Genomic DNA, 57,671 nt, shown 5'->3' with positions numbered 1-57,671 from the left:
CCTTCAGGCGGCTCAACTCCAGACTCGGCGGCGCAACCTTCAACCGCGCATCGTCGGTGGCAAAGTCTACCTGCACTTTCGGCCGCTGCCCGCGGGCCAACGGAATGTCGAGCTTGACCTTGCCCTTGAGCGGCCCCTCGCCCTCCCAGCCGGCGAATATCTCGCCAGTGCCGATTGGCGCCTCCTTGAGGATCTTCAGGCCATCGCCCAGGCTCCCGTCGAAGTCACCATCGAGGTACAGGTGGCTTTGCTGGCCCTCGTCGACATGCGGGATATCGACGCTCACATTACTGACCTTGGTATCGAGGAGTACGCCACGCTGGGCCTTGATGCGCACACCACTGTCCTCGATGAACACATCGCCATCCACGTGCTGCACCTGCGGCCAGCCCGGCTGGAAGTCCAGGGCTGCATCACGCACCTTGAAGAACAGGCTGATGCTGCGGGCTTCCGGCGCGACACCATGGTTCAGCGAGCCTTGGTACTGGAAGTAGCCTTCGTCCACCGTGCCTTTGACGATCGCACTGCGCAGCCATTCATCGAGTGCCGGGCTGAGCACCTCGGGCAGGTACTTGGCGGTGTAGCGGCCATCGCCTTCGGTCAGGCCGACGCGCAGGTCCATGTAGTCTTCACGGCCTTCTTCGAACAACAGGCGAATGAGGAAGTCACCGGCGATCTTGCCCTCCTCGCCCAGTACCTTGAGGTAAGGCGCGACCAGGGTGAAACCCTCCTTGTCCAAGGCCCAGGTCAGGCGCGCATTGGCCTTCTGGTAATGCCAGGGTTTGGCGAAGATCGGGTACAGGTGCAGCATGAACGCATCGGTATCAAGGCGCAGTTCGCCATGACCAAGGTCTCCGCTGATGCTGCCGCTGACGTTACCGGCTGCCGGGGCATTGTGATAGGCATCGAAACCGACCTTCTCCAGGTTGGCTTCGAACTGCAGGCGCTGGTCACCCTCAGCCTTGGGCCGGGCTACCAGACGCACATTGCGCAACGCGCCGGTCACATTCAGGCCATCGACCACGGCCATGACCTTGTCCGGGAGTGGCGCCAGGGCATCGACGAGCGGTGTCAACGGCGTGAGGTCGAGGCGGTCGGCCTGCACGTTCCAGCTTTCCGCGGCAGCGTCCTCGCCTGGACGCTGCTGCATTTGCAGGTGCGACTCCCAACGGGTCTTGCCGACGTCCATGGCCAGGGAGTCGACTACCACATCGAAGCCTTGTTCCTGGCGCTGGAACCAGGCACCCAGGGCCAGGTTGTTCAGCCTGGCCGCCTTGCGCCCGGCATAGGCACCGTGCAGCTCCGGTGCATTGAGGCGTACAACGGCCTGCTGCAACTGCCCCTTGCTCCAGTCCACCCAGAACTCGCCGCCCGCCCGCAGGGCGTCGGCATGCCACTGGCCCAGCAGGCGTGGCGGCAACCAACGCGCCCAGTCACTCTGTGGCAGGCTCAGATAGGCTTCGACCTGGCCGTCGCGCCAGGCGCTGGGCGTGGCACGACTGCGCAGGTTCAGCGACAAGGGTTGGCCATCGGGCAGGGTCGCGCGCAGGTCCAGGGCATGGCGCGAAGCTCCGGCCTGCAGGCCAACGCTCACATAAGTCAGGGTCAACGGGTCGCGCTGCCAGGGGTGCAGGGTGACCTGACTGTCGAACACATCAATGCGGCCCAACTGGCGCAGTCGCTGCAACAACTCGGCGGGGTCGAGCGGCGCATCGTCCTTCTTCGGCAGGCCTTCGAGGCTCCAGGCGCCCTGCTCGTTCTCGCGCAGAATCAGCTGCAGGCCGCCCAACTGAATGCGTGCCAGGCGTACTTCTCGGGCAGTGAGGCTAGCCCAGACATCGGGGACTACCTTGACGTCGTCCAAGCGCAGGGCCGTCGCCCCATCGCCCAGTTGCAGGTCGCGCACCCGCAGCACCGGTGCCAGGCCGCTCCAGCGGCCTTCCAGGGCACCAACGTGCACGGGCAGGCCCAAAGCCTGCTCGGCCTTGCTTTCCACATCGGCGCGATACTCGGCCACCAACGGCACCAGTTCGCGGCCGAGGCTGACATACAGCGCCACCAGTACCGCCAGCAGGGCGCAAACGCCCAGCGCCCAGCGGGTCAAGGCGACAAGAACGCGGGTCAGACGTCCCATGGCCATGGCCCTCCAGGTCGTTTATCCATGATGGCCCGTAGCCCCGGATTTTCCAGCCCGGGCCACCTGCGGCGCGTTTCAGAAGGCCTCAGAGCAGCACCACATCGTATTGTTCCTGCGAATACATCGACTCCACCTGGAAACGAATGGTTCGGCCGATAAAGGCTTCCAGCTCCGCGACGTTACCGGATTCTTCATCCAGCAACCGATCGACCACCTTCTGGTTGGCCAGCACGCGGTAGCCTTCGGCCTGGTATGCACGGGCCTCGCGCAGGATCTCGCGGAAGATTTCGTAACAGATGGTCTCGGGGGTTTTCAGCTTGCCACGGCCCTGGCAGGCCAGGCAGGGCTCGCACAGCACCTGTTCCAGGCTTTCACGTGTGCGCTTGCGGGTCATCTGAACCAGGCCCAGCTCGGTGATGCCGATGATGTTGGTCTTGGCGTGATCGCGCTCCAGCTGCTTTTCCAGAGTACGCAGCACCTGGCGCTGGTGCTCCTCGTCTTCCATGTCGATGAAGTCGATGATGATGATGCCGCCGATGTTGCGCAGGCGCAGTTGCCGGGCGATCGCGGTGGCGGCCTCGAGGTTGGTCTTGAAGATGGTCTCTTCAAGGTTGCGATGGCCGACGAAGGCGCCGGTGTTCACATCGATCGTGGTCATCGCTTCAGCCGGGTCGACCACCAGGTAGCCACCGGACTTCAGCGGCACCTTGCGCTCCAGTGCACGCTGGATCTCGTCCTCGACGCCATACAGGTCGAAAATCGGCCGTTCGCCCGGGTAGTGCTCGAGGCGGTCGGCGATTTCCGGCATCAGTTCGCCAACGAACTGCGTAGTCTTCTGGAAGGTTTCCCGCGAGTCGATGCGGATCTTCTCGATCTTCGGGTTGACCAGGTCACGCAAGGTACGCAGGGCCAGGCCCAGGTCCTCGTAGATGACCGTGGGCGCACCGCAGGTCTTGATCTGGGTGCCGATCTGCTCCCACAGGCGGCGCAGGTAGCGGATGTCCTGCAGGATCTCTTCAGCGCGTGCGCCTTCGGCGGCGGTACGCAGGATGAAGCCACCGGCGTCCTTGATGTTCTCGCTTTCCATGCAGTCGCTGACTACCTGCTTGAGGCGCTCGCGCTCGGCTTCGTCTTCGATCTTCAGGGAAATGCCGACATGGCTGCTGCGCGGCATGTACACCAGGTAGCGCGACGGGATCGACAGCTGGGTGGTCAGGCGCGCGCCCTTGGTGCCGATCGGGTCCTTGGTCACCTGCACCACCAGGGCCTGGCCCTCGTGCACCAGGGCGGTGATGTTCTCTACCGCCGAGCCTTCGCGCTGGGATATCTCCGAGGCATGGATGAATGCCGCGCGCTCCAGGCCGATGTCGACAAAGGCCGCCTGCATGCCCGGCAGCACACGCACCACCTTGCCTTTGTAGATATTGCCGACGATGCCCCGGCGCTGGGTGCGCTCGACATGCACTTCCTGCAGCACCCCGTTTTCCACCACCGCCACGCGCGACTCCATCGGGGTGATGTTGATCAGGATCTCTTCACTCATGGCAGGCTCTCGTCAAAGGTCTTGGATAATGATGGATGGCGTATGCAGTGCTGGCTACCGCTGGTTTGTTACCTCTGGCGTATGCGCGGGCGATTGCCAGCAGGCAATGCCGAATTGGCCAAGCAGTTCGGCCGTTTCACTGAGGGGCAAGCCGACCACCGCCGAGTAGCTGCCGGAAAGGCCGGTGACGAACACCGCGCCCAAGCCCTGGATGGCATAGCCGCCGGCCTTGTCCGCGGGCTCGCCGCTGGCCCAGTAGCGTTGCGCTTCCTCGGCGCTGATCGCACGGAAGCGCACCTTGCTGGTGACGCAAAGGCTGTGCACGCGCGGGCCATCGCTCAGGGCGACCGCGGTCAAAACCTGGTGCTCGCGGCCCGACAGGCCGGCCAGCATGGCCAGGGCATCTTCGCGGTTTTCCGGTTTGCCGAGAATACGACCATCGAGCACCACGGCAGTGTCTGCACCCAGCACCACAGCCGGACCTTCGAGGCAGGCCAGGCCGGCGGCAGCCTTGGCCCGGGCCAGGCGCTCGACGTAGGCCGGTGCGCTTTCATCGGGCAGTGGGGTTTCATCGATGGGTGCACTGACGACGCTGAACGGCACACCGATCTGGGTCAGCAGTTCACGACGACGGGGCGAGCCGGAGGCCAGGTATAGCGGGTTCATGCAGACATCTCCCTGTCAGTCGCGGCGGCGCCGTCAGTTGATATGCAAGCGTCGGCGCAGGTCGCGCAGGGCGAAACTTATCCACGGCCAGAGCAAGGCACTGATCACTGCTGACCAGACCAGCGCCAGGGTGGGCAGCCGGTTGCCGGTCAGCGCGCTGAGCCACAGCTGGATCAGCTGGGCAATGCCGAAGATCACCAGGATCACCAGGCTCTGCTGCCACATGGGGAACATGCGCAGGCGCTGCTGCAACGACAGCACCAGGAAGGTGATGAGGGTGAGGATCAGCGCGTTCTGACCCAGCAGAGTGCCGTACAGCACGTCCTCGGCCAGGCCCAGCACGAACGCGGTGGTCATGCCGACCTTGTTCGGTACGGCGAGGGTCCAGAACGACACCAGCAAGGCCAGCCACATGGGCCGGAACACTTCCATGAACTGCGGCATGGGCGAGACGCTGAGCAGCAGGCCGATGGCGAAAGTCAGCCAGATGACCCAGCCGTTGTTGCGGCGTGATGCAGCCATCATTGCCTCCGGGTGTGAGCGGGTGCGGCAGGCGCGGCAGCCGGCGTGACAGGTGCGACCGCCGGAGCTGCAGGCTGCGCAGCCGGGGCTGTCGGGGCCGCTGGTGTGGCCGGCGTGGCAGGGGCGCTGCCAGTTGGTGCGCCCTGCTCACCCGTCGTGGCCGGCTGGCCTGGGGCCGAGGTGCCCTTGCGGTCAGCCTCTTCCTGGGCAATGGCGGCATCGGTGGCGCGCTGTTCCGGGCTGCGCCGGTCGCTGAACACCAGCAGCATGTAGCGGCTGCGGTTGAGCGCGGCGGTGGGGATGGCACGAACGATGGCGAACGGCTGGCCGGAATCGTGGATCACTTCGTTGACCGTGGCCACCGGGTAACCGGCCGGGAAGCGTTGCCCCATGCCGGAACTGACCAGCAGGTCGCCTTCCTTGATGTCGGCGGTATCGGCCACATGGCGCAGCTCCAGGCGCTCCGGGTTGCCGGTACCGCTGGCGATGGCGCGCAGGCCGTTGCGGTTGACCTGCACCGGGATGCTATGGGTGGTATCGGTCAGCAACAGTACGCGCGAGGTGTACGGCATCAGCTCGACCACCTGGCCCATGAGGCCACGGGCATCGAGCACCGGCTGGCCGAGGAACACGCCATCACGTTCGCCCTTGTTGATCAGGATGCGGTGGGTGAACGGGTTGGGATCGACACCGATCAGCTCCGCCACTTCGACCTTTTCGTTGACCAGCGCCGAAGAGTTGAGCAACTCGCGCAGGCGCACGTTCTGCTCGGTCAGGGCCGCCAGTTTCTGCAGGCGCCCCTGCAGCAGCAGGGCTTCGGTCTTGAGCTTTTCGTTTTCGGCGATCAGTTCGGTGCGGCTGCCGAACTGGCCGGCCACACCTTGCCACGCACGCTGCGGCAGGTCGGTGATCCAGTACGACTCCATGAGTACCAGGCCCATCTGGCTGCGCACTGGTTTAAGCACGTCGAAGCGCGCGTCGACAACCATCAACGCGACCGACATCACCACCAGGACGAGCAGGCGAACGCCCAGCGAAGGGCCCTTGGAGAAAAGCGGTTTAATGGGCCGTTCCTCGTGGACGACTCAGGAGGTCATTGGACATGGGACAACGCACCAGCCTGGTTGCGGGTTGACGGATACGGCGCCCCGAACGGGCGCCAGCCCAGCACATACAGGTAGCACTGTGCGTACTACCTGTAAACCGGGCGCTCGTGAACAGCGAGCGGAATCACTCGCTGGAGAGCAGGTCCATCGCGTGCTTGTCCATCATCTCCAGGGCGCGACCGCCGCCACGGGCGACACAGGTCAGCGGGTCTTCGGCGACGATCACCGGCAGGCCGGTTTCCTGGGCCAGCAGCTTGTCGAGGTCACGCAGCAGCGCGCCACCACCAGTCAGCACCAGGCCACGCTCGGCGATGTCCGAGGCCAGCTCGGGCGGCGATTGCTCCAGGGCACTCTTGACCGCCTGGACGATGGTCGCCAGGGATTCCTGCAGCGCTTCGAGCACTTCGTTGGAGTTCAGGGTGAAGGCACGCGGTACGCCCTCGGCCAGGTTGCGGCCGCGCACGTCGACTTCACGTACTTCGCCGCCCGGGTAGGCAGTACCGATTTCCTGCTTGATGCGCTCGGCGGTGGACTCGCCGATCAGGCTGCCGTAGTTGCGGCGCACGTAGGTGACGATGGCTTCGTCGAAGCGGTCGCCGCCAACGCGGACGGATTCGGCATAGACCACGCCGTTCAGGGAGATCAGCGCGATTTCAGTGGTACCACCACCGATATCGACAACCATCGAACCGCGGGCTTCTTCGACCGGCAGGCCGGCACCGATGGCGGCGGCCATCGGCTCTTCGATCAGGAACACTTCACGGGCACCGGCACCCAGCGCCGATTCGCGAATGGCGCGGCGCTCTACCTGGGTCGACTTGCACGGCACGCAGATCAGCACGCGCGGGCTCGGCTGCAGGAAGCTGTTCTCGTGAACCTTGTTGATAAAATATTGCAACATTTTTTCGCAGACGCTGAAGTCGGCGATGACGCCGTCCTTCATCGGACGAATGGCAGCAATGTTGCCAGGCGTACGGCCCAGCATGCGCTTGGCTTCGGTACCGACGGCGACGACGCTTTTCTGGTTGCCATGGGTACGGATGGCAACAACCGAGGGCTCATTCAGTACGATACCGCGCTCACGCACGTAAATAAGGGTGTTGGCAGTACCCAGGTCGATGGACAGATCGCTGGAAAACATGCCACGCAGTTTCTTGAACATGGGAAAGTGACCCTGGGGAAAGCGTGGGTAAAAAAGTGCGGCAAACTCTAACAATGGCAGGGATTTTGGGCAAGGAGCCAATATGTTAAATTGGCTGTTTTTCCGAGCACGCCAGCAGAATTTCGCGGCCGTTAGACCGCCAGAAAGCTGACATGTTCCTCACTGCGGACCCGAATTCCGGTCTTTGTTTCCCCTGGAGATCCCCATGGCGCTTGAACGCTGCGACGTGGAAAAGATCGCCCATCTGGCCCGTCTGGGCCTGAATGATGGCGAACTGCCACGCATTACTGACGCACTGAACAGCATTCTCGGGCTGGTCGACCAGATGCAAGCGGTCGACACTACTGGCATCGAGCCACTGGCCCACCCCCTGGAGGCCAGCCAGCGCCTGCGTCCCGACCAGGTCACCGAGAGCAACCAGCGCGACGCCTACCAGGCCATCGCGCCGTCGACCGAAAGCGGTCTGTACCTGGTTCCCAAAGTCATCGAGTAAGGGATAGTGCCTGCCATGCATCAATTGACCCTGGCCGAGATCGCCCGCGGACTCGCCGACAAGTCGTTTTCCTCCGAAGAGCTGACCGGCGCCCTGCTGGCGCGCATCAAGCAGCTCGACCCGCAGATCAACAGCTTCATCAGCGTCACCGAAGACCTGGCCCTGGGCCAGGCGCGTGCCGCCGACGCCCGTCGCGCCGCTGGCGAAACCGGCGCGCTGCTGGGTGCCCCCATCGCCCACAAGGACCTGTTCTGCACCAACGGCGTACGCACCAGCTGCGGCTCGAAGATGCTCGACAACTTCAAGGCGCCGTATGACGCCACCGTGGTTGCCAAGCTGGCCGAAGCCGGCATGGTCACCCTGGGCAAGACCAACATGGACGAATTCGCCATGGGTTCGGCCAACGAATCCAGCCACTACGGCGCGGTGAAGAACCCATGGAACCTCGAGCACGTCCCGGGCGGCTCGTCGGGCGGTTCGGCCGCGGCAGTGGCTGCACGCCTGCTGCCAGCCACCACCGGCACCGACACCGGCGGCTCCATCCGCCAACCGGCGGCACTGACCAACCTCACCGGCCTCAAGCCAACCTACGGCCGCGTGTCGCGCTGGGGCATGATCGCCTACGCCTCCAGCCTCGACCAGGGTGGCCCGCTGGCCCGTACCGCCGAGGACTGCGCCCTGCTGCTGCAAGGCATGGCTGGTTTCGACGCCAAGGACTCCACCAGCATCGAAGAACCGGTGCCGGACTACAGCGACAACCTGAATGCTTCGCTGCAAGGCCTGCGCATCGGCCTGCCGAAGGAGTACTTCGGTGCCGGCCTCGACCCACGCATCGCCGATCTGGTCCAGGCCAGCGTCAAGGAGCTGGAAAAGCTCGGCGCGGTGGTCAAGGAAATCAGCCTGCCGAACATGCAGCACGCCATCCCGGCCTACTACGTGATCGCCCCCGCTGAAGCTTCGTCCAACCTGTCGCGTTTCGATGGCGTGCGCTTCGGCTACCGCTGCGAGAACCCGAAAGACCTGACCGACCTGTACAAGCGTTCGCGTGGCGAAGGCTTCGGTGTCGAAGTGCAGCGCCGCATCATGGTCGGCACCTACGCCCTGTCGGCCGGCTACTACGATGCCTACTACGTGAAGGCTCAGCAGATCCGCCGCCTGATCAAGAACGACTTCATGGCCGCCTTCAACGACGTCGACCTGATCCTCGGCCCGACCACGCCAAACCCGGCCTGGAAGCTCGGCGCCAAGAGCAGCGACCCGGTCGCCGCCTACCTGGAAGACGTCTACACCATCACCGCCAACCTGGCGGGCCTGCCGGGCCTGTCGATGCCGGCCGGCTTCGTCGATGGCCTGCCGGTCGGCGTGCAGTTGCTGGCGCCATACTTCCAGGAAGGCCGCCTGCTCAACGTCGCGCACCGCTACCAGCAAGTGACCGACTGGCACACCCGCGCCCCCAACGGCTTCTGAGGAATTCACACATGCAATGGGAAGTTGTGATCGGGCTGGAAATCCACACTCAGCTCGCCACCCAGTCGAAGATCTTCTCCGGCAGCGCCACCACCTTCGGTTCCGAGCCGAACACCCAGGCCAGCCTGGTTGACCTGGGCATGCCTGGCGTACTGCCGGTACTGAACCAGGAAGCCGTGCGCATGGCGTGCATGTTCGGCCTGGCCATCGATGCCGAGATCGGCAAGCGCAACGTGTTCGCGCGCAAGAACTACTTCTACCCGGACCTGCCCAAGGGCTACCAGATCAGCCAGATGGACCTGCCGATCGTCGGCAAGGGCCACCTGGACATCGCCCTGGAAGACGGCACCATCAAGCGCATCGGGGTAACCCGCGCGCACCTGGAAGAAGATGCCGGCAAGAGCCTGCACGAAGACTTCAGCGGCTCCACCGGCATCGACCTGAACCGTGCCGGCACCCCGCTGCTGGAAATCGTCTCCGAGCCCGACATGCGCAGCGCCAAGGAAGCCGTGGCCTACGTCAAGGCGATCCACGCGCTGGTGCGTTACCTGGGCATCTGCGACGGCAACATGGCCGAAGGCTCGCTGCGTTGCGACTGCAACGTGTCGATCCGCCCGAAAGGCCAGGCCGAGTTCGGCACCCGCTGCGAGATCAAGAACGTCAACTCGTTCCGCTTCATCGAACGCGCGATCAACAGCGAGATCCAGCGCCAGATCGACCTGATCGAGGACGGCGGCAAGGTGGTACAGGAAACCCGCCTGTACGACCCGAACAAGGACGAGACCCGCTCCATGCGCAGCAAGGAGGAAGCCAACGACTACCGTTACTTCCCCGACCCGGACCTGCTGCCGGTGGTGATCGAGGACAGCTTCCTCGAAACCGTCCGCGCCGGCTTGCCGGAACTGCCGACGCAGAAGGTCGAGCGCTTCCAGAACCAGTACGGCCTGTCGGCCTACGACGCCAACGTGCTGGCTTCCAGCCGCGAGCAGGCGGACTACTTCGAGGAAGTGGTGAAGATCGGTGGCGATGCCAAGCTGGCTGCCAACTGGGTCATGGTCGAACTGGGCAGCCTGCTGAACAAGCTGGGCATCGAGATCGACCAGGCACCGGTCAGCGCCGCACAGCTGGGTGGCATGCTGCTGCGTATCCGCGACAACACCATCAGCGGCAAGATCGCCAAGACCGTGTTCGAGGCCATGGCCGCCGGTGAAGGCGATGCCGACAGCATCATCGAAAGCAAGGGCCTGAAGCAGGTCACCGATACCGGTGCGATCGACAAGATGCTCGACGAGGTGCTGGCGGCAAACGCCGAGCAGGTCGAACAGTACCGCGCAGCCGACGAGGCCAAGCGTGGCAAGATGTTCGGCTTCTTTGTCGGCCAGGCGATGAAAGCCTCCAAAGGCAAGGCCAACCCGGGGCAAGTGAACCAATTGCTCAAGGCCAAGCTCGAAGGGTGATTGTTTTTCCCCTGTAGTCCTGCGAGGGCTTCGCCCTCGTTCGCGGCTAAAGCCGCTCCCACAGGTACAGCGCCGCTCGCCAGTGCAGCGCCGTACCTGTGGGAGCGGCTTTAGCCGCGAATGGCCGCACCGGAGCATTCGAATTGCTAAAACGATCCCTGAGCACCCTCGCCCTCTTCTCCCTGCTGGCCGGCTGCGCCAGCCAGGACATCGACCCCGACGGTTACGACAAGACCGGCACCGCCTCCTATTACGGCTCTCGCCACCACGGCAAACGCACCGCCAGCGGCGAACCGTTCAACCAGCACGGCCTCACCGCCGCCCACCGCAGCCTGCCCTTCGGCACCCGGGTACGGGTGACCAACCTGGCCAACCAGCGCAGCGTCGTGGTGCGCATCAACGACCGTGGCCCACACACCCGCGGCCGCCTGATCGATCTTTCACGTGCCGCCGCAGAAAAAATCGGCATGATCCGTAGCGGAACCGCGCGCGTGCGAGTACAAGGGCTTAGCGACTGACGCGACAGGAGTCCGACCATTTTCGACCTGGCTACCCTACCTACCACCAGCCTCCTGCAACTGGGCATCGCCCTGCTGTTGCTGATCGGCGGTGCCGAACTGCTGGTACGCGCAGCCCTGCGCCTGGCCCAGCGCCTGCACGTACGCCCGCTGATCATCGGCCTTAGCCTGGTGGCCTTCGGCAGCACTGCCCCGCAAATGACCGTGAGCCTGCAGGCCGCCTACCAGGGCGCGCCGGACGTGGCGGTGGGCAGCGTTATCGGCAGCAACATATTCAACGTATTGGTCATTCTCGGCCTGGCCGCACTGATCATCCCGCTGCGCGTGTCGCGGCAACTGGTGCGCCTGGACATTCCACTGATGATCGTCGCCAGCGGCCTGGTCTACGCGTTATCCGCAAACGGCCACCTGGGCCGGGCCGAAGGGGTGTTGCTGCTGACCGGACTGATCGGCTACCTGGCAATGCTTTGGCACCAGTCGCGCCACTACGCCCGCACCTACCCCGCACCGACCACCGTCACCAGCAGCGCCGGGCGCTTCTGGTCGGGCACGCTGCTGCAGGTGCTGGCCGGCCTGGGCCTGCTGAGCCTGGCAGGTCACTTGTTGCTGGAAGCCGCCGTGGAGGTGGCCACCGACCTGGGCCTGTCCGAGCGCATCATCGGCCTGACTGTCGTTGCCATTTGCACCTCCCTGCCGGAACTGGCCGCTGCGCTGATCGCCGCCCTGCGCGGTGAACGGGAAATCGCCGTGGGCACAGTGATCGGCAGCAACCTGTTCAACCTGCTGGCCGTGCTGGGCCTGACCGCGCTGGTCACTCCCGAGCCGCTGTCGATCTCGCCCAACGCCTTGGCCTTCGATCTGCCGGTAATGCTGGGTGTTGCTGCGCTGAGCCTGCCGGTGTTCTATTCCGGCTACCGCATCACTCGCGCCGAAGGCCTGGTGTTCCTCTGCCTGTACCTGGCCTATGGGCTGCACGTGGCGGCGTTTACCATGGGCATGCCACTGGCCGGCCGCCTGGAGCGGTTGATGCTGTTCTACGTACTGCCGGTGCTCGCCATGGTGTTGCTGTACACCACCGCACGAGCCTGGCGCCGCCAACACTAAGGAAAACAACATGGCTGATAGCAAGAAAACCGGCGAACAGATTCGGCGCCAGGTGATGGGCGATGCATTCGTCGACCGCGCCCTGGGCAATGCCACCGACTTTACCCAGCCGCTGCAGGACTTCGTCAACGAACATGCCTGGGGTAGCGTGTGGGCCCGCGACGGGCTGCCGTTGAAAACCCGCAGCCTGATTACCCTGGCCACGCTCACGGCACTCAAGTGCCCGCAGGAGCTCAAGGGACATGTGCGCGGGGCGTTGAACAATGGCTGCACGGTGGAGGAAATTCGCGAAGCGCTGCTGCATTGCGCGGTGTATGCGGGGGTGCCCGCGGCGATTGATGCGTTCCGTGCGGCACAGGAAGTGATCGACAGCTATCAAGGCTGACCCAGCCTTTTTCAGGCCCGGCCTCTTTGCGGGTAAACCCGCTCCCACAGGTACTGCACAGGTCTTAGAGCCTGTGGAATCCCTGTGGGAGCGGGCGTGCCCGCGAAGAGGCCGGTACTGTGTTACCTACCTGGCCTGGCGAGCCTTCTTCATCTTGAAGGCCACCCACAGCACCAGGATCCACCCCGGAATCAGCATTACCGAGATGCGAATCGGCGGGGTCAGGTACATCACCACCAGAATCAGCACGATGAACGCCAGGCACAGGTAGTTGGTTACCGGGTGCCCCCAGCTCTTGTAGAACGGGGTAATCCCGGCCGCCAGCTTGGCCTTGCGGAACTTCAGGTGGGTGATGCTGATGCTCGCCCAGTTGATCACCAGCGCCGACACCGCCAGGGCCATCAGCAAACCAAAGGCTTCACCCGGCATCAGGTAGTTGATCAGTACGCACAGCCCGGTGGCAAAAGCCGACACACCCAGCGCGGTCAGCGGCACGCCGCTACGGCTTACCTTCAGCAACTGACGCGGTGCATCGCCCTGGCTGGCCAGGCCGAACAGCATGCGGCTGTTGGCGTACACGCAGCTGTTGTACACCGACAGCGCCGCCGTCAGCACCACGATATTGAGGATGGTCGCCACCAGGTCACTGTCCAGTTCGTGGAAGATCATCACGAACGGGCTGCCACCCTGCACCACCTTCTGCCACGGGTACAGCGACAGCAGCACCGCCAGGGCACCGATATAGAAGATGAGGATGCGATACACCACCTGGTTGGTGGCCTTGGGGATGCTCTGACGCGGGTTGTCGGCCTCGGCGGCGGTGATGCCCACCAGCTCCAGGCCACCGAACGAGAACATGATCACTGCCAGTGCCATCACCAGGCCGGTGACGCCGTTGGGGAAGAAGCCGCCGTACTGCCAGAGGTTGGCCACGCTGGCGTCCGGGCCGCCATGGCCGCTGGTCAGCAGCCAGGCGCCGAAGCCGATCATGCTGACGATAGCCACCACCTTGACCAGGGCGAACCAGAACTCCATCTCGCCGTAGACCTTAACCTGGGTGAGGTTGATCAGGTTGATCACCACGAAGAAGATCGCCGCAGTGGCCCAGGTGGGGAAGCCGGGCCACCAGTACTGCACGTAGATGCCCACCGCGGTAAGCTCGGCCATACCGACCAGTACGTACACCACCCAGTAGTTCCAGCCCGAAACAAACCCGGCAAACTCGCTCCAGTACTGGTGGGCGAAGTGGCTGAAGCTGCCGGCCACGGGCTCTTCAACAACCATTTCACCGAGCTGGCGCATGATCAGGAAGGCCATCAGGCCGGCAATGGCGTAGCCCAGCAGGACGGAGGGGCCAGCCAGCTGGATGGTCTGGGCAATGCCCAGAAACAACCCGGTACCGATGGCCCCGCCCAGCGCGATCAGCTGGATATGGCGATTCTTCAGCCCGCGCTGTAACCGCTCGGGCGTGCTCTGGTCTTGCATGAAGTGTCCTTTAGCTCAGTGAGGCTGTGTTTTTGTGTTGTTTGCAGTCAAGGATCTAGATCCATCCGCCCCACTGCAAGATGAAAATACCAATGTTGGTGGTGATCGCCGCCATTAGCGTGGTAATCACGATGATCGATGCAGCCAGCTCATGGTTGCCGTTCGCCGCCCGCGCCATGACGTAGCTGGCAGCTGCAGTCGGGCTGCCGATGTACAGGAACAGGATGCCCAGCTCGGCGCCGCGGAAGCCGCATAGCCAGGCACCGAGGGTACCCAGCAGCGGTAGCCAGACCATCTTCACCAGGCTGGCGTCGATGGCCAGCCTGCCACTGTCGCGCAGTGCCGCCATCGACAGCGTGCCACCGATGCAGATCAGCGCCAGCGGCAGGGTCATCTGCGCCAGGTAATCGCCCGAGGTCAGCAGCCAGTTGGGCAGCGGCACCTGGCCGTAGGCCATGGGCGTGGCCACCAGCACACTGATGATCAGCGGGTTGCTGAAGATGCTCTTGCAGATGCTCCACGGGTCGGATTTCAGGTCCGGGCTGTAAACCGCCAGCACCACTGCCGACAACGAGTTGTACATGAGGATGACCAGGCCGGCGAGTACCGCCCCCAGGGAGATGCCGTAGTCGCCGTAGAGACTGGCGGCCAGGGCCAAGCCGATCACGCCGTTGTTCCCACGGAATGCGCCCTGGGTATAGATGCCCCGATCGGCCAGCGGGCTGCGCCAGATGGCCATGCCCCAGGCAATGGCGAAGCCGGCCAGGGTGGCGACGATGAAATAGAGAAGGACGCCGGGTTTGACCGCCGTGGCCAGGTCGGCGTGGTAGATGCCGAGGAACAGCAACGCCGGCATGCACACGTTGAACACCAGTTGCGAGGCTACGCGGTTGAAATTGTCGTCGATCAGGCGGATACGTTTGAGCAGCACGCCCATGAACAGCATGGCGAAGACCGGGGCCGTGATGTTCAACGTCTGGATAAGAAGGGCGAGCATGCGCAAGCGATCCTGGAGGGGTTGCCGTTAGGGGGCTAATGATACGCCAACGGCCGGGACTTGCGGGGATCGCGGGGTGATAAAGAGAAGTTTCTGGCAGTTACGGCCCTTTCGCGGATAAACCCGCTCCTACAGGTACTGCACAGGCCTGGAGGCCTGTGAACACCTGTAAGAGCGGGTTTACCCGCGAAGAGGCCGGCACTGCCAGTACTGAATCAGCGCCGAACCGGGCGCTTCTGCAGTTTGCGCTGCAAGGTCCGACGGTGCATGCCCAACGCCCGCGCGGTGGCCGAGATATTGCCCTCGTGCTCGTTCAGTACGCGCTGGATGTGCTCCCATTGCAGGCGGTCGACCGACATCGGGTTTTCCGGCACCAGGCTATCCAGGTCGGTGTGCTCTGACAGCAACGCAGCCAGCACATCATCGGCATCGGCCGGCTTGCACAGGTAGTTGCAGGCACCACGCTTGACCGCTTCCACCGCAGTGGCAATGCTCGAGTAACCGGTCAGGATCACCACGCGCATTTCCGGGTCCAGCTCCAGCAGCTTGGGCAGCAGCACCAGGCCGGAGTCGCCTTCCATCTTCAGGTCCAGCGTGGCGTAGTCCGGCAGGTCCTGCTGGGCCAGGATCAACCCTTCCTCGGCAGAGCTGGCGGTGCTGACGCGGAAACCGCGGCGGCTCATGGCCCGGGCCATGACACGGGTGAAGGTGGCATCGTCATCCACCAGCAGCAGGTGCGGCAGCTCTTCGCCTTCGACCTGGTTTTCTTCGCTCATCATTCATCTCCTCGCTTGCCATAGGGCAGGCGCAGTTCGGTCAGGGTGCCACCCTGTTCATGACTATAGAGTTTCACCGAACCGCCCGCACGGGTCACGCTGGCCTTGCTCAAGAACAGGCCCAGGCCGAAGCCTTTGCCCTTGGTGGTAATGAAGGGTTTGCCGATGGCCTCGGCGATCGCCGGCGGCACGCCGGGGCCGTGGTCACGGATGCTGATGACGATGTCATGGGTGTCCCAGTCCAGGCGCACTTCAAGGTCATCGGGGCAGGCATCGGCGGCATTGTTCAACAGGTTCAACAACGCTTGGGTCAGGTCCGGCGGCGGGGTCAGGCGCGGCACCTGGCCGTCGCGCAAGCGCTGGAAGCGGTAGCTGGCTTCCGGGCGCATCAGGTGCCAACGGTTGAGCGCTTCGTCCAGCCATGCCGTGACATCCTGCTCCACCACGGCCAGGCGGCGGTTGGCTTCGGCGGCGCGTACCAGCTGTTGCAGGGTTTCCTTGCACAGCTTCACCTGGTCCTGAAGGATCTGCAGGTCTTCCTGCAGCAACGGGTCGGCGTGGTCCTGGCGCATTTCGTTCAGCAGCACGCTCATGGTCGCCAACGGTGTGCCCAGCTCATGGGCGGCACCGGCGGCCTGGGTGGCCACGGCCAGCAGCTGCTCGTCGCGCAGGCTTTCTTCACGCCGCTCGGAACGCAGTTGCTCCTGGCGGCGCAGCTCTTCGGCCATGCGTGCGGCAAAGAAGGTGATCACCGCAGCGGCCAGGGCAATACTCAGCCACATGCCATACACCTGCATCTTGTCCCGCGCCATCGGCAGGCCTTCAAGCGGGTAGAACTGCACCAGCAGCAGGCTGTAGGCGGTCAGGGCAATGCCGGACAGGATCAGCGAATACAGCCACGGCAAGGTAACTGCGGCAATCGCCAGCGGCACCAGGTAATACGATACGAACGGGTTGGTCGAGCCGCCGGAGTAGTACAGCAAGGCACTGTGGATCAGCAGGTCGCAGGCCAGTTGCAGGGCATATTCCAGCTCGGTGACAGGCAACGACAGGCGCAGGCGCAGGGCCGTGAAGGCGCACAGCAGCGAAGACAAGGCCAAGGTGCCGGCCAGCGACAGCCAGGGCAAAGGCAGCAGTTCGGTCCAGTAGGCGACGCCCACGGAGCCGGCCTGGGCAGCCAGGACCAGGACCCGAATGACGGTCAGGCGCCAGAGGTTCTGGCGAGTAGCAGACAGCGGTTGTACGGCGGCGAGCATGAGCTCTCCTGATGAGTGCTCCAGAAAAATCGGCTGGAGTATACCGAAGCCAGGCGCCTCGCTGCAGCGATGCGGCAAAGCGCCACACTTTGTCACAGGTTCATGATGGCACTTTTGAACCCACTACACTGTTGCCGGTCTGATGGGCCATGCGTGGAATGGATGGCCACAACCCACGCCTTATATTGCCAAGGAGTACCACATGCAAATCCCACGTCGCGGCACCGCCCTGATCCTGTCCTGCGGCCTGCTCGCCAGCCTGCCGGCGCTGGCTGCCGATGAGCCGCGCTACAATCAGGTCTCGCTGCGTGCCGAGGTCAGCAAGGAAGTGGCGCGCGACCTGATGGTCGTTACCCTGTACAGCGAAGCGCAGAACACCGACCCGGGCAAGCTCGCCAAGCAGATCACCGAGACCATGAACAAGGCCGTACAGCAGTCGCGCCAGGTCAAGGACGTGAAGATCAGCCAGGGTAGCCGCAACAGCTACCCGGTATATGACAGCAAGGGCCAGAAGATCACCGGCTGGCGCGAGCGCGCCGAGTTGCGCCTGGAAAGCGCCAACTTCCCTGCCCTGTCGCAGCTGACCGCCGACCTACTGCAAGAGCTGAAGATGGGGGGCATGGACTTCTCCATCGCCCCGGCCACGCGCAAGGCCAGCGAAGATGCACTGCTCAAGGATGCGGTGGATGCCTTCAAGGCACGCGCGCAACTGGCTACCGAGGCACTGGGTGGCAAGGGCTACAAAGTGGTCAGCCTGAACCTCAACAGCAGCGGTTACCCGCGCCCTTACCTGCGCAGTGCGCCGATGGCGATGAAGGCCATGGGGGCTGATGAGTCGGCACCGGCGCCGGATATCGAGGCCGGGACCAGTGAAGTGAGCATGAATGCCGATGGCCTGATCGAAGTGCAGATGCCTTAAAGGATCCACGAAATACCTGTGGGAGCGGGCTTGCCGGCTCTCATGGAACTGCACATGACTCATTGAATTAGCAGTGACCTTGTGGGAGCGGCTTTAGCCGCGAACACCGGCGCAGCCGGTGCCATGCACCGCGTCGGATTCTTCGCGGCTAAAGCCGCTCCCACAGGGTACGCGGATCGCTTGCGAATCCAGTTCTCTGTCAAATCAGCTTTTTCAGACATTTCCTACGCACCAATAAGGTGCTTCCTACGCCAACCCCGCCTCGAAATATCCCGCAAAAAGCCATCATTTTGCCTACGCAAACGTTTAACTTCTTCGAAAGTTATATCAATGCGACATCCATGTACGCCCGTACCACTTTTCTGGCGCCAACTATCCCTCCGCATATTGCATTGGGAACACCCCCTGCATAAGTATCCGCAGGTCGGCTCACGAGGCCACCTCAATCGAAAAATGACAACAATGAGGCCACCATGCTCAAACACGCAGTCATTCCGTTCCTGCTAGGCGCAGGCTTGCTCTCCGGCGCACCGTCGGCCCTCGCAGCGTCCAACCTGGTGTTCTGCTCCGAAGGCAGCCCGGCCGGCTTCGACCCGGGCCAATACACCACAGGGACTGACTTTGACGCCTCGGCCGAGACCGTGTTCAACCGCTTGACCCAGTTCGAACGTGGCGGCACGGCAGTCATCCCGGGTCTGGCGACCAAGTGGGAAGTCTCCGACGACGGAAAGACCTACACCTTCCACCTGCGCGAAGGGGTCAAGTTCCACACCACCGACTACTTCAAGCCCACCCGCAACTTCAACGCCGACGACGTGCTGTTCACCTTCAACCGCATGCTCGACAAGGACCACCCGTTCCGCAAGGCCTACCCCACCGAGTTCCCATACTTCACCGACATGGGCATGGACAAGAATATCGCCAAGCTGGAAAAGCTCGACGAACATACCGTCAGGTTCACCCTCAACGAAGTCGACGCCGCATTCATTCAGAACCTGGCCATGAGCTTCGCCTCGATCCAGTCCGCCGAATACGCCGACCAGTTGCTCAAGGACGGCAAGGCCGCCGACATCAACCAGAAGCCGATCGGCACTGGCCCGTTCGTATTCAGCAAGTACCAGAAGGACGCGCAGATCCGCTTCAAGGGCAACAAGGACTACTGGCAACCTGATGACGTGAAGATCGACAACCTGATCTTCGCCATCACCACCGACGCCTCTGTGCGCATGCAGAAGCTGAAGAAGAACGAGTGCCAGGTCACCCTGTTCCCGCGCCCTGCCGACATCCAGCCGCTGAAACAGGACCCCAAGCTGCAGATGCCGCAGCAAGCCGGTTTCAACCTCGGCTACATCGCCTACAACGTGATGGACAAGGTCAAGGGCAGCAACGAGCCCAACCCGCTGGCCCAGCTGAAAGTCCGCGAGGCGCTGGACATGGCCGTGGACAAGAAAAAGATCATCGAGTCGGTCTACCAGGGCGCCGGCCAACTGGCGGTCAACGCCATGCCCCCGACCCAGTGGTCCTATGACGACAGCATCAAGGACGCGCCATTCGACCCTGAAAAAGCCAAGCAACTGCTCAAGGAAGCCGGCATCAAGGAAGGCACCGAAATCACCCTGTGGGCGATGCCCGTGCAACGCCCGTACAACCCCAATGCCAAGCTGATGGCCGAGATGCTGCAATCCGACTGGGCCAAGGTCGGCATCAAGGCCAAGATCGTCAGCTATGAATGGGGCGAGTACATCAAGCGCTCCAAAGGCGGCGAACAGGGCGCCATGCTGATCGGCTGGAGCGGTGACAACGGTGACCCGGACAACTGGCTGGGCACCCTGTACGGCTGCGACGCCATGAACGGCAACAACTTCTCCAAATGGTGCTACAAGCCCTACGACGACCTGATCAAGCAGGCCAAGGCCACTTCCGACCAGGCCAAGCGCACCGAGTTGTATCAGCAGGCACAGCACATCCTCAAGGAGCAGGTGCCGATCACCCCGATCGCCCACTCCACCGTGTACCAGCCCATGAGCGCCAAGGTGAAGGACTTCAAGATCAGCCCGTTCGCGCTGAACTCCTTCTACGGCGTCAGCGTGGACAAATAGGCTAGCCAAGGCACCCGCCGAGCGGCGGGTGCCCCGCCATCCTCATACCCGTTCATGTCGTCCTGCTGCCATCCGCAGCGGGGTCGGCGACCTGTTGCCGCCATTCGTACCCCGAGGCGGCGCAAACAGACGTAAAAGGACTTGCCATGCGCAATACCACCCGAGTTTCCGCCCTGCTGGCCCTGGGCCTGATCAGCCAATCGCCGGCCCTGCTGGCCAACAACCTGGTGTTCTGTTCCGAAGGCAGCCCCGCCGGCTTCGACACTGCCCAGTACACCAGCGCCACCGACAATGACGCCGCCGAACCGATCTACAACCGCCTGGTCGAGTTCGAACGCGGCGGCACTGCCGTGCACCCTGCCCTGGCGACCCGCTGGGAGGTGTCCGAAGATGGCCTGCGCTACACCTTCCACCTGCGCGAAGGGGTGAAGTTCCACAGCAACAAGGCCTTTGCACCGAGCCGCGACTTCAACGCCGACGACGTGCTGTTCACCTTCAACCGCATGCTCGACAAGAACCACCCGTTCCGCCAGGCCTACCCGACCGAGTTCCCCTATTTCATCAGCATGGGCCTGGACAAGAACATCGCCCGTGTCGAAAAGACCGGTCCACTGACCGTGGTGTTCACCCTGAACAAGGTCGATGCCGCGTTCATCCAGAACCTGGCCATGAGCTTCGCCTCGATCCTCTCTGCTGAATACGCCGAACAGTTGATTACCAGCGGGCGCCCCAGCGACATCAACCAGCAACCGATCGGCACCGGCCCGTTCGTGTTCCAGCGTTATCAGAAGGATTCGCAGATCCGCTACAAGGGCAACAAGGCCTATTGGTCACCGCAGGACGTGAAGATCGACAACCTGGTGTTCTCGATCAACATCGACCCTTCGGTGCGCATCCAGAAGCTGCGCCGCAACGAATGCCAGGTCACCCTGAACCCGCGCCCCGCAGACCTCCCGGCGCTCAAGGCCGACAGCAAACTGCAGGTGCTGCAACAGCCTGGCTTCAACCTCGGCTATATCGCCTACAACACTCAACACCCACCGTTCGACCGGTTGGAAGTGCGCCAGGCAATGGATATGGCAGTGAACAAGCAGGCGATCATCCAGGCTGTGTATCAGGATTCCGGCCAGCTGGCAGTCAACGCCATGCCGCCAACCCAGTGGTCCTATGACGACAGCATCAAGGACGCCCCCTTCGATCCGGAAAAGGCCAAACAGCTACTGCAGCAGGCCGGAGTCAAGCCGGGCACCGAGATCACCCTGTGGGCCATGCCGGTGCAGCGCCCGTACAACCCAAACGCCAAGCTGATGGCGGAAATGCTCCAGGCCGACTGGAGCAAGCTCGGCTTCAAGGTGCGCATTGTCAGCTATGAATGGGGCGAGTACCTCAAGCGCATGAAAAGCGGCGAGCACGATATCGCCCTGATCGGCTGGACCGGGGACAACGGCGACCCGGACAACTGGCTGGGCACCCTCTACAACTGCGATGCCATCGGCAGCAACAACTACTCGCTGTGGTGCGATCCGCAGTACGACAGCCTGGTCAAGCAGGCCAAGCAGGTCACCGACCGCGCGCAGCGCACCGCCCTGTACCAGCAGGCCCAGCAGCGGCTCAAGCAACAGGTGCCGATTACCCCGGTGGCACATTCAATGGTCAACCAACCGCTGAGCATCAAGGTTTCCGAATTCAAGGTCAGCCCTTTCGGGCGCAACGATTTTTCCGGTGTGAGTGTTGATTGATCTTTAACCCTCAAGGGCCTCTTCGCGGGTAAACCCGCTCCCACAGGTACGGCGCACATGCCGAAACCTGTGGTGCCCCTGTGGGAGCGGGTTTACCCGCGAAAGGGCCGGCACAGCCAACACAACGCCCCGATTCTGCCCGGTGACCCCGGGCAACCCTGGCAACACCGCAGCAAGAAGCCCGGCCCACAAGGCCAGGCAATAACTAGAAGAACAGAAAGGGAGCTTTAACCTTGAGACTATTCACCTTGACCGCACTGGCGTTATCCATCAGTGCCTTATCCACCGTGACCCAGGCCGACCCACAAAGCCAGGAATACGTGCCCATCACACTAAAAGGCAGCAGCGAGCAGGAGCAGGCCAGCGGCTTCGTCGACGGCCAGAGCCTGTCCGGCAGCACCCGCAACTGGTATGCCCGCGAGCGCGCCGCACGCGCCCCGCTGTGGAAGTACTACAAGAGCGACGGCACCCGCCACGACACCCACAGCCGCGAGAACTGGGTGCAGGGCACCATCCTCAACTACAGCTCCGGTTTCACCCAGGGCACCGTCGGCTTCGCCGTCGAAGCCGCCGGTTACAATGCCATCGCCCTGCTGCAGAACCGCGAGGACGTCGCCGGCCCCAACAACCGCACCCTGACCCACAGCGACGGCGACCCGGTCGGCCAGTGGAGCAAGATGGGCCTGGCCAACGTCAAGGCGCGGGTGTCCAACACCACCCTCACCGTCGGCCGCCAATCGGTGGACACGCCGATGATCGCCTACATCGGCAACCGCGCCCTGCCCTCGAGCTTCCAGGGCGCGTTCCTGCACAGCGCCGAATTCGACAACCTGAGCTTCGACCTGGGCACCTTCGACCGCGTCTCGCCACGTACCGAACAGAGCCTCAGCAAGTTCCGCACCGAGTACAGCGCCACTGGCGTGGAGACCGACCGCGCCAGCACCGCCGGCATCAACTACCAGCCGTTCAAGAGCCTGAGCACCAGCCTGTACGCCACCAAGGTCGACGACTTCTGGAACCAGTACTACTTCGGCGCCAACCATGTGCTCGGCGATAGCGCAGTGCTAAGCCTGAGCACCGGCCTGAACTACTACAAGACCGTCGACGCCGGCAGCAAGAAGATGGGCGATATCGACAACGACACCTACAGCCTGTCGTTCGGCCTGACCCACCAGGCCCACACCCTCAGCGCCTCCTGGCAGCAGGTCAACGGCAACGAGTACTTCGACTACCTGCACGAAACCAACGGCATCTACCTGGCCAACTCGCTGCTGTCGGACTTCAACGGCCCCAACGAGAAATCGCTGCAGATTTCCTACGTGCTGAACATGGCGCCGTACGGCGTGCCGGGCCTGAAGTTCAACCTGTACAACGCCCGCGGCTGGGGCATCGATGGTACCCATTACCGCGGTACCGCCTACGACGTGAACGGCCTGGATGGCGAAACCCACTACGAGTGGGGCTTCGGCACCAGCTACGCGGTACAGAGCGGGCCATTGAAAGACACCAGCATCCGTGCCACCTACACCGCGCACCGCGCCAGCAAGGCCCAGGGCGATGGCAGCCTGGATGAGTTCCGGGTGGTTACCACCATTCCATTCAACATTCTCTGACCGCCGGCGCCACGGCCTGCTTCGCTGCGGGCCGTGGCGGCTACGCTGGAATCAATGCAAGCAGGGAGTCCACCCATGCAGAGAGCTTTCATGAAATCGCTACCGCTACGCCTCGCCCTGGCAGCGCTGGTACTGGGTAGCGCCACGCAACTGGCGGCCAAGCCGCTGGTAGTGTGCACCGAGGCCAGCCCGGAAGGGTTCGACGTTGTCCAGTACACTACGGGGGTCACCTTCGATGCCACCTCCGAAGCGCTGTTCAACCGCCTGGTCGACTTCAAGCCCGGTACCACCGATGTCCAGCCGGCCCTGGCCGAACGCTGGGACATCTCACCGGACGGCCTGACCTACACCTTCCACCTGCGCCAAGGGGTGAAGTTCCACAAGACCGACTACTTCACGCCCACTCGCGAATTCAATGCCGATGACGTGCTGTGGAGCCTGCGCCGTCAGCTCGACCCGGCGCACCCGTGGCACGACAAGACCAGCGTCGGCTACCCGTACTTCGAAAGCATGTCCTTCAAAAGCCTGCTCAAGTCGGTGGACAAGACCGATGACCACACCGTGGTGATCACCCTCACTCGCCCGGAAGCACCGTTCCTGCGGGACATGGCCATGGGCTTCACCTCGATCTACTCCGCCGAATACGGCGACCAGTTGCTCAAGGCCGGCAAGACCGCCGAGCTGAACAGCAAGCCGATCGGCACTGGCCCGTTCATCTTCCAGCGTTACAACAAGGACGCCCAGGTCCGCTTCAAACCCAACCCGGACTACTTCCGCGGCAAGCCCCCGGCCGACGCCCTGATATTCGCCATCGCCACCGACAGCAACGTGCGCCTGCAAAAGCTGCGCGCCAACGAATGCCAGGTGGCGCTGTACCCCAAACCGGAGGACGTGCCGACGATCAAGGCCGACCCCAAGCTCAAGGTCGCCGAGACCGAAGCGCTGGTTACCGGCTATATCGCCATGAACACCCAGCACAAGTACCTCAGCGATGTGCGCGTGCGCAAAGCCATCAACATGGCCTTCGACCGCCAGACACACGTCGACCAGCTGTTTGGCAAGGACAACGCGCTGGTGGGCGTGAACCCGTACCCGCCGACCATGCTCGGTTACAATACCACCAACCAGAACCCGCCTCGGGACCTGGCCAAGGCCCGCGCCCTGCTCAAGGAAGCTGGCGTACCGGAAGGTACCGTGATCACCCTGTTCACCCGCAACGGCGGCGGCATGACCAACCCCAACCCACGCCTGTCCGCCGAGATGCTGCAGGCCGACCTGAAACAGGTCGGCCTGAAGCTGGATATCCGCGTGATGGAATGGGCCGAAATGCTGCGTCGTGCCAAGAACGGCGAAGCCGACCTGGTCTCCACCGGCTGGGCAGGCGACAACGGTGACCCGGACAACTTCCTCACCCCACTGCTCAGCTGCGAGGCCGCCAAGAACGGCGAGAACTACGCCCGCTGGTGCAATCCGCAGTTCCAGGAACTCATCACGCGCGCACGGCAGATGACGGATGACAATGAGCGCCGATGGGTCTATGCCGAGGCTTTAAGGGTGTACGATGACGACCAACCCTGGATCAGCATGGCCCACCCCAAGGTGTTCGCCGCCATGCGTGACAACGTGGAGGGCTACGTGATCAGCCCTCTGGCCAACAACAACTTCGCCACCACCAAGGTGAAGTAGAACAACAACGACCGCCGGCAACCCACACGGGGACCGGCGGCACCCCGTAGCGTGCTGCTAGCCGCACGGCCTGATGAGGTAACCCAGACAATGTTGAGCTTTATTGCCCGGCGCCTTGGCCTGCTGATACCGACCTTTTTCGGTATCACCTTGCTGACCTTCGCGCTCATACGCCTGATCCCCGGCGACCCGGTGGAAGTGATGATGGGCGAGCGCAGGGTCGACCCCGAAATGCATGCCCAGGCCATGGAGCGCCTGGGCCTGAACAAGCCGCTGCCGGTCCAGTACCTGGACTACGTCGGCAAGCTGGCCCAGGGTGACCTCGGTGAATCGCTGCGCACCCGCGAGAGCGTGTGGAGCGAGTTCCTCACCCTGTTCCCGGCCACACTCGAACTGGCCTTCGCCGCCCTGCTGTTCGCTGGCATCGTCGGCCTGCTGGCCGGGGTGATCGCTGCGCTCAAGCGCGGATCGCTGTTCGACCACGGGGTGATGGGCATTTCGCTGGCGGGTTATTCGATGCCGATCTTCTGGTGGGGTCTGATCCTGATCATGTTCTTCTCGGTAAGCCTGGGCTGGACCCCGGTGTCCGGGCGCATCGACCTGCTCTACGACATCGAGCCGAAGACCGGCTTCATGCTCATCGACACCCTGCTCAGCGACGAGGAAGGTGCGTTCAAGGACGCGGTGATGCACCTGATCCTGCCGGCCATCGTGCTCGGCACCATCCCGCTGGCGGTGATTGCCCGCATGACCCGCTCGTCGATGCTCGAAGTGCTGCGCGAGGACTACATCCGCACCGCCCGCGCCAAAGGCCTGTCGCCGGCCCGCGTGGTGTTCGTGCACGGCCTGCGCAACGCGCTGATCCCGGTACTGACCGTATTCGGCCTGCAGGTTGGCACGTTGCTGGCCGGTGCGGTGCTGACCGAAACCATCTTTTCCTGGCCGGGCATCGGCAAGTGGCTGATCGAAGCCATCGGTGCCCGTGACTACCCCGTGGTCCAGAACGGCATCCTGTTGATCGCCTGCCTGGTGATCCTGGTCAACTTCGTAGTGGATATCCTCTACGGCCTGGCCAACCCACGCATCCGTCATCAGCGCTGAGGCCTTCGCCATGACTAGCCCGATTCCGAAATCCGTCACGCCGGCCAGCCCGGTGGACCAGAGCCTGCTCTACCCCTCGCCATACAAAGAATTCTGGCAAGCCTTCGCCCGCAACAAAGGTGCGGTGATGGGCCTGGCCTTCATGTGCCTGGTGGTGTTCTGCGCGCTGTTCGCGCCGTGGGTCGCCCCGCACGACCCGAGCGAGCAGTACCGCGAATTCCTGCTGACCCCACCGGTGTGGCTCGAACGTGGCAGCTGGCAGTTCATCCTCGGCACCGACGAGCTGGGCCGCGACCTGCTTTCGCGGCTGATCCAGGGCGCGCGGCTGTCGCTGCTGATCGGCCTGTCGTCGGTGGTGATGTCGCTGATCCCTGGCATCCTGCTGGGCCTGCTGGCCGGTTTCTTCCCGCAACTGCTCGGCCCGTCGATCATGCGCCTGATGGACGTGATGCTGGCCCTGCCCTCGCTGCTGCTGGCGGTGGCCATCGTCGCCATCCTCGGCCCAGGCCTGATCAACACCGTGATCGCCATCGCCATCGTGTCGTTGCCATCCTACGTGCGCCTTACCCGCGCCGCCGTGATGGGCGAGCTGAACCGCGACTACGTCACCGCCGCGCGCCTGGCCGGTGCCGGGCTGCCACGGCTGATGTTCGTCACCGTGCTGCCAAACTGCATGGCCCCGCTGATCGTGCAGGCCACCCTCAGCTTCTCCTCGGCCATCCTCGACGCCGCCGCCCTGGGCTTCCTTGGCCTTGGCGTACAGCCGCCGACCCCGGAGTGGGGCACCATGCTGGCTTCGGCTCGTGACTACATCGAGCGCGCCTGGTGGGTGGTGAGCCTGCCCGGCCTGACCATTCTGCTCAGTGTGCTGGCAATCAACCTGATGGGCGACGGCCTGCGCGATGCGCTGGACCCGAAACTCAAGAACGCCGCCTGAGGAGTACGCCATGTCACTGTTGCAGATCAACAACCTGAACGTGCGCTTCGGCGACGCCAATGCGGTACCGGTGGTCGATGGCCTGGACCTGACGGTGGAGGCCGGCGAGATCCTGGCCATCGTCGGCGAATCCGGCTCGGGCAAGTCCGTGACCATGATGGCCCTGATGGGCCTGATCGACGCCCCCGGGCGCATCACCGCCGACTCGCTCACCTTCGACGGCACCGACATGCTCAAGCTCAGCGGTCGCCAGCGACGCAAAGTGGTGGGCAAGGACATCGCCATGGTCTTCCAGGACCCGATGACCGCGCTCAACCCCAGCTACACCGTGGGCTACCAGATCGAGGAAGTGCTGCGCCAGCACCTGGGCCTGAAGGGCAAGGCCGCGCGCCAGCGTGCCCTGGAGCTGCTGAAGAAGGTCGAGATCCCGGCTGCGGAAAGCCGCCTGGACGCCTACCCGCATCAGCTGTCCGGCGGCATGAGCCAGCGCGTGGCGATTGCCATGGCGATTGCCGGCGAGCCCAAGCTGCTGATTGCCGACGAACCCACCACTGCGCTGGACGTGACCATCCAGGCGCAGATCATGGAGCTGCTGGTCAACCTGCAGAAGGAGCGCAACATGGCGCTCATCCTGATCACCCACGACCTCGCCGTGGTCGCCGAAACGGCCAGGCGGGTGTGCGTGATGTACGCCGGCCAGGCCGTGGAAGTGGGCCAGGTGCCGGAGCTGTTCGACGTGCCCGCCCACCCCTACAGCGAAGCGTTGCTGGCGGCGATCCCCGAGCACAGCATTGGTGCCGAACGCCTGGCCACCCTGCCCGGCATCGTCCCAGGCCGCTACGACCGCCCCGTGGGTTGCCTGCTGTCACCGCGCTGCCCGTACGTGCAGGACAACTGCCGGCGCCAGCGCCCGCCCCTCGATCCTCAGGCCCATGGCCTGGTGCGTTGCTTCTACCCGCTGAACCAGGAGGTGGCGTGATGGCCGTCGTTCTATCCGCCCGGGAGCTGACCCGGCACTACGAAGTCTCCCGTGGGCTGTTCAAGGGCCACGCCCTGGTCCGCGCGCTGAATGGCGTGTCGTTCGAACTGGAGGCCGGCAAAACCCTGGCCGTGGTCGGCGAGTCCGGCTGCGGCAAGTCGACCCTGGCCCGCGCACTGACCCTGATCGAAGAGCCGTCGTCCGGCTCGCTGCAAATTGCCGGCACCGAAGTGAAAGGCGCCAGCAAGAGCGAGCGCAAGCAACTGCGCCGCGACGTGCAGATGGTGTTCCAGAGCCCCTACGCCTCGCTCAACCCACGGCAGAAGATTGGTGACCAGCTGGCCGAGCCGCTGCTGATCAACACCTCGCTGACCAAGGCCGAGCGGCGAGAAAAGGTGCAGAAGATGATGGAACAGGTCGGCCTGCGCCCCGAGCATTACCAGCGTTACCCGCACATGTTCTCCGGTGGCCAGCGCCAACGTATTGCCCTGGCCCGGGCAATGATGCTGCAGCCCAAGGTGCTGGTGGCGGACGAGCCGACCTCGGCGCTGGACGTGTCGATCCAGGCCCAGGTGCTGAACCTGTTCATGGACTTGCAGAAGGAGTTCAACACCGCCTACGTGTTCATTTCGCACAACCTTGCGGTGGTGCGGCATGTGGCCGATCAGGTGCTGGTGATGTACCTCGGCCGGCCGGCGGAGATGGGGCCGAAAGAAGATATCTACGAAAGGCCGCTGCACCCGTATACCCAGGCGCTGCTGTCGGCGACGCCGGCGATTCACCCGGACCCTTTGAAGCCGAAGATCCGCATTGCCGGTGAGTTGCCCAACCCGCTGAACCCGCCGGATGGGTGTGCGTTTCACAAACGTTGCCCGTATGCGACTGAGCGTTGTGCCAAGGAAGTGCCGGCGCTCAGGCAGGTGAGTACCCGGCAGGTGGCTTGTCACTATGCCGAGCAGTTTCTCTAGCCTTTAGATAGCCGGGGCTGCTTTGCAGCCCTTTCTCGACACAAGGCCGCTCCTACAAGGGACCGCGATCTCCTGTAGGAGCGGCCTGGTGTCGCGATGGGCCGCAAAGCGGCCCCACAATTTCAATGCATGAAGAACCAGATCAGAATAATCACCGGAATCGGCACCCCAATCATCCAGAGCAGTATCGAGCGCATGGCCTTTCTCCTTGTTCGATGTTGAACAGACCGGTGCACTCGCCATGCCATCCCTGTCAAAAAATCAGTCTCAACCAAATCAACGGCTTACGCCCCATACCGCTTGGCAGAACCGTGCAATATGCCGGATCCACACCCTTGCAGCTGGGTGTTCTGCAATGCACTATCAGGCTCATGATCGCCCACACCCTCCCCGACGGCCCCGAGCAGACCCCGCTCACCGCCGACACCGTGCTGCGCTACCACCTGTGCTGGAAGCGCCGCGACCTCGACGGCGTCATGGAGCTCTACCACCCCGACATTCAGTACCACGACTTCTTCCAGAACCGCGTGCTCGGCTACCAGGAACTGCGCGACTACGTGCGCGCCTGCCTGCCCCATGAAGCCGGCGAAGATATCGTGCACAGCGACCGCATCCGCGTCGACGGCTGTACCGCGTTCATCCAGTACCAGGTCACGGTCCAGGGCGGCGATGGCCTGGTGGCGTTCCAGTCCAGCGAGGCGATTACCGTCAAGGACGGCCTGATCTGGCAGGTCAACGAATATGCCACGCTGGTCCACCGCAACGGCAGCGGCCACGCCAGCAGTGGCCCACGCCCGGCCACCAGCCGCCTGGGCCTGTCGCCGAGGCAGTTGTCGACCATGGCCCAGGACCTGGAACACTACTTCCAGCGCCAGCGCCCCTACCTGGACCCGGAACTGGATCTGCAGCAGGTGGCCGACGCCAGCGGCTACAGCCGCAACCAGATCTCCTACCTGCTCAACCAGGTGCTCGGGCAAAGCTTCTACCGCTACGTCAACCAGGCCCGCCTGCAGCACCTGATGGCCAGCCTTGATAACGACAGCATCGAGGCCACGATCGACGAGCTGGCGTTCAATGCCGGTTTCAACTCGTTGTCGGCGTTCTACAAGTGTTTCCGCGAACACACCGGGCTTACGCCCAAGGCGTACCTGAAGCAAATTTCCCTGCGTGCACGCACGTAGGACAGCCGCCCGCCGACACCACTAGGATCGCCCACAGACCTTGACGGATGTGGAGCCGAACCCGATGCAACCCCTGCGCACGCTCAGCCTGTGGATGGACCAGCTCGACGAGCCGTTGTGCGCCCGCCCGGCCCTGCGCGAGGACCTGGACGCGGATGTATGCATCATCGGCGCTGGCTACACCGGCCTGTGGACCGCCTACTACCTCAAGCGCCAGGCGCCACAGTTGAACATCGCGGTAATCGACGCCAACATCGCCGGCTTCGGCGCTTCGGGGCGCAACGGCGGCTGGCTGATGGGCAACCTGCTCGGCGAAGACCGGCTGCTGGCCACCCTGTCACCGCAACAGCGCCGCGCCAGCATCGACCTGCTGCATGGCATTCCCGATGAAGTACACCGCGTACTGCATCGCGAGAGCATCGACTGCGACTACCGCAAAGGCGGCGTGCTGTACTGCGCCGCGCGCTACCCGGAACAGGAGCGCAGCCTGCGCGCCTACCTAGACGACCTTTATCGCCAAGGCATGACCGAGGACGACTACCGCTGGCTGCGCCCCGAACAGCTTGACGCTCAGTTGCGGGTCAGCAACGCCTATGGCGCCATCTACAGCCCGCACACCGCAACCATCCAACCCGCCAAGCTGGCGCGTGGCCTGGCCCGGGCGGTAGAAGCGCTGGGCGTACCCATCTACGAAAACACCCCAGCCATCGACTGGCAGCCGGGTGAGGTGCGCACCCCGTTGGCGCGCATCCGTTGCCAATGGACGGTACCCGCCGTGGAGGGCTACGCCGTCAGCCTGCCGCCGCTGGGCAGACATCAGTTGCCGGTACAGAGCCTGCTGGTGGCCACCGAACCACTACCGGAGGCCACCTGGCAACAGATCGGCCTGAACCAGGGCCAGGCGTTCAGCGAAAGTAGCCGCCAGGTCACCTACGGCCAGCGTACCGCTGACAATCGCCTGGTGTTCGGCGCCCGCGGCGGCTACCGCTTCGGTGGCCGCCTGCGCGAGAACTTCAACCTAGAAACGCACGAGATCGACCTGCGTCGCTACCTGTTCGGCGAGCTTTTCCCGCAACTGAAAAACGCACGCATCACCCATTCGTGGGGCGGCAACCTGGGCATGGCGCGGCGCTTCCGCCCACACATGCTCTGCGACCGTCAACGCGGCATCGCCCTGGCGGGCGGCTATGGCGGCGAAGGCGTCGGCGCCACCAACCTGGGCGGTCGCACCTTGGCGGCGCTGATCCTCAATCAGCACAACGAACTGACCGCGCAACCCTGGGTGCTCGACAACCGCCCGCTTTCAAGCCTGGCCAGCTGGCCACCCGAGCCCTGCCGATGGCTGGGCTACAACGCGATCATCCAGAGCTTCGTCCACGAGGACCGGACCCTCGCCAACCCCGCCAGTGCGCCCTGGAGGCGGCGCCTTGCCAGCAATCTTGCGGACTTCATGGAAGGCTTCATGCGCTGATTTTTCCCCCTCACTGACACAGGATTTACCGGTCATGAGCATCACCCATTTCAAGAACACCGAAAGCGCCGTGCTCGACAGCTCCAACCCGGTCGCGGTGCCGCTTGGCGACCCCGTTGCATTGACTTCGGTCACCTGCGTGGAACGCAGCGACGGCGTCGAAACCGGCATCTGGGAGTGCACCCCCGGGCGCTGGCGGCGGCAGATCGTGCAGCAGGAGTTCTGCCATTTCATCAAGGGCCGCTGCACCTTCACCCCCGACGGTGGCGAGCCCCTGCTCATAGAAGCCGGAGACGCACTGATGCTACCGGCCAACAGCACTGGCACCTGGGTCATCCAGGAGACCGTGCGCAAAACCTACGTCCTTATTTTCTGATCCGCTGATCGCCTGCCTTCGATAACAACACACAAAGCAAGGTAACCCCGACATGCGCACGCTCCTTCTCGCCCCCCTGATGCTGGCCGCCAGCGTGGCCGGCGCCGCCGAAACGGTGAAGATCTACAACTGGTCCAGCTACGTTGCCCCCGACACACTGAAGAACTTCCAGCAAGCCAGCGGTATCGTGCCCACCTACGACGTTTACGACAGCAACGAAACCCTCGACGGCAAGCTGATGACCGGCAACTCCGGCTACGACGTGGTGTTTCCGTCCAACCATTTCATGGCCCGGCAAATCCAGGGCAAGGCCCTCAAGCGCCTGGACAAGTCGCAATTGCCCAACTGGCACAACCTCAACCCGGTGCTGCTCAAGGCGCTCGAAGTGAACGACCCGGGTAACCAGTACGGTTTCCCATACCTGTGGGGCAGCACCGGCATCGGCTACAACATCGACAAGGTCAAGGCAGTGCTGGGCGACGATGCCCCGGTGGACTCCTGGGACCTGATCTTCAAGCCCGAGTACATGAGCAAGCTGAAAAGCTGCGGCGTCGCGGTGTTGGACAACGGCCCTGAACTGTTACCGATCGCCCTGCACTACCTGGGCCTGCCGCACCACAGCCAGGAACCGGCGGACTACGACAAGGCCAAGGCGCTGCTGATGCAGGTGCGACCGTACATCAGCTACTTCCACTCCTCGAAGTACACCGGCGACCTGGCCAATGGCGATATCTGCGTGGTGGTGGGCTTCTCGGGGGATGTACTGCAAGCGAAGAACCGCGCCGAGGAGGCGAAGAACGGGGTGAAGGTGGGCTACTCGATACCCAGGGAAGGCGCGCCGATGTGGTTCGACATGGTTGCCATGCCGGCCGATGCACCGGATGAGAAGGCCGGGTATGCCTACATGAACTACCTGCTGCAGCCGGAGGTGATGGCCAACATCAGCAACCATGTGCAGTACGCCAACGGCAATCTCAAGGCGGACGGGCTGGTGGATCCGGCGATGAAGGGTAATACGATGATTTACCCGAGCGAGGAAGTAATGGGCAAGCTGTATGCGCTGGAGGCGATGCCGGCCAAGATCGACCGTATTCGCACGCGGATCTGGACCAGTATCAAGGCCGGGAATTGATTTCGGCCTTAACACGGTCCCTGTGGGAGCGGGTTCACCCGCGAATGCGATGTTGAGTTTACCGACGCATTCGCGGGTAAACCCGCTCCCACAAGGGTCAGGAGCAGGCCCTGAAAATCAGGAGCAAGCTCTCGAAATCAGTGGTGCTCGCGGGTAGCGCGGAACTTGATGTCCGGCCAGCGTTCTTCCATCAGCGACAGGTTGACCCGGGTCGGCGCCAGGTAGGTCAGGTGCCCACCACCGTCGATGGCCAGGTTCTCCATGGCCTTGTTCTGGAATTCCTCGAGCTTCTTCTTGTCGTCGCAACCGATCCAGCGGGCCGACCACACGGTGATCGGCTCGTAGGCGCACTCGACCTTGTACTCTTCCTTCAGGCGGCTGGCGACCACGTCGAACTGCAGCACACCGACTGCACCGAGGATGATGTCGTTGCTGCGCTCAGGGAAGAACACCTGGGTCGCACCTTCTTCGGCCAGCTGTTGCAGGCCCTGGCGCAGCTGCTTGGATTTCAGCGGGTCCTTCAGGCGCACGCGGCGGAACAACTCCGGTGCGAAGTGCGGGATACCGGTGAAGCCCAGTGCCTCGCCTTCGGTGAAGGTGTCGCCGATCTGGATGGTGCCGTGGTTGTGCAGGCCGATGATGTCGCCGGCATAGGCCTCTTCCAGCTGCTCACGCTCGGAGGAGAAGAAGGTCAGCGCGTCGCCGATGCGCAGGTCCTTGTTGATGCGCACGTGGCGCATCTTCATGCCCTTCTCGTACTTGCCCGAGCAGATGCGCATGAAGGCGATGCGGTCGCGGTGTTTCGGGTCCATGTTCGCCTGGATCTTGAACACGAAACCGGTGAACTTCTCTTCCACAGGCTCCACGGTGCGCTCGTGGGCAACACGGCCCAGCGGGCGCGGCGCCCAGTCGACGACGGCGTCAAGCACATGGTCGACACCGAAGTTGCCCAGCGCGGTACCGAAGAACACCGGGGTCAGCTGGCCGTTGATGAACTCTTCCTGGTTGAACTCGTGGCAGGCGCCCTGCACCAGCTCCAGCTGTTCGACGAACGAATCGTACTGGTCGCCCAGGTGGGCACGGGCTTCGTCCGAGTCCAGCTTCTGGATGATCTTGGCTTCGGTGCGCTCGTGGCCGTGGCCCGGGGTGTACACCACGATGTAGTCACCGGTCAGGTGGTACACGCCCTTGAAGTCGCGGTAGCAACCGATCGGCCAGGTGATCGGCGCGGCCTTGATCTTCAGCACGGCTTCGATCTCGTCCAGCAGCTCGATCGGGTCGCGGATGTCGCGGTCGAGTTTGTTGATGAAGCTGACGATCGGCGTGTCGCGCAGGCGGCACACGTCCATCAGGGCGATGGTACGTGGCTCTACACCTTTACCGCCGTCGAGCACCATCAGCGCCGAGTCCACCGCGGTCAGGGTGCGGTAGGTGTCTTCCGAGAAGTCTTCGTGGCCGGGGGTGTCGAGCAGGTTGATCATGTGCTCGCGGTACGGGAACTGCATCACCGAGGTGGTGATGGAGATGCCGCGCTGCTTCTCCATTTCCATCCAGTCGGAGGTGGCGTGGCGGTCGGACTTGCGCGACTTCACGGTACCGGCGACGGCAATGGCCTTGCCCATCAGCAGCAGCTTCTCGGTGATGGTGGTCTTACCGGCGTCGGGGTGGGAAATGATTGCGAAAGTGCGGCGCTTCGCGACTTCGGCGGCCTGGTTGGTCATGGGAAATCGCCTGACTGGGGGATTAAAAAGGGGCGATATCATACCTGAAGTTGGGCCGGGACCAAAATTTGCTGAACCGGCGGTGCCTGTACCGGCCTCTTCGCGGGTAAACCCGCTCCCACAGGTATCACACCGTCTTTGAAACCTGTGCAGTACCTGTGGGAGCGGGTTTACCCGCGAAAGGGCCCGCCCAGAGGCCACAAATTCGCCAGGCAATCGCTTTATCACGACAAATGGCCAAAGGGCAGTTATTTCAACGCCTACAGCGCACCAACCCGCTGCTTTTTCTCGTAAATTTTCCAACCAGCCAGTGATTAACGCTGGCCAAATGCCGCCCCAGATGGGAACCTTTACGCCCACGGAGACGTCCACTCCCCTGCAACCCGCTTCGGTTGGGGAGTTGTTTTCATCAGCATTTTCGGGCCCGACGGGGTTCGGCTCATGGCCTGATCGCAGCCTTCGGCGTGCGTCACGCTGCTACTCGCGAACACACCACCCGCCGCCAGGACTGGCCGGCAACCAAGAAGTGTGCTCGCCGACTACACAAGGAGTCCGCCTGTGGCTAAACGCTACGGAAAAGGGCTGTTGGGATGGGCCGCCGTGCTCGTCATCCTGGCCCTGCTGGTCCACTGGATCGGCATCGACACGATCGCGCGGTATCGCGACGATCTTGGGTTCTACCTGCAAGCGCACCTGGTACTGGTGCTGGCTTCGATGGCGGCGGCGCTGGCCGTGGGCATCCCCGCCGGCATTGCGTTAAGTCGACCGCACCGGGTCGACAAAGCCGAGCGCTTCATGCAGTTCTTCAACGTTGGTAACACCATCCCTCCCCTGGCCGTTCTGGCCATTGCCCTGAGTATCCTGGGCATCGGCGCCGGGCCCGCGATCTTCGCGCTGTTCCTCGCCTCCCTCCTGCCCATCGTGCGCAATACCTACGAGGGCCTGAAAAACGTCCCCGCCTCGCTCAAGGAAGCCGCCACCGGCATCGGCATGACTCCGCGCCAGCAACTCTGGCAGGTGGAGCTGCCCAACGCCGTGCCGATCATCGTTGGCGGTGTGCGCGTGGCCCTGGCGCTGAACGTCGGCACCGCACCGCTGGCGTTCCTGATTGGCGCCAACAGCCTCGGCAGCCTGATCTTCCCCGGCATCGCCCTGAACAACCAGCCACAACTGCTGCTGGGGGCTGCCTGCACCGCACTGCTGGCGCTGGCGCTGGATGCAGCGGTGAGTTTCTCCAGCAAGCGCTGGCTGGAACGTGGCCTGGCTGGATAACGAGAGGGAACGTATGAACAAGAGAATCGCCTTGTTGTTGGGCGCGACCCTGCTGTTCGCAGGATTTGCCCAGGCAGCGGAAAAACCACTTGTCCGTATCGGCGCGCGGGTGTTCACCGAACAGACCGTACTTGCCGAAATCACCGCGCAATACCTGCGCGCCAACGGTTTTGATGTGCGCGTCACCAGCGGCCTTGGCAGCAACATCGCACGCCAGGCCCAGGAAACCGGCCAGCTCGACCTGATGTGGGAATACACCGGCGTGTCACTGGTGTCGTACAACCATATCGACGAGCGCATGCCCAGTGCCGAGGCCACCTACGCCAAGGTCAAGGCACTGGACGCGAAGAAGGACCTGATCTGGCTGACCCCGTCGAAGTTCAGCAACACCTATGCGCTGGGCCTGCCCAAGCAGGTCGCCGAGGCTTATCCGCAGATCAACTCCATCAGCGACCTCAACCAGGTACTGCGTGACGAAAGCCACCGCAACCACCTGGTGGCGCTGGACACCGAGTTCGCCAACCGCCCGGACGGCCTGGTAGGCCTGAAAGCGATGTACGACCTGCAAGTGGGCCGCGCCAACATCCGCCAGATGGATGCCGGCCTGGTCTACACCGCCATGCACAACAACCAGGTGTTCGCCGGCCTTGTGTACACCACCGATGGTCGCCTGAACGCGTTCAACCTCAAGCTGCTGGAAGACGACAAGCACTACTTCCCCGACTACACCGCCGCCCCGGTGGTGCGCAAACAGGTGCTCGACGCCAACCCGCAACTGGCCGGCCTGCTCAAGCCTCTGGCCGAGCAACTGGATGACGAAACCATGCGCCAGCTCAATGCCAAGGTCGACGTCGAACACCAGAACCCGACCAAGGTGGCCGCCGCCTTCCTGCGTGACCACCCAATGCCTGGCGAGGTACAACCATGAGCCTGCTCGACACGTTCGCCCACCTCGACTGGGCCCAGGTACTGCAGCTGACCTGGCAACACATCATGCTGGTCGGCGTCGCCGTGGGCCTGGCGATCATCGTCGGCGTACCGCTGGGCATCCTCATGACCCGCTTCCCGGCCGTCGCCGGCCCATTGCAGGCCAGTGCCACGGTGTTGCTGACCATTCCCTCGATCGCCCTGTTCGGCCTGCTGCTGCCGTTCTACTCCAGGTTCGGCCAGGGCCTGGGGCCGCTGCCGGCGATCACTGCGGTGTTCCTCTACTCACTGCTGCCGATCATGCGCAACACCTACCTGGCTTTGACCAACGTCGAACCCGGCATCCGTGAAGCCGCACGTGGCATCGGCATGACCTTCGGCCAGCGCCTGCGCATGGTCGAACTGCCCATCGCCGTGCCGGTGATCCTCGCCGGCGTGCGCACCGCCGTGGTGATGAACATCGGCGTGATGACCATCGCCGCCACCATCGGCGCCGGCGGCCTTGGTGTACTCATCCTTACCTCCATCAGCCGCAGCGACATGTCGATGCTGCTGGTCGGCGCCGTGCTGGTCAGCCTGCTGGCGATCATCGCCGACCTGCTGCTGCAAACCCTGCAACGTGCCCTGACTCCAGAAGGACTGCGCTCATGATCGAACTGAAGAACCTCAGCAAAACCTTCAACGTCAACGGCAAGGACGTCAAAGCCGTCGACTCGGTAAGCCTCACCGTCAACGAAGGGGAAATCTGCGTGTTCCTCGGCCCCTCGGGCTGCGGCAAGAGCACTACCCTGAAAATGATCAACCGCCTGATCACGCCCACTTCCGGCCAGGTGTTCATCAATGGCAAAGACACCACCGGGCTGGACGAGGTCACCCTGCGCCGGCACATCGGCTATGTCATCCAGCAGATCGGCCTGTTCCCCAACATGACCATCGAAGAAAACATCACCGTGGTGCCGCGCCTGCTCGGCTGGGACAAACAGAAGTGCCATGAACGCGCCCGCGAGCTGATGCACATGATCAAGCTGGAGCCCAAGCAGTACCTGCAGCGCTACCCGCGCGAGCTATCCGGCGGCCAGCAGCAGCGTATCGGCGTGATCCGCGCCTTGGCGGCGGAAGCGCCAGTGCTGCTGATGGACGAGCCGTTCGGCGCGGTCGACCCGATCAACCGCGAGATGATCCAGAACGAGTTCTTCGAGATGCAGCGGGCGTTGAACAAGACCGTGATCATGGTCAGCCATGACATCGACGAAGCGATCAAGCTGGGCGACAAGATCGCCATCTTCCGCGCCGGCAAGCTGTTGCAGCTGGACCACCCGGACACCCTGCTGGCGCACCCGGCGGATGATTTCGTCAGCAACTTCGTCGGCCAGGACAGCACCCTCAAGCGCCTGCTTCTGGTACGTGCGGAGGATGCGGCAGACAACGCGCCATCGGTGAGCCCGCAGACGCCGGTGAGCGATGCGCTGGAGCTGCTGGACGAGCACGACCGCCGCTACGTGGTGGTGACCGATGCGCAGAACAAGGCACTGGGCTACGTGCGCCGGCGTGACATGCATCGCCAGCAAGGGACTTGTGGCGACTTCCTGCGGCCGTTCAATGCCACGGCGTCGCATGATGAGCATTTGCGCATCCTGTTGTCGCGGATGTACGAGTTCAACCGGGCGTGGCTGCCGGTGCTGGATGCCGAGCAGGTGTTTTTGGGCGAGGTGACGCAGGAGTCGATTGCGGCGTACCTGAGTTCGGGGCGCTCGCGGGGGGCCAAGACCAGCATTGTCTCGCCGGCTGAGGCGGTGGTTTCGTAATAGCCGGGGGGCCGCAAAGCGGCCCCGGCAATCTCGGCTCAAAACCCAAGTAATGGATTGCCTGTGCCGGCCTCTTCGCGGGTAAACCCGCTCCCACAGGGTCGGTGCAAGGCTAAAGACCTGCGCGGTACCTGTGGGAGCGGGTTCACCCGCGAAGCAGGCGACGCGATGTCAGAACCCTACACTGGCCTGCACATAGAAGGTCCGCGGCTCACCCACATAGATGCCGGCATTGTTGTCGCTGGAGCGAGTGAAGTACTGCTTGTCGAACAAGTTCTTCACCCCCGCCGCCAGCTTCAGGTTGGACATTTGGGGTCCGAACTCATACCCGCCACGGGCATGCCAGGTCACATAACCCGGAATATCGCCAAACTGCCCGTCCGCACTCGGCTCGGTGATGTAGTCGCCGTTGAAGCTGCCATCGGCATTGATCCCGGTACCCGGCGCGCGCTGCTTGGATTGGGCGTAGGCATCCAGGTTCCAGGTCCAGTGATTGACCGCGTAACGCACGCCGGCAGTGGCCACCTGGCGTGAATAGAACGGCAGGTCACGGCCCTCGAAGCCAGGAATGTCCCCTTCATAAGTAGCGCGGGTATAGGTATAGCCACCGCTCACCGACAGGCCTTCCAGGCGCGGGTCCAGCCCGTCCAGGTCATAGCGCACCGAGGCCTCGATACCCTGGTGCTTGGTCGCACCGAGGTTGGTCCAGCCCACATCGTTGCTGATGTACTGCAGTTCGTCATCGAAGTCGATGTAGAACGCCGTCAGCTCACCGGCAAAGCCGCCATTGTCATAGCGGGTACCGATTTCGTAGGTCTTGGCCTTTTCCGGCTCCAGGCCATTGGCCGTGCTGTTGCCAGTACCACCCTGGCCCAGCTGGAAGTACTGCAGGCTACCGAACGAGGTCTCGTAGTTGGCGAACACCTTCCACGCATCGGAGATGTGGTACATCACGCTCAGCGCCGGCAGCGGCTCGTTGCTGGTGATGCTGCGTTTCTTCTCCGGCACCGGCTGGCCGTTGGCACCGAGCACCGGGCGATCGCGCCAGTCGGTGTTGATATGCTCGAAGCGGATACCTGGGGTGATGGTCCAGTTACCCACGTCGATCTTGTCGTCGATGTAGTAGGCACTGGCCTCGGTACCACCGCTGCGGTCCTGGAACACATGGCCGTCGGAGGTCGGGGTCGGCGTCGGCACGTTGTCGATCAGCGCCAGGCGGGTCGACTGCTCACGCATCGCTTCCTTCAGGTAGCGGTAGCCCACGCTGACTTCCTGGGTGGTCGGGCCGGCGAAGAAGATCCGCGACAGCCGTGGTTCGATGGCAAAGGTGTGGTAGTTGCGCGGGTACGACGACAGGGTCTTCATGTCGCGCGAGGCAATGGAGCTGCCGCGGAAGCTGTCGGTGTAGTAGGTCAGCACTTCGAACTGGGTGGCGTCGTCGAGCTGCCGCTGCCACTTGAACGACACGTCCTTACGCCGGCCGGCGAAGTAGTCGTAGTCGCGCAGCGACTGGTACGGGTTGCTGTCGTACTGCGCCTGGGTCAGGCCACCAGGCATGTCGGCACGGCCGTCGTAGTAGTGGAAGTTGAGCCAGAACTCGTCAACGTCGGTCGGTGCCCAGTGGGTCTTGAGGATGACATCGTCGATGTCGTTGCCATTGTTGCTTTCACGGTAGCCGTTGCCATTCACCCCGGTGTACAGCAGCGCCACGCCCATGCCGTTGTCCGCCGTACCGCCGACGAAGGCCGACTCGGTGTGCTTCCAGCCGCCATGCTGGGAGGTTTCCAGGGTGGTGGACAGCTCGGCCGAGGGCTTCTCGGGGATTGCCCGGGTAACGAAGTTGATCACCCCACCGACGTTCTGCGGGCCATAACGCACGGAACCGGCGCCACGCACCACGTCGATGCTGTCGAGGTTGCCCGAGGAAATCGGCGCCATCGACAGTTGCGGCTGGCCATAGGGGGCGAAGGCCGCCGGAATGCCGTCGATCAGCACCGTGGAGCGTGGCGACAGGCGCGAAGTCAGGCCGCGAACGCCCACGTTCAGCGACAGGTCGCTGCCGCCGGTACCGTTGGAGTCCTGCACCTGAACGCCGGGGATGCCGCGCAGCACGTCACGCACGTTCATTGCGCCCTTTTCCACCATCGCCTCGCGGCGCACCACGGTGCGCGCGCCGGGGTGGTTCTGCACCACGCTCTGCTGGGCATCGCCCAGCCAGTCACCCACCACCTTGACGTCGGTGGGCGCGAGCTCCAGGCTACCGGTGGTGAGGGTGCCATCGACCTGGGCGGGCTTGACCACCACGGTGCCCTAGGACATCTCGTAGGTCAGGCCGCTGCCTTGCAACAACTGCTGCAGCGCCTGCTCGGGCGCCAGCTGGCCGGACACCGCCGGGGCCTGCTTGCCGGCCACCAGTTCGGGGTTGAAGAACAGCTGCAGGTTGGTCTGCTGGCCCAGTTGGTTCAGCGCCGATGCCAAGGATTGGGCCTGAATCTGAATAGTGGCGTCTGCGGCCTGGCTGTTGACGGCCACGGCGCTGACCGCCAGGGCCAGTGCCAGGGCGCGGAAGCCTGGGAAGGGATTGTTGTTGTTCACGTCGTCGAAACTTCCTGGAATACGGAATAAACGCCAACCGCATGCAAATGGAAATGCTTGGCAGTTGCAGCTGACGGGGAAGACGAACGAGCGGAAAAAAACCTGAATCTATTTCGCGATTATTTCGCGCGAGCCATCTTCATGGGCCTTGATGGCCACTGGCAGGATGCTCGGCAAGGCACGCAGCAGCGCATCGGTGTCGTCGGTGCTGAAGGTGCTGGACAGCCGCAGCTGGGCGACTTTGCCGGGGGCAACCCACAGCGGCTGGCTACGGTAGCGCGAGGCTTCGGCCACCACCTCGGCCAGGGTGGCGTTGTCGAACACCAGCCTGCCTTGGCGCCAGGCAGTCAGGGCGCCGGTATTCACCGCATAGGGCGCGGCCACCTGGCCTTGTGCATCTATATGCGAGCCCTGGCCCGCCGTGAGCTGCGCCAGCGAGGCGCCTTTGCCCTGCACACGCACCGAGCCCTGCTCCACCGCCACGCGGGTGCTGGCCGGCTCCAGGCGGACGTCGAAACGGGTACCGGTGACAGTCACGCTACCCTGGGCGGTGTCGACCACGAACGGCCTGCCACTGTCGTGGGCCACGGTGAACATCACCTCACCCGCCATCAGCCGGACATGCCGCTGGCCGGTGCTGAAAGCGACCTGCACTTGCGTGCTGCCGTTGAGCTCAAGGTGCGATCCATCCGGCAGTTCGACCTGGCGGCGTTCGTTGAAGGCGGTCTGCAAGCTGCCCTGGTGATTCAGTTGCTGGTAGTGCCAGCCGCCCCAGCCCAGGCCCAGCGCCAGTGCCGCCACGCTGGCGGCCAAGGCCTGGCGCACGAAGCGCCGACGTGGCAACTGGCGTACCGGGGCCGGCTGGCACAGCGCTTCCAGGCGCTGGCGCGGGATGAAGTCGGCGGCCTGCCACAGGCGGGAGAGCTGCTGGTACTCATCACGGTGCCGTGCATCGCCTTCCAGCCAGGCGTGCAGCTGCGCCTGCAGCCCGGCATCGCGAGGTGCATCCTGCACCCGGGCGAACCACGCGGCCGCCTGCTCGCGGACGGTATCGGTACCGTGCTGTTTCATCGAAAAGGTCTCCTGACTCATCATGCCGACACATCCAGGTGCTCGCGCAGATGCCGGAGCGTGCGGATCATATACTTTTCGACCATGTTCTTGCTCAACCCCATGCGCTCGGCAATCTCGGCCTGGGTCAGGCCTTCGAGCTTCTGCCAGATGAACACCTGCCGGCAATTGAGCGGCAGTTCGGCCAGCGCCCGCTCGACACTGTCGGCCAGCTCCAGCGCATGCACGTAGGCCTCGGGGTCGCCACTGCCGGCCACGCCTTCGTCGAAGGCTTCCAGCTCCAGGGCCTGGCGGCGGTCCTCGCGACGGAAACCATCCACGGCAATATTGCGTGCGGTCTGGTGCAGGTAGGCGCGTGGCTGCTCGACCTGCTCGCGCGGGTTTTCCAGTACCCGGACAAAGGCATCGTGGGTGAGGTCCTCGGCCTGCTGTCGACTGCGCAACTTGCGCGTCCAGGTGCCGATCAGCTCATGGTAGTGGTCGAGGAAGCCTTTGGGTCCGGACACGGTCGGGGTCATCAGGGAGGCAGACAAGGGTGCGAATAGTAATGTTTCTCATCAAGGACGGCAATTCCGCCAGTCGGTAACAAAAAATTTATCGTCTTTTTCATGCACGGCAGTGCCAGGGCAATGTGGCCATAAATATGAACACCTGAGGCCCCTTCGCGGGCACGCCCGCTCCCACAGAAACCGCGAGATGCCTGTGGGAACGGGCGTACCCGCGAAGGGGCCAACGCGTTCCATTCCACTATTTTTTACGCTTGAAACACTCCGGGGAACATCAGCCGGTCACATGGGTCGGTTATTCAAATGGCAGGTCGTCGATCCGCGTCGATCACGCCCGGATTGCCTGTTGATTCTGCATTCTTCACGCCCTAAAGTGCGCGCCGAACGTCCATGCTGGAAACGATCCATCCGGCTCAAGTACTGAGTAGGCGAACCAAAGTGGGGATACGGAGGACGTTCAGTTTGCAGCCACTTAAATTTTCAGTTTGCCCATGGAGTCCCTGAGCATGTCGATCCAGGTCGAAGACTATTTCGCGCGTGACACCTTCCAGAAAATGAAGGCGTTTGCCGACAAGCAGGAAACCCCGTTCGTACTCATCGATACCCAGATGATCAGCCAGGCCTACGACGACCTGCGCGCTGGTTTCGAATTCGCCAAGGTGTACTACGCGGTCAAGGCCAACCCAGCCGTGGAAATCATCGACCTGCTCAAAGAGAAAGGTTCGAGCTTCGACATCGCCTCGATCTACGAGCTGGACAAGGTGCTGGGCCGCGGCGTCAGCGCCGACCGTATCAGCTACGGCAACACCATCAAGAAGTCCAAGGACATCCGCTACTTCTACGAGAAGGGCGTGCGCCTGTATGCCACCGACTCGGAAGCCGACCTGCGCAACATCGCCAAGGCCGCACCGGGTTCGAAGGTGTACGTGCGTATTCTCACCGAAGGCTCGACCACTGCCGACTGGCCGCTGTCGCGTAAATTCGGCTGCCAGACCGACATGGCCATGGACCTGCTGATTCTCGCCCGCGACCTGGGTCTGGTGCCTTACGGCATTTCCTTCCATGTCGGCTCGCAACAGCGCGACATCAGCGTGTGGGACGCCGCCATCGCCAAGGTCAAGGTGATCTTCGAGCGCCTGAAGGAAGAAGACGGCATCGAGCTGAAGCTGATCAACATGGGTGGCGGCTTCCCGGCCAACTACATCACCCGGACCAACAGCCTGGAAACCTACGCCGAAGAGATCATCCGCTTCCTGAAGGAAGACTTCGGTGACGACCTGCCGGAAATCATCCTCGAGCCGGGCCGTTCGCTGATTGCCAACGCCGGTATCCTGGTCAGCGAAGTGGTACTGGTTGCACGCAAGTCGCGCACTGCCGTCGAGCGCTGGATCTACACCGACGTGGGCAAGTTCTCCGGCCTGATCGAAACCATGGACGAGTCCATCAAGTTCCCGATCTGGACCGAGAAGAAAGGCGAGACCGAAGAAGTGGTCATCGCCGGCCCGACCTGCGACAGCGCCGACATCATGTACGAGCACTACAAGTACGGCCTGCCGCTGAACCTGGCCATCGGTGACCGCCTGTACTGGCTGTCGACCGGCGCCTACACCACCAGCTACAGCGCAGTGGAATTCAACGGCTTCCCGCCGCTGAAGGCTTACTACCTGTAATGCGAAACGGGGCCGAAAGGCCCCGTTTTCATTTGTGTACTCCTGTGCTGGCCTCTTCGCGGGCAAGCCCGCTCCTACAGGGACGGCGCTACATTGAAAACTGGCGCTGTACCTGTGGGGGCGGGCTTGCCCGCGAAGGGGCCGGCCCAGTCAACATCAGGCTTCGCGCCGCTCAAGCTCCTGGGCATAGCTCCCGGCAAAGGCCATCAACGCCGGCCCCGCCCCCTGCAGGGTCACCAAGGCACTGCGCAGGAAATTCATGTTCCCCTCGACCCGCGCCCGCTCCAGCCAGGGCCCGGCTTCCGCCACCTGTCCCCGCTCGACAAGCACCAGCGCCAGGCTGAACATGCCACGAAAGTCCCCCGCCTCGGCCGAGCGCCGATACCAGCGCACCGCCCGTGTCGGATTGGGCGCCGTGGCGATGCCTTGTTCCAGGTAACGCCCGTACAGGTTCATCGACTTGGCATGCCCCATGTGCGCGGCCTTCTCGTAGCACATCAGCGCCTGTGCCTGGTTGGCCGGTATGCCGCGCCCGGTGGCCAGCAAGTTGCCCAGGTTGTACAGCCCCCAGTCCAGCCCGGCATCGGCCGCACGCGCATAGTGAATGGCCGCCTGCGTCTGGCTTGGCTCACCGCCCCAGCCATGCTCCAGGCAACGGCCCAGCATGTTGTGCGCCATGGCACTGCCACCCTGCGCGGAGATGCCGAACCAGCGCCTGGCGACGGCTGCATCCGCCTGAATGCCGCGCCCGTCGAGCAGGATCTGCCCTAGCAGCAACTGTGCCTCGACCGCGCCCTGCCCTGCCGCCGCCAGGATCGCCTGGGCGGCCTTGCCAGGGCTTTCTTCCAGCATGGCCCGCAAACCGGCCACATCCACCACTTCCTCACGCCGCAACTGATAGGACACGGCTCAGACCTCGGCCCAGCGGCGCAGCAGATTGTGGTAGGTGCCGGTCAACTGCAGCAGTGACGGATGGTCCGGCACATCGGCAGTCAGTTGCTGGATGGCATTGTCCATCTCGAAGAGCAACGCCCGCTGGCTGTCCTCGCGCACCAGGCTCTGGGTCCAGAAGAACGCGGCATAACGCTGGCCACGGGTAACCGGGTTGACCTTGTGCAGGCTGGTGCCGGGGTAAAGCACCAGGTCACCGGCGGGCAGCTTGACCTGCTGCACGCCATAGGTGTCCTGAATCACCAGCTCGCCGCCGTCGTAGCTGTCCGGATCGCTGAGGAACAGCGTGGAAGACAGGTCGGTACGCACCCGCTCCGGGTTGCCCTTGGGCTGGCGCAGGGCGTTGTCGATGTGGAAGCCGAAACTGCCGCCTTCGCGATAGCAGTTGATCAGCGGCGGGAACACCTTGTGCGGCAAGGCTGCAGACATGAAGCGCGGGTTCTGCCACAGGCGGTCGATCAGCGCGCTGCCAATTTCCTTGGCCAGCGGGTGGCCTTCCGGCAGTTGCAGGTTGTGCTTGGCCTTGGCCGACTGGTAGCCGGCCGTGATCTTGCCGTCGGCCCAGTCGGCCTGCTCCAGCGCCTCGCGGATACGGGCCAGTTCATCGGCGTGAAACAGGCCAGGGATGTGAAGCAGCATGGCGACAGCACCGTCGGAAAATGTAATGCGCCAATGATATTGATTCCCTTTTGCGCTTCACAAGCCCCAATTGCCGCTTAAGACGTTTCAGCTTGATGAAACCGTAAAGGCAAATTGTAAAGATTGTAAATTATTCACGAATGGTAACGACTCTCAATTGTGAGTCACAATTGCTTACATTAAGATCCGCGGCCTTACCACCTTGGGGAAGGTCCTTAGCAATGCGCCAGTACGTACCATCTGCAGTGAGTTCACCACGCCTGATCGTGTCTGCCATCGGCGTAGCCCTCAGCGCTTCGTCGGCCTACGCCGCCGACCCGGTCGCCAGCAGTGCTATCACCCTCGACGCCACCAGCGTCAACGGCAAGGCTGAACAGGCCAGCACCGATTACAAGGTCGACCAGGCATCCTCGCAGAAGTACACCGCGCCGCTGGTGGATACCCCCCGCTCGATAACCGTGATCCCGCAGCAAGTGATCAAGGACACCAACGCCCTGACCCTGCAGGATGCACTGCGCACTGTGCCGGGCATCACCTTTGGTGCCGGCGAAGGCGGCAACCCGCAAGGCGACCGCCCGTTCATCCGCGGCTTCGACGCCCAGGGCGACACCTACCTGGACGGCGTGCGCGACACTGGTGCGCAAACCCGCGAAATCTTCGCCATCGAATCGGTAGAGGTAGCCAAGGGCCCGAACTCGGCCATCGGCGGCCGAGGCGCCGCCGGCGGCAGCATCAACCTGGTGAGCAAGCGCGCCCACCTGGGCAACTCGCTTGACGGCGCCTGGACCTGGGGCAGCGACCAGACCCAGCGCTATACCTTCGATGGCAACTACCAGTTCAGCGACTCCGTTGCCGGGCGCCTGAACCTGATGACCCACGAAAGCAACGTCGCCGGCCGCGACAAGGTCAACTACGACCGTTGGGGTATCGCCCCATCGCTGGCTTTCGGCCTGGGTACTCCGACCCGCGTGAACCTCGACTACTACCATCTGGAAAGCGACGACCTGCCGGATTCGGGCATTCCGTACACCATCCCGACCGCTGGTAGTACTGCCCGCACCTCGGCACACCCGAGCAAGCCGTACGACGGCGGCGACAGCGACAACTTCTATGGCCTGACCGGTCGTGACTTCCGCAAAAGCCGCGTGGATATTGCCACCTTTGCCATCGAGCACGACTTGACCGACTCGCTGACCATCAAGAACACCCTGCGCCATGGCAACAGCATGCAGGACTACATCCTGACCCAGCCTGACGACAGCAAGGGTAACGTCAACAACGGCAGCGTCTGGCGCCGCGCCAATACCCGTGTGGGCAACACTGCCACCACCACCAACCAGACCGACCTGTTCGGTGAGTTCTACCTGGGTGGCATGAAGAACAGTTTCTCGACCGGTATCGAGCTGAGCCGAGAAGAGAGCAAGCGCTCGAGCTATACCGTCGATACTGACACCGTCCCGGGCGGCACCGCCAACACCAACTGCACCCCAGGCATGATCGGCGCCACCAGCGGTTACAACTGCACCTCACTGAGCAACCCGAACCCGGACGATCCGTGGAACGGCAGCATCGCACGCAACTACGCGGGCACCGATACCAAGAGCAACACCCGCGCAATTTATGTTTTTGACACACTCGAACTGACGCCCGAGTGGCTGTTGAACATGGGCCTGCGCTACGACCACTTCGACACCCAGTACCGCACCTACGACGCCACAGGCGCCACCGTGGTGAACAGCAAGGGCGTTGTCTCCAAAGGCAAGGATACAAGCGAGTTCGTTACCGGCCAGCTGGGCCTTGTATGGAAGCCGGCCGAGAATGGCAGTATCTACGTTTCCTACGCCACCTCCGCAACGCCACCCGGAGCAATGCTGGGCGAAGGTACTGAAGGCAACCCGCTGGGCAACACCACCGACCGCGCCGGCAACTTGCTGAGCAGCGATCTGGAGCCGGAGGAAACCACCAACTACGAAATCGGCACCAAGTGGGACCTGCTCGACCAGCGCCTGTCCCTGGCCGCAGCGCTGTTCCGCACCGAGAAGGAAAACGCCCGCGTCCAGGTTGACACCACTACCTACGAGAACGTCGGCGAAACTCGCGTACAGGGCATCGAACTCTCTGCCAGCGGCAAGATCACCGAAAAATGGCAGGTATTTGCCGGCTACACCTACATGGAAGCTCGCCAGATAGACGGTGGTGCCGTGAACAAGGCCAACGACGGCAACCAGCTGCCGAACACGCCGAACAACAGCGCCAGCTTGTGGACCACCTACTCCATTACACCGAAGCTGACCGTGGGTGGCGGTGCCTTCTACGTGGATGACGTGTATGGCAGCGTGGCCAACACCACCATGGTCGACAGCTATGTACGCTACGACGCCATGGCCGCCTACAAGCTGACCAAGAACGTCGACCTGCAGCTGAACGTGCAGAACCTGACCAACGAGGTGTACTACGACAAGGCCTTCTCTACCCACTTCGCCAACCAGGCGGCGGGGCGGACGGCTCTGTTGACCACCAGCGTCCACTTCTGATGCCGGGATCGGGTTGATCTGTTGAATGGGCTGCGCCTGTGCCGGCCCTTTCGCGGGTGAACCCGCTCCCACAGGTACTCCACTGGCCTCAGGTCCAGTGATATCTCTGTGGGAGCGGGTTCACCCGCGAAGAGGCCGGTACAGACAACACAAGCCTGACTGACTCGCCCACCCTGCCCCGTTCATTCCCGTGAGCGGGGCTTTTGCGTATCAAGGCATAATGCACGCCGCGCAGTGTGCGGCAGAAACACAAGGTGATCATGTGGTGAAGAAGACGCTGTTCCAATTGCACTGGTTCTTTGGCATCACCGCTGGCCTGGTGCTGGCCTTGATGGGTATCACCGGGGCTTTGTACTCGTTTCAGGACGAACTGCTGCGCGCGCTGAATGCCGATGTCCTGAAGGTCCAGGTGCGCCCGGAGGGCGTGCTGCCCCCGGCCGAACTGGTCCAGCGGGTCGAGGCCCAGCAGCACGACAAGGTGGCGATGCTGTGGGTCGATGTACGCGAAGGCAACGCCGCACGCGTCTTCTTTACCCCACCGCCAGGCGAGCGCCGTGGCCAGTTGCGCTACGCCGACCCGTACACCGGCGAACTCAAGGGAGAAGTGGCCGGGCAAGGCTTCTTCAACCTCATGCTCAACCTGCACCGCTTCCTGGCCATGGGCGACAGCGGCCGGCAGATCACCGGTGCCTGCACCCTGATGCTGGTGTTCTTCTGCCTCTCCGGCCTGTACCTGCGCTGGCCGCGCAAGGCGCTGGACTGGCGCACCTGGCTGACCTTCGACTGGGCCAAGAAAGGCCGCGCCTTCAACTGGGACCTGCACGCGGTGGCTGGCACCTGGTGCCTGCTGTTCTACCTGCTGTTCGCCCTGACCGGGCTGTTCTGGTCCTACGAGTGGTACCGCGACGGCCTGAACAAGCTGCTGGCCGACACGCCTGCCGCCGGCCAGCAGCAAAAGCGCGGCGAAGGCCGGGGCCGCCACGGGCCGCAGAAAATCGACAAGAACGCCCCGCCGCTGGTGGTCGACTACGACGCGATCTGGGCCAACCTCAAGGGCGCTGCCGGCCCGGGCCTGGCCATGTACAACCTGCGCCTGCCACCGGTAGGCGGCCAGCCGGCCAACCTGTTCTACCTGCTGGATAACGCCGACCACCCACGTGCCTTCAACACCCTGGTACTGGACCCGGCCAGCGGCCAGGTGAAAAGACATGACCGCTACACCGATAAGTCCTTCAAGGCCCAGTTGCTGCAGAGCGTCTACGCCCTGCACGTGGGCGAATACTTCGGCCTGCCGGGGCGCATCATCGTCACCATCGCCAGCCTGACCATGCCGCTGTTCTTCGTCACCGGCTGGCTGCTGTACCTCGACCGCCGTCGCAAGAAGCGCCAGGTACGCGCCGCCCGTGGCAACGTCACCGGCAACACTGCCAGCGGCGACAGCTGGCTGATCGGCTTTGCCAGCCAGAGCGGGCTTGCCGAACAACTGGCCTGGCAGAGCGCCGGGCAGCTTCAGGCCGCCGGCCTGCCAGTGCAGGTACGCGCCCTGGCAGAACTGGGTGAAAGCGACCTGCGCCAGGCCCGCCGTGCGCTGTTCGTGGTCAGCACCTTCGGCGACGGCGAAGCCCCCGACAGCGCCCGCGCCTTCGAGCGCAAGGTGCTCGGCCAACCTTGGGCGCTGGACAACCTCAGCTATGCCCTGCTCGCCCTCGGTGACCGCCAGTACCCGCACTTCTGCGGCTTCGCCCGCCGCCTGCAGGCATGGCTGGGTGAACGCGGTGCCAGCAGTGCGTTCAGCCCGGTGGAAGTGGACAACGCCGACCAGGCCGCGCTGCAGCAGTGGCAGCAGGAACTGGCGCAACTGACCGGCGCCCAGCCAGTGGCCGCCTGGCAGCCGCCGAGTTTCGGCAACTGGTCGCTGGTGCGCCGCGAACTGCTCAACCCGGGCAGCCAGGGCCAGCCGGTGTACCTGCTGGGCCTGCGACCGGAGCAGCCCGCCAGCTGGGAAGCCGGCGACCTGGTGGAGATCCTGCCGCTCAACGGCCAGCCGAGGATCGACGCCTTCCTCGATGGCATGGCGCTGGACGGCTGCGCCAAGGTGCAAGTGAATGGCTTGGCCGAAACCCTCGCCCAGGCCCTGTCCGGTCGCCAGTTGCCGACCCGTCGCGATCACTTGGTCGGTTTGCAGCCGCAGGCGCTGGTCGACGCACTGGTGCCGATCGGCAGCCGCGAATACTCGATTGCCTCGATCGCCAGCGATGGTGTGCTGGAGCTGATCGTGCGCCAGGAACGCCATGCCGATGGCAATCTGGGCCTGGGTTCCGGCTGGCTGACCGAGTACCTGCCGCTTGGGGGTATGTTGAGCCTGCGTTTGCGGCGCAACAGCAGCTTCCACCTGCCGGAAACGGCTGCACCGCTGGTATTGATCGGCAATGGCACCGGCCTGGCCGGCCTGCGCAGCGTGCTCCGCGCGCGGGTGAATGCTGGCGAGCAGCGCAACTGGCTGCTGTTCGGCGAGCGTAACCGGGCGCATGACCTGCTGTGCGGCAACGAGCTGCAAGGCTGGCTGGACAACGGCGACCTGGCACGCCTGGACCTGGCATTTTCGCGGGATCAGGCCGACAAGGTGTATGTGCAGGATGTGTTGCTGCAGCAGGCTGAAACGCTCAAGCGCTGGGTCGCGGATGGTGCCTGTGTGTATGTCTGCGGCAGCCTGCAAGGCATGGCTGCCGGGGTGGATGCAGCGCTCAACGGCATCCTCGGGGAAGCGGTTGTGCAACAGCTGATCGAGGATGGGCGGTATCGGCGGGATGTGTACTGATCGGAAACTGATGTAACCAGCACAGGCGTCTTCGCGGGTAAACCCGCTCCTACAGGTACTGCACAGAATTCAAACACTGTGGGGGACCTGTGGGAGCGGGTTTACCCGCGAAGAGGCCGGTACAAGCTGTCAGTGAAGCTCGAAGGTGTCGGCATCCAGGTTGGCCGGGAACTTGGTCCGGTAGGCCGCCAGCTCTGCCGCGCTCAACACAGCGGTGAAAACACCGTCGGCCTCGCCGGCACTGAGCAGGCTCTCGCCCTGGAAATCCAGCACCTGGCTGTCGCCGGAATAGGCAAAGCCCTTGCCGTCGGTACCCACCCGGTTCACCGCCGCCACATAGCACAGGTTCTCGATACCCCGCGCCGGCAACAGGCGGTTCCAGTGCTGGCGGCGCGCAGCCGGCCAGTTGGCGGTGTACAGCAACAGGTCGGTGTCCTGGGCATCGCGGCTCCACACCGGGAAGCGCAGGTCGTAGCAGATCAGCGGGCGAATCCGCCAGCCCTTGAGCTCGAACTGCACCTGGCGCTCACCCGGGGTGTAATACTTGTGCTCACCGGCCATGCGGAACAGGTGACGCTTGTCGTAGTGCAGGATCTCGCCATCCGGTCGGGCCCACAGCAGACGGTTGCGGTGGCTGCCATCAGCGGCCTGGATGATCACGCTGCCGGTAATCACCGTGTTGTACTTCTTCGCCTGGGCCTTCAGCCATTTGTAGGTCGGGCCGTTTTCCGGCTCGCACAGGCTTTCCGATTGCATGGAAAAACCGGTAGTGAACATTTCCGGCAGGATCACCAGGTCCACTTCGCCCACCTGCTCCAGCAGCACTTCGAAGTGCGCATAGTTAGCCTCGCGGTCGTGCCAGGCCAGAGTGGTCTGCACCAGGGCGACTTTCAGATTCGGCAGTGTACTCAGATCGCGCATAGTTTTTCCGCTGCCTGACGCAGCGTCTCCTCTCGTTTGGCAAAGCACAGGCGAACCAGGCGTTGCTCGGGGATGGGTTGCTGGTAGAACACCGACACCGGGATGGTCGCCACGCCGTGCTCACCGGTCAGCCACAGCGACATGTCGACATCGTTCAGGTCCGGGCGGATCTGCGAATAGTCCACCAGCTGGAAATAGGTACCCGCCGTGCGGGTGAAACGGAACCGCGAGCCCTCCAGCAAGCCGCAGAACAGGTCTCGCTTGGCCTGGTAGAAGGCCGGCAGTTCATCGATATGCTCGGGGTGCTCGGCCATGAAATCGGCCAAGGCGCACTGCAGCGGGGTCACACCGCAGAAGTTGACGTACTGGTGCACCTTGCGCAGCTCGGCACTCAGCGCCGGCGGGGCGATCACGTAGCCGGTCTTCCAGCCGGTGACGTGATAAGTCTTGCCGAAGGAGCTGACCACGAAGGCGCGCTGGTACAGTTGCTCGTGGGCCAACACGCTGGCATGGAGTACACCGTCATAGACCAAGTGCTCGTAGACCTCGTCGCTGACAAGGTAGATATCGCGGTCAGCGATAAGCCGCGCCAGTTGGTCCAGGTCTTCACGGGTAATCAGCGCACCGCTGGGGTTGTGCGGCGAATTGAGAATGACCATGCGCGTGCGCGGGCTGAGGGCATCGCTGAACTTCTGCCAGTCGATGCGGAAATCGCCGTCGCTCAGTTGTACATGCACGCAACGGCCACCGGCCAGTTCCACGGACGGCTCGTAGCTGTCGTAGCAAGGGTCGAAGACGATTACCTCGTCACCGGCATGCACCACAGCCTGGATGGCGCAGAAGATCGCCTCGGTGGCGCCAGGGGTGATGGTCACTTCCTGGTCGGCATCCACCTGCGCGCCATACAGCCGCGCGACCTTGGCCGCCACCTGCTGGCGCAGGGCCGGCAGGCCGGTCATCGGCGAATACTGGTTATGCCCGGCGGCCACATGCCGGCCGACTGCATCGAGCAGCGCCTGCGGGCCATTGAAGTCGGGGAAGCCTTGCGACAGGTTGAGCGCGCCCGTCTGCACGGCGAGCTGGGACATGGTGGTGAAGATGGTCGTGCCGACATTCGGCAGTTTGCTGCGGATCATGGAGCCCTCTTTCCTGGGGTGTATCCGGCACGGGGTGGAGTCCGAGCATAGCGGATCGAGCGGTCAGGAAAAAGGTTGAAACAATAGGGGGATTTGCGCTGGATCAAAGGGCCTCTTCGCGGGTAAACCCGCTCCCACAGGTCCTGCACAGATTTCGAAAACTGTGGGTCCTGTAGGAGCGGGTTTACCCGCGAAGAAGTCGACGCGGAATCAGCGCTTGTCGCGGCGCTTCTTCTCGGCCTTCTTGTGGTGCGACATCAGGCGGCGCTTCTTGTTGACCTGGCGGTCGGTGAGGGTGTTCTTCTTGCCCTCGTACGGGTTCTCACCGCCCTTGTACTCGATGCGGATCGGCGTGCCGACCAGCTTCAGCACACGCCGGTAGGTGTTCTCCAGGTAACGCGAGTACGACTTCGGAATCTTGTCGGTCTGGTTGCCGTGGATCACGATCAGCGGCGGGTTGGCACCACCAAGGTGGGCATAGCGCAGCTTGATGCGGCGGCCGTTGACCAGCGGCGGCTGGTGCTCGCTCACGGCATCTTCGAGGATCTGCGTCAGGCGGCTGGTCGGCCAGCGGGTTACCGCCGACTTGAACGCGGCCTGCACCGACTTGTACAGGTGGCCCACGCCGGTGCCGTGCAGGGCGGAGATGAAGTGGATGTCGGCGAAATCGACGAAGAACAGCCGGCGCTCCAGCTCGGTCTTCACGTAGTCACGCTCGCCCGGCTCCATGCCGTCCCACTTGTTCAGGGCTATGACGATGGCGCGGCCAGCTTCCAGGGCGAAGCCCAGCAGGTTCAGGTCGTGATCCACCACGCCTTCGCGGGCGTCCATGACGAAAATCACCACGTTGGCGTCCTTGATCGCCTGCAGCGTCTTCACCACCGAGAACTTCTCGACTTCCTCGTGGATCTTGCCGCGCTTGCGCACGCCGGCGGTGTCGATGAAGGTGTACTTCTCGTCATCGCGCTCGAACGGGATGTAGATACTGTCGCGGGTAGTGCCCGGCTGGTCGTAAACCACCACGCGCTCTTCGCCGAGCATGCGGTTGACCAGCGTCGACTTGCCGACGTTGGGGCGGCCGATGATGGCGATCTTGATGCCATCCTTCTCGCTCGGGCCCGGGATGCGCACCGCTTCCTCGCCTTCGGCGACTTCGGCGTCCAGCGCTTCCTCGACCTGGTCGCGTGGCAGGTGGCCGAGCACGGCCTCCATCAGCGCATTGATGCCGCGGCCCTGGGAGCCGGCTACCGGGATCGCGTTGCCCATGCCCAGCGGCGAGAACTCGGCGCGTGCCACATCGGCATCGATGTTGTCGATCTTGTTGGCAACCAGGATCGCTTCCTTGTTCCGCTTGCGCAGGTGCTCGGCGATCATCTGGTCGGCAGCGGTCATGCCGGCACGGGCATCGACCAGGAACAGCACATAGTCAGCTTCTTCGATGGCCATGAGCGACTGCTCGGCCATTTTCTCGTCCATGCCCACTTCGTCACCGGTGATACCGCCGGTGTCGATCAGGATGAAGGAACGACCCTGCCAGGTGGCATCACCGTACTGGCGGTCACGGGTCAGGCCCGACAGGTCACCAACGATGGCATCGCGGGTCTTGGTCAGGCGGTTGAACATGGTGGATTTGCCGACGTTTGGGCGGCCCACCAGGGCGATTACGGGAACCATTCGGCTCTCCACTCTTGAATTCTTGAAAATGCAAAGGCCGCTGCAAGGCAGCGGCCGGAGTTCGGGCGGCGTGTCCTACGCCGCGGCTTGAAGCCCGCCAAGGCTTCAAGCATAGCTTCAGCGGATGGTCAGTGCCTCGAGCTTGCCGCTGTTGCCGAAGACGTAGATGGTGTCGCCGACCACAAGTGGGCGGGCACGCAGGCCATCACTGTCGATACGCTCACGGCCGACGAAGCGGCCATCGACCTGGCTCAGCAGGTGCAGGTAACCCTCGAAGTCGCCCACCGCCACGTAGCTGGAGAACACTTCAGGCGCGGTCAGCTGGCGGCGAGCCATGGTGTCGTTGGTCCACAGGGCGCTGGACGAGCGCTCGTCGACGCTTTCGACAGTACCGGAAGCTTCGCTGACATAGACGTTACCGTAGCCTTGGGCGACACCCACGTAGCTGGAGGCATCACGCTGCCACAGCACGCGGCCGCTTTCCAGGTCCAGGCCCGCGACGCGGCCCTGGTAGGTGCTGACGTACAGGGTACCACCCGACAGCAGCAGGCCGCCGTCGATATCGACCACGCGGTCCAGCTCGGAACGGCCCTGCGGGATTGCCACACGGCTTTCCCACACCGGTACGCCGTTGTTGATGTCCACCGCCACCACCTTGCCGGTGGACAGGCCGGCGACGGCCAGGCGGTTGGTGGCGATCGGCGCGCCGGTGCCACGCAGGGTCAGCACGGCCGGGGTGTTTTCGTAGATCCAGCGGCGGTCGCCAGTGGCGGCATCCAGGCCGATCAGGCGATCGTCTTGGGTCTGCACCACCACCACATCACCGTTGTTGGCAGGCGGGGCCAGCACTTCGCTGGTCACGCGGGAGCGCCAGCGCTCCTCACCGGTGCTGGAGTCCAGGGCGATGACTTCACCCTTGAGGGTACCGATCATGACCAGGCCGTAGCCCACGCCGACAGCGCCGGAAACCGGCAGCTCGAGGTCCTTCTTCCATACCACGTCGCCGGTGATGCGGTCGAGGGCGAAGACTTCGCCGTTGACGTCGGAGGCGTAGATACGGTCGTTCTCGATGGCAGGTACGAGGGTGTTGTAGGTCTCGCCCTGGCCGTCACCGATCGAACGGCTCCACTGCTTTTTCAGCACCACTTCCTCGGTGAACTTGGTCAGCTCGGCCGGAGGCAGTTCCTTCTTGCTGTTGCTGCTGCAACCTGCGGCCAGTACGGCCAGGGTCAGCACTGCTGCATGTTTCCAACCGATCACTTACGCGTCCCCTTTGGCCAAGTCATCCAGCTTCAATTGCAGGCCACCGACCGCCGCCTCATCGGACAACGCAGCCTTGGCTTTCTCGTAAGCGCTGTGCGCGTCGTCGGCGCGACCCAGTTGCACCAGCAGGTCACCTTTCAACTCTTCGCGGCTGGCCAGGAAGGCTTTGTCGGCGTCGCCGTCGAGCAGCTTGAGGGCATCCTCGGCCTTGTTCTGGGCGGCCAGCACACGAGCCAGGCGCTGACGCGAAATCTCGCCCAGAGTGGCATCGGCCGGCTTATCCAGCACGCTCTTCAACTCGGCAGCAGCGTCGTCGAGCTTGCCGCTCTCGACCGCGACCTTGGCAACGAACAGGCTGCCGTACTGGGCGTAGGCGGTACCACCGAACTCGCTCTTGAGCTTGCCGGCCAGTTCCGCGACCTTGGTCGCGTCAGGCTGGCCAGTCGGCGTCAGGCTGGTCTCCAGCAAGGCCTGGTACAGCTGCGAGGCACCTTGCGACTGATTGTTCTGGTACTTGTGCCAGGTATTCCAGCCCAACACCACTACGCCAGCCAACAGGGCACCGGTCAGCAGCGGCTTGCCGTTGCGGTTCCACCAGTCCTTGACCCCTGCCAGTTCATCATCGGTACTCGACACCCCAATACTCCTTTTCGCCTATTCGCTTGTTGAACCGCGTTACGCCTGCGCGATCGCGGTTTCCAGGTGCTCAGCCAGAGCATCCCAGGCAATGTTCTGTTGTTCGCCCTGACCACGCAGGGGCTTGAAGCCGATCTCTTGCTTAGCCAGCTCGTCGTCGCCGAGGATCAGGGCGAACAGCGCGCCACTCTTGTCGGCTTTCTTGAACTGGCTCTTGAAGCTACCACCGCCGGCGTTGACTGCCAGGCGCAGGCCCG

At 63.4% G+C, this 57,671-nt stretch carries 47 protein-coding genes and 1 pseudogene (2 of these 48 cut by a window edge); 26 read left to right on the top strand and 22 right to left on the bottom strand.

Annotated elements, in window-relative coordinates; translation table 11 throughout:
• The 6 genes from NY023_RS04960 to mreB all read right to left on the bottom strand — a co-directional run.
• Positions 1-2,140, bottom strand: partial view of a YhdP family protein gene (locus NY023_RS04960; protein ID WP_044046899.1) — the 5' portion only. 1,694 nt of this gene lie to the left of the window's left edge; 2,140 of the gene's 3,834 nt are visible here — the first part of the coding sequence; its start codon is at positions 2,138-2,140; its stop codon lies off the left edge, out of view.
• Positions 2,141-2,222: 82 nt separating this feature from the next.
• Positions 2,223-3,680, bottom strand: coding sequence for a ribonuclease G (gene rng, locus NY023_RS04955; protein WP_013971067.1), 1,458 nt, complete (start codon positions 3,678-3,680; stop codon positions 2,223-2,225).
• Positions 3,681-3,734: 54 nt separating this feature from the next.
• The gene (locus NY023_RS04950) at positions 3,735-4,346 is read right to left on the bottom strand and encodes a Maf family protein (protein ID WP_013971066.1); all 612 of its coding nucleotides are present in this window, start codon (positions 4,344-4,346) and stop codon (positions 3,735-3,737) included.
• A 33-nt stretch (positions 4,347-4,379) separates the two neighbouring features.
• Complete coding sequence (mreD, locus tag NY023_RS04945) at positions 4,380-4,868, bottom strand: rod shape-determining protein MreD (RefSeq protein ID WP_015269051.1); 489 nt, start codon at positions 4,866-4,868, stop codon at positions 4,380-4,382.
• Positions 4,868-5,872: a rod shape-determining protein MreC gene (mreC, locus tag NY023_RS04940; RefSeq protein ID WP_041506247.1), complete on the bottom strand. Its 1,005-nt coding sequence runs from the start codon at positions 5,870-5,872 to the stop codon at positions 4,868-4,870. The genes mreD and mreC overlap by 1 nt, the downstream gene beginning before the upstream one ends.
• Before the next feature lie 226 nt (positions 5,873-6,098).
• Positions 6,099-7,136 (bottom strand): rod shape-determining protein MreB, encoded by a 1,038-nt coding sequence (mreB, locus tag NY023_RS04935; protein ID WP_003255163.1) that lies wholly within the window; start codon positions 7,134-7,136, stop codon positions 6,099-6,101.
• 205 nt (positions 7,137-7,341) lie between these two features.
• Here mreB and gatC point away from each other — a divergent pair, with 205 nt between their 5' ends.
• From gatC to NY023_RS04905, 6 genes are all read left to right on the top strand, one after another.
• On the top strand, positions 7,342-7,629 hold the full coding sequence (gatC, locus tag NY023_RS04930; protein WP_003255165.1) for an Asp-tRNA(Asn)/Glu-tRNA(Gln) amidotransferase subunit GatC: 288 nt from the start codon (positions 7,342-7,344) through the stop codon (positions 7,627-7,629).
• A gap of 15 nt (positions 7,630-7,644) precedes the next feature.
• On the top strand, positions 7,645-9,096 hold the full coding sequence (gene gatA, locus NY023_RS04925; RefSeq protein ID WP_013971063.1) for an Asp-tRNA(Asn)/Glu-tRNA(Gln) amidotransferase subunit GatA: 1,452 nt from the start codon (positions 7,645-7,647) through the stop codon (positions 9,094-9,096).
• Between the two features lie 11 nt (positions 9,097-9,107).
• Positions 9,108-10,553, top strand: a complete 1,446-nt coding sequence (gatB, locus tag NY023_RS04920; RefSeq protein ID WP_013971062.1) for an Asp-tRNA(Asn)/Glu-tRNA(Gln) amidotransferase subunit GatB — start codon at positions 9,108-9,110, stop codon at positions 10,551-10,553.
• Between the two features lie 143 nt (positions 10,554-10,696).
• The gene (locus NY023_RS04915; RefSeq protein WP_023662789.1) at positions 10,697-11,071 is read left to right on the top strand and encodes a septal ring lytic transglycosylase RlpA family protein; all 375 of its coding nucleotides are present in this window, start codon (positions 10,697-10,699) and stop codon (positions 11,069-11,071) included.
• Positions 11,072-11,131: 60 nt separating this feature from the next.
• Positions 11,132-12,175, top strand: a complete 1,044-nt coding sequence (locus NY023_RS04910) for a calcium/sodium antiporter (protein ID WP_041506248.1) — start codon at positions 11,132-11,134, stop codon at positions 12,173-12,175.
• A gap of 10 nt (positions 12,176-12,185) precedes the next feature.
• On the top strand, positions 12,186-12,560 hold the full coding sequence (locus NY023_RS04905) for a carboxymuconolactone decarboxylase family protein (RefSeq protein ID WP_013971059.1): 375 nt from the start codon (positions 12,186-12,188) through the stop codon (positions 12,558-12,560).
• 126 nt (positions 12,561-12,686) lie between these two features.
• Here NY023_RS04905 and NY023_RS04900 read toward each other — a convergent pair whose 3' ends face one another.
• The 4 genes from NY023_RS04900 to NY023_RS04885 form a co-directional block, all read right to left on the bottom strand.
• Positions 12,687-14,045: an amino acid permease gene (locus NY023_RS04900; protein WP_013971058.1), complete on the bottom strand. Its 1,359-nt coding sequence runs from the start codon at positions 14,043-14,045 to the stop codon at positions 12,687-12,689.
• A gap of 55 nt (positions 14,046-14,100) precedes the next feature.
• Positions 14,101-15,042, bottom strand: coding sequence for an AEC family transporter (locus NY023_RS04895; RefSeq protein WP_015269046.1), 942 nt, complete (start codon positions 15,040-15,042; stop codon positions 14,101-14,103).
• 215 nt (positions 15,043-15,257) lie between these two features.
• A complete protein-coding gene (locus NY023_RS04890) occupies positions 15,258-15,818 on the bottom strand; it encodes a response regulator transcription factor (RefSeq protein ID WP_015269045.1) in 561 nt (186 codons plus the stop codon).
• Positions 15,818-17,074: an ATP-binding protein gene (locus NY023_RS04885; protein ID WP_003257889.1), complete on the bottom strand. Its 1,257-nt coding sequence runs from the start codon at positions 17,072-17,074 to the stop codon at positions 15,818-15,820. Before NY023_RS04885 ends, NY023_RS04890 begins: the two co-directional genes overlap by 1 nt.
• A 202-nt stretch (positions 17,075-17,276) precedes the next feature.
• Here NY023_RS04885 and NY023_RS04880 point away from each other — a divergent pair, with 202 nt between their 5' ends.
• The 13 genes from NY023_RS04880 (at position 17,277) to NY023_RS04820 (ending at position 33,275) form a co-directional block, all read left to right on the top strand.
• Entirely contained in the window at positions 17,277-17,993 is a 717-nt protein-coding gene (locus NY023_RS04880) for an SIMPL domain-containing protein (RefSeq protein WP_015269044.1), read from the top strand.
• 473 nt (positions 17,994-18,466) lie between these two features.
• The gene (locus NY023_RS04875) at positions 18,467-20,092 is read left to right on the top strand and encodes an ABC transporter substrate-binding protein (RefSeq protein WP_013971054.1); all 1,626 of its coding nucleotides are present in this window, start codon (positions 18,467-18,469) and stop codon (positions 20,090-20,092) included.
• A 146-nt stretch (positions 20,093-20,238) separates the two neighbouring features.
• Positions 20,239-21,831: an ABC transporter substrate-binding protein gene (locus tag NY023_RS04870; protein WP_013971053.1), complete on the top strand. Its 1,593-nt coding sequence runs from the start codon at positions 20,239-20,241 to the stop codon at positions 21,829-21,831.
• A gap of 233 nt (positions 21,832-22,064) precedes the next feature.
• Positions 22,065-23,444: an OprD family porin gene (locus NY023_RS04865; RefSeq protein ID WP_041506249.1), complete on the top strand. Its 1,380-nt coding sequence runs from the start codon at positions 22,065-22,067 to the stop codon at positions 23,442-23,444.
• Between the two features lie 75 nt (positions 23,445-23,519).
• A complete protein-coding gene (locus NY023_RS04860; protein WP_031324239.1) occupies positions 23,520-25,130 on the top strand; it encodes an ABC transporter substrate-binding protein in 1,611 nt (536 codons plus the stop codon).
• Positions 25,131-25,220: 90 nt separating this feature from the next.
• A complete protein-coding gene (locus tag NY023_RS04855; protein ID WP_012316108.1) occupies positions 25,221-26,231 on the top strand; it encodes an ABC transporter permease subunit in 1,011 nt (336 codons plus the stop codon).
• A 10-nt stretch (positions 26,232-26,241) separates the two neighbouring features.
• Positions 26,242-27,168 (top strand): ABC transporter permease subunit, encoded by a 927-nt coding sequence (locus NY023_RS04850; protein ID WP_041506250.1) that lies wholly within the window; start codon positions 26,242-26,244, stop codon positions 27,166-27,168.
• 10 nt (positions 27,169-27,178) lie between these two features.
• On the top strand, positions 27,179-28,147 hold the full coding sequence (locus tag NY023_RS04845) for an ABC transporter ATP-binding protein (RefSeq protein ID WP_003257886.1): 969 nt from the start codon (positions 27,179-27,181) through the stop codon (positions 28,145-28,147).
• Positions 28,147-29,115 carry a peptide ABC transporter ATP-binding protein gene (locus NY023_RS04840; RefSeq protein ID WP_013971049.1) on the top strand — a complete coding sequence of 323 codons (969 nt, stop codon included), beginning with the start codon at positions 28,147-28,149 and terminating at the stop codon, positions 29,113-29,115. Before NY023_RS04845 ends, NY023_RS04840 begins: the two co-directional genes overlap by 1 nt.
• Positions 29,116-29,486: 371 nt before the next feature.
• Positions 29,487-30,296 (top strand): AraC family transcriptional regulator, encoded by an 810-nt coding sequence (locus NY023_RS04835; protein WP_013971048.1) that lies wholly within the window; start codon positions 29,487-29,489, stop codon positions 30,294-30,296.
• Positions 30,297-30,360: 64 nt separating this feature from the next.
• Positions 30,361-31,767, top strand: a complete 1,407-nt coding sequence (locus NY023_RS04830) for an NAD(P)/FAD-dependent oxidoreductase (protein ID WP_041506251.1) — start codon at positions 30,361-30,363, stop codon at positions 31,765-31,767.
• Positions 31,768-31,801: 34 nt separating this feature from the next.
• Positions 31,802-32,143, top strand: a complete 342-nt coding sequence (locus tag NY023_RS04825) for a cupin domain-containing protein (protein WP_013971046.1) — start codon at positions 31,802-31,804, stop codon at positions 32,141-32,143.
• Between the two features lie 52 nt (positions 32,144-32,195).
• Positions 32,196-33,275, top strand: coding sequence for a polyamine ABC transporter substrate-binding protein (locus NY023_RS04820; RefSeq protein ID WP_023660681.1), 1,080 nt, complete (start codon positions 32,196-32,198; stop codon positions 33,273-33,275).
• Positions 33,276-33,412: 137 nt separating this feature from the next.
• Here the strand turns inward: NY023_RS04820 and NY023_RS04815 are convergent, their stop codons facing one another.
• A complete protein-coding gene (locus NY023_RS04815) occupies positions 33,413-34,996 on the bottom strand; it encodes a peptide chain release factor 3 (protein WP_003257876.1) in 1,584 nt (527 codons plus the stop codon).
• 558 nt (positions 34,997-35,554) lie between these two features.
• Here NY023_RS04815 and NY023_RS04810 point away from each other — a divergent pair.
• The 4 genes from NY023_RS04810 to NY023_RS04795 are packed head-to-tail and all read left to right on the top strand — an operon-like array spanning position 35,555 to position 39,000.
• Positions 35,555-36,268, top strand: a complete 714-nt coding sequence (locus tag NY023_RS04810) for an ABC transporter permease (RefSeq protein ID WP_023660682.1) — start codon at positions 35,555-35,557, stop codon at positions 36,266-36,268.
• A 13-nt stretch (positions 36,269-36,281) separates the two neighbouring features.
• Complete coding sequence (locus tag NY023_RS04805) at positions 36,282-37,196, top strand: glycine betaine ABC transporter substrate-binding protein (RefSeq protein WP_013971043.1); 915 nt, start codon at positions 36,282-36,284, stop codon at positions 37,194-37,196.
• Positions 37,193-37,846, top strand: a complete 654-nt coding sequence (locus tag NY023_RS04800; protein ID WP_013971042.1) for an ABC transporter permease — start codon at positions 37,193-37,195, stop codon at positions 37,844-37,846. Before NY023_RS04805 ends, NY023_RS04800 begins: the two co-directional genes overlap by 4 nt.
• The gene (locus NY023_RS04795) at positions 37,843-39,000 is read left to right on the top strand and encodes a betaine/proline/choline family ABC transporter ATP-binding protein (protein ID WP_013971041.1); all 1,158 of its coding nucleotides are present in this window, start codon (positions 37,843-37,845) and stop codon (positions 38,998-39,000) included. Before NY023_RS04800 ends, NY023_RS04795 begins: the two co-directional genes overlap by 4 nt.
• A 171-nt stretch (positions 39,001-39,171) precedes the next feature.
• On the opposite strand, the pseudogene NY023_RS04790 reads toward NY023_RS04795, so the two are convergent.
• The 3 genes and pseudogenes from NY023_RS04790 to NY023_RS04780 all read right to left on the bottom strand — a co-directional run bounded on the left by NY023_RS04790 (position 39,172) and on the right by NY023_RS04780 (position 43,184).
• Positions 39,172-41,595: pseudogene (locus tag NY023_RS04790) on the bottom strand (TonB-dependent siderophore receptor).
• Between the two features lie 108 nt (positions 41,596-41,703).
• Positions 41,704-42,666, bottom strand: coding sequence for a FecR family protein (locus NY023_RS04785; protein ID WP_041506253.1), 963 nt, complete (start codon positions 42,664-42,666; stop codon positions 41,704-41,706).
• A 20-nt stretch (positions 42,667-42,686) separates the two neighbouring features.
• The gene (locus NY023_RS04780; protein ID WP_013971037.1) at positions 42,687-43,184 is read right to left on the bottom strand and encodes a sigma-70 family RNA polymerase sigma factor; all 498 of its coding nucleotides are present in this window, start codon (positions 43,182-43,184) and stop codon (positions 42,687-42,689) included.
• Positions 43,185-43,678: 494 nt separating this feature from the next.
• Here NY023_RS04780 and NY023_RS04775 point away from each other — a divergent pair, with 494 nt between their 5' ends.
• Positions 43,679-44,842, top strand: a complete 1,164-nt coding sequence (locus tag NY023_RS04775; protein ID WP_015269027.1) for a type III PLP-dependent enzyme — start codon at positions 43,679-43,681, stop codon at positions 44,840-44,842.
• Positions 44,843-44,998: 156 nt separating this feature from the next.
• Here NY023_RS04775 and NY023_RS04770 read toward each other — a convergent pair whose 3' ends face one another.
• Together NY023_RS04770 and NY023_RS04765 are read right to left on the bottom strand one after the other, a co-directional pair.
• Positions 44,999-45,748 (bottom strand): tetratricopeptide repeat protein, encoded by a 750-nt coding sequence (locus NY023_RS04770; RefSeq protein WP_013971035.1) that lies wholly within the window; start codon positions 45,746-45,748, stop codon positions 44,999-45,001.
• Positions 45,749-45,751: 3 nt separating this feature from the next.
• Entirely contained in the window at positions 45,752-46,432 is a 681-nt protein-coding gene (locus NY023_RS04765) for a Fe2+-dependent dioxygenase (protein ID WP_013971034.1), read from the bottom strand.
• A gap of 221 nt (positions 46,433-46,653) precedes the next feature.
• Between NY023_RS04765 and NY023_RS04760 the strand changes: the two genes are divergently transcribed.
• Both NY023_RS04760 and NY023_RS04755 read left to right on the top strand, forming a co-directional pair.
• Positions 46,654-48,966, top strand: a complete 2,313-nt coding sequence (locus tag NY023_RS04760) for a TonB-dependent receptor (protein ID WP_013971033.1) — start codon at positions 46,654-46,656, stop codon at positions 48,964-48,966.
• Between the two features lie 262 nt (positions 48,967-49,228).
• Positions 49,229-51,784: a PepSY domain-containing protein gene (locus NY023_RS04755; protein ID WP_013971032.1), complete on the top strand. Its 2,556-nt coding sequence runs from the start codon at positions 49,229-49,231 to the stop codon at positions 51,782-51,784.
• Positions 51,785-51,913: 129 nt separating this feature from the next.
• Here NY023_RS04755 and NY023_RS04750 read toward each other — a convergent pair whose 3' ends face one another.
• From NY023_RS04750 to hisS, 6 genes are all read right to left on the bottom strand, one after another.
• Positions 51,914-52,705, bottom strand: coding sequence for an amidohydrolase (locus NY023_RS04750; protein WP_013971031.1), 792 nt, complete (start codon positions 52,703-52,705; stop codon positions 51,914-51,916).
• Entirely contained in the window at positions 52,693-53,841 is a 1,149-nt protein-coding gene (locus NY023_RS04745; RefSeq protein ID WP_013971030.1) for a pyridoxal phosphate-dependent aminotransferase, read from the bottom strand. The genes NY023_RS04750 and NY023_RS04745 overlap by 13 nt, the downstream gene beginning before the upstream one ends.
• A gap of 210 nt (positions 53,842-54,051) precedes the next feature.
• A complete protein-coding gene (der, locus tag NY023_RS04740; protein ID WP_013971029.1) occupies positions 54,052-55,515 on the bottom strand; it encodes a ribosome biogenesis GTPase Der in 1,464 nt (487 codons plus the stop codon).
• Positions 55,516-55,632: 117 nt separating this feature from the next.
• Positions 55,633-56,775: an outer membrane protein assembly factor BamB gene (bamB, locus tag NY023_RS04735; protein WP_013971028.1), complete on the bottom strand. Its 1,143-nt coding sequence runs from the start codon at positions 56,773-56,775 to the stop codon at positions 55,633-55,635.
• Positions 56,776-57,414 carry a tetratricopeptide repeat protein gene (locus NY023_RS04730; RefSeq protein ID WP_013971027.1) on the bottom strand — a complete coding sequence of 213 codons (639 nt, stop codon included), beginning with the start codon at positions 57,412-57,414 and terminating at the stop codon, positions 56,776-56,778.
• A 39-nt stretch (positions 57,415-57,453) separates the two neighbouring features.
• On the bottom strand, positions 57,454-57,671 hold the end of the coding sequence (gene hisS, locus NY023_RS04725; protein ID WP_013971026.1) for a histidine--tRNA ligase. 1,072 nt of this gene lie beyond the right edge of the window; the window shows 218 of its 1,290 coding nt (coding positions 1,073-1,290); the start codon falls outside the window, past its right edge — the gene reads right to left on this strand; it ends in the stop codon at positions 57,454-57,456.

The sequence above is a fragment of the Pseudomonas sp. NBB genome (assembly GCF_032701105.1).
Classification (GTDB): domain Bacteria; phylum Pseudomonadota; class Gammaproteobacteria; order Pseudomonadales; family Pseudomonadaceae; genus Aquipseudomonas; species Aquipseudomonas asiatica.
The sequence above is the reverse complement of the archived record's forward strand: the minus strand, read 5'-3'. Positions and strand labels throughout refer to the sequence as shown.

Bases quoted from the DNA above. Each gene is read 5' to 3' on its own strand.
- NY023_RS04875 (WP_013971054.1), top strand. From the start codon at position 18,467: ATGCTCAAACACGCAGTCATTCCGTTCCTGCTAGGCGCAGGCTTGCTC.
- NY023_RS04775 (WP_015269027.1), top strand. From the start codon at position 43,679: ATGTCGATCCAGGTCGAAGACTATTTCGCGCGTGACACCTTCCAGAAA.
- NY023_RS04780 (WP_013971037.1), bottom strand. From the start codon at position 43,184: ATGACCCCGACCGTGTCCGGACCCAAAGGCTTCCTCGACCACTACCAT.
- NY023_RS04885 (WP_003257889.1), bottom strand. From the start codon at position 17,074: ATGCTCGCCGCCGTACAACCGCTGTCTGCTACTCGCCAGAACCTCTGG.
- NY023_RS04860 (WP_031324239.1), top strand. From the start codon at position 23,520: ATGCAGAGAGCTTTCATGAAATCGCTACCGCTACGCCTCGCCCTGGCA.
- gatB (WP_013971062.1), top strand. From the start codon at position 9,108: ATGCAATGGGAAGTTGTGATCGGGCTGGAAATCCACACTCAGCTCGCC.
- NY023_RS04850 (WP_041506250.1), top strand. From the start codon at position 26,242: ATGACTAGCCCGATTCCGAAATCCGTCACGCCGGCCAGCCCGGTGGAC.
- rng (WP_013971067.1), bottom strand. From the start codon at position 3,680: ATGAGTGAAGAGATCCTGATCAACATCACCCCGATGGAGTCGCGCGTG.
- mreB (WP_003255163.1), bottom strand. From the start codon at position 7,136: ATGTTCAAGAAACTGCGTGGCATGTTTTCCAGCGATCTGTCCATCGAC.
- mreD (WP_015269051.1), bottom strand. From the start codon at position 4,868: ATGGCTGCATCACGCCGCAACAACGGCTGGGTCATCTGGCTGACTTTC.
- mreC (WP_041506247.1), bottom strand. From the start codon at position 5,872: ATGTCGGTCGCGTTGATGGTTGTCGACGCGCGCTTCGACGTGCTTAAA.
- NY023_RS04855 (WP_012316108.1), top strand. From the start codon at position 25,221: ATGTTGAGCTTTATTGCCCGGCGCCTTGGCCTGCTGATACCGACCTTT.
- NY023_RS04905 (WP_013971059.1), top strand. From the start codon at position 12,186: ATGGCTGATAGCAAGAAAACCGGCGAACAGATTCGGCGCCAGGTGATG.
- NY023_RS04870 (WP_013971053.1), top strand. From the start codon at position 20,239: ATGCGCAATACCACCCGAGTTTCCGCCCTGCTGGCCCTGGGCCTGATC.
- NY023_RS04765 (WP_013971034.1), bottom strand. From the start codon at position 46,432: ATGCTGCTTCACATCCCTGGCCTGTTTCACGCCGATGAACTGGCCCGT.
- NY023_RS04785 (WP_041506253.1), bottom strand. From the start codon at position 42,666: ATGAAACAGCACGGTACCGATACCGTCCGCGAGCAGGCGGCCGCGTGG.
- NY023_RS04845 (WP_003257886.1), top strand. From the start codon at position 27,179: ATGTCACTGTTGCAGATCAACAACCTGAACGTGCGCTTCGGCGACGCC.
- NY023_RS04805 (WP_013971043.1), top strand. From the start codon at position 36,282: ATGAACAAGAGAATCGCCTTGTTGTTGGGCGCGACCCTGCTGTTCGCA.
- NY023_RS04840 (WP_013971049.1), top strand. From the start codon at position 28,147: ATGGCCGTCGTTCTATCCGCCCGGGAGCTGACCCGGCACTACGAAGTC.
- NY023_RS04900 (WP_013971058.1), bottom strand. From the start codon at position 14,045: ATGCAAGACCAGAGCACGCCCGAGCGGTTACAGCGCGGGCTGAAGAAT.
- NY023_RS04835 (WP_013971048.1), top strand. From the start codon at position 29,487: ATGATCGCCCACACCCTCCCCGACGGCCCCGAGCAGACCCCGCTCACC.
- NY023_RS04880 (WP_015269044.1), top strand. From the start codon at position 17,277: ATGCAAATCCCACGTCGCGGCACCGCCCTGATCCTGTCCTGCGGCCTG.
- NY023_RS04815 (WP_003257876.1), bottom strand. From the start codon at position 34,996: ATGACCAACCAGGCCGCCGAAGTCGCGAAGCGCCGCACTTTCGCAATC.
- der (WP_013971029.1), bottom strand. From the start codon at position 55,515: ATGGTTCCCGTAATCGCCCTGGTGGGCCGCCCAAACGTCGGCAAATCC.
- gatC (WP_003255165.1), top strand. From the start codon at position 7,342: ATGGCGCTTGAACGCTGCGACGTGGAAAAGATCGCCCATCTGGCCCGT.
- NY023_RS04950 (WP_013971066.1), bottom strand. From the start codon at position 4,346: ATGAACCCGCTATACCTGGCCTCCGGCTCGCCCCGTCGTCGTGAACTG.
- NY023_RS04820 (WP_023660681.1), top strand. From the start codon at position 32,196: ATGCGCACGCTCCTTCTCGCCCCCCTGATGCTGGCCGCCAGCGTGGCC.
- NY023_RS04800 (WP_013971042.1), top strand. From the start codon at position 37,193: ATGAGCCTGCTCGACACGTTCGCCCACCTCGACTGGGCCCAGGTACTG.
- NY023_RS04895 (WP_015269046.1), bottom strand. From the start codon at position 15,042: ATGCTCGCCCTTCTTATCCAGACGTTGAACATCACGGCCCCGGTCTTC.
- NY023_RS04745 (WP_013971030.1), bottom strand. From the start codon at position 53,841: ATGATCCGCAGCAAACTGCCGAATGTCGGCACGACCATCTTCACCACC.
- NY023_RS04825 (WP_013971046.1), top strand. From the start codon at position 31,802: ATGAGCATCACCCATTTCAAGAACACCGAAAGCGCCGTGCTCGACAGC.
- NY023_RS04795 (WP_013971041.1), top strand. From the start codon at position 37,843: ATGATCGAACTGAAGAACCTCAGCAAAACCTTCAACGTCAACGGCAAG.
- NY023_RS04760 (WP_013971033.1), top strand. From the start codon at position 46,654: ATGCGCCAGTACGTACCATCTGCAGTGAGTTCACCACGCCTGATCGTG.
- NY023_RS04890 (WP_015269045.1), bottom strand. From the start codon at position 15,818: ATGAGCGAAGAAAACCAGGTCGAAGGCGAAGAGCTGCCGCACCTGCTG.
- gatA (WP_013971063.1), top strand. From the start codon at position 7,645: ATGCATCAATTGACCCTGGCCGAGATCGCCCGCGGACTCGCCGACAAG.
- NY023_RS04750 (WP_013971031.1), bottom strand. From the start codon at position 52,705: ATGCGCGATCTGAGTACACTGCCGAATCTGAAAGTCGCCCTGGTGCAG.
- NY023_RS04830 (WP_041506251.1), top strand. From the start codon at position 30,361: ATGCAACCCCTGCGCACGCTCAGCCTGTGGATGGACCAGCTCGACGAG.